The organism is Sphaerisporangium siamense (assembly GCF_014205275.1).
Classification (GTDB): domain Bacteria; phylum Actinomycetota; class Actinomycetes; order Streptosporangiales; family Streptosporangiaceae; genus Sphaerisporangium; species Sphaerisporangium siamense.
On the sequence record NZ_JACHND010000001.1, the window covers coordinates 912,037 to 967,469 of the forward strand.

Consider the following 55,433-nt stretch of genomic DNA (forward strand, 5'->3'; position numbering starts at 1 on the left):
AGCCAGACGATGTTCCCGGCGGTGCCGCGGGCCATCAAGGCGCGCACGTCCACGCCGTCCTCACCGGCGTAGTAGGTGATGCTGCTCTCGTCGGCGGAGGTCAGACCGGGGATGTTGCCGACGAAAGTGGTCTTGAGGTTGGGGGTGTCGACCTTCTGCCCGCTCACCAGCCAGCCGCTGATGTCGGCGATGTCTTCCGAGAGGTCCTTGCCGAGGTTCAGCTCGGTGCGGGTCGGCGCGAGGATGTTGGAGATGCTGACGACCCAGTAGCACTTGGTGACACCGGGCCGGATGAAACGCTTGGCCGGGGTGATCGGCGTGGCGGCCATTACTCGTCCTCCTTGGTGGTGCGCCGACGCCTCGGCGGCTCGTCCGGCGAAACAGAAGCCCCGGCGTCTGCCGGGGCCGGGGCGGTGGGCTGTTCGGATTGCGGTGGGACGTCCGGGGTGGGTTCCGGCTCGGGCGGGGGCGGCGGGTCGGTCTGCTCCCACCCCGACATCTGCAGCACGGGCAGCGCCGAGGCGGGCTGCTCGACCGGCGGGTTGCCGGGCAGCTTGGGGTGCTTGATCCACACGGTGTCCACGGACGCCTCCTACGAGCTCGCGCCGATAGCGCCCTCTGCCAGCACGTCCATGTGCTGAAGCAGATATGCGACGAGCGCCATCAATCGCTCTGGACTGTCGTTCAAAAGACCCAGCGCTAAGTTGCAGGCAGCGCAGAGCAGGCCCCGGATCTCTCCGGTCTGGTGGTCGTGATCGACAGCGAAGACGTCGTATCTTCGATCCCCGCTGCTGGTACCACCGCAGCCAGCGCACTTGCCGCCTTGATCCGCCAGCATCGCGCCGTAGTCCTCGATGCTGATTCCGTACATCCGGCGCAGTCGGCTCCGGCGGCGAATGGCGGCTTGGCGCTCAGGGTTGGCCGCGCGCCACGCCTTGTTCCTGGCGTGCACGCGCTCCTTGTTCGCCTTGTACTGGTTGCTGATTCTTGTTGACCAGCAGCTCTTACATTCAGCGCGTAATCCGAGCGTGCCGGTCTTCTCCGCGTAGTACTCCGCCAAAGGCAGATCCCGTTCGCACCGAGTGCAGATCTTGCCGATCGCGGTGATGACGATCTTTGATTTCACGTGGAGGCCCCGACGAGGTGGATGTCGTAGGTGACCGGGGTGCCGGCGCCGGCGTTGATGACGTTGAGCAGGTCACCGGTGCCCGCGGTGACGGCCACCCCGGTGGCGGAGGGGTCGAACCAGAAGAACATGCCGCCCGGGCGGATGCCGATGCCGTCGCCGGCCGCCAGGAACAGCGGGGCGCCGTTGGAGGCGGGCATGACCAAGTTGACGTTGTTGGTGTTTCCGGCCGCGGCGATGAGCACGATCGCCTTGATGCGGGCGAAGGTCAGGTTGCCGCCGAACGGGCCGGGCAGCGCGCCCGCCAGGTCCAGGGCGTCGGTGCCAGAGGCGGTGATGGTGCGCTGGTCGGACCACATCATGTCCGCCTGCCCGGCTCCCGCGCCCTGGGCCAGCGCCATCTGCTTTCTCACTTCGAGCGGGTTGGAGACCGTCGACAAGTCGAGCGGCGAGGTGACCTCGGCCAGCAGCTCGAAGTACGACGTCAGCCTGAAGGCCATGGCCTTGTCCTTTCAATCGTGATCATCGGAACCCGTGCCGGCGGGCAACCTCGTCCACGGCCTGGCCGATCTGCTCGTCGACCCGCTCGAAATGCGGGCGCGCCGCCGGCCACAGGAACGGCCGCGCCGCCTGGGACACCCACCGGTCGCGGTTGCCGAACACCGGATGCCGGAAGGTGCCGGGCTGGCCGGCGTTCTCATACGGGCGGGCGTGCGGCGCCTTGGTCTTGTTCACCACGATGGACACCCCGGGCCGGGTCTTGGACAGGCTCACCGACAGCCGGGTCGCGGCGGGGATCCGCCTGGACCAGGAGGCGCGCGCCCGCACCGCCGCCAGCGCGCTCTGCCCGATGGTCCGCAGCCGGGGCCGCAGTTCCTGGCGGATCGCCGGCGGCAGCTTGCCCAGGTCGCGGATGAACAGTCGCAGCTCTTGGCTGCCGGACCTGCTCACCGGGTGAACGCCTCGACGGCGACCAGGAACCGGACGGTGGCCTCGGCCCCGTTCTGGGTCTGCTGCTGGGTCAGCGACTCGGTGGCCAGCCGCGTGTACGTGACCGCCCCGTCGAGCCGAGGGTCGGCGGCGATGGCCGAGGCGATGGTGTCGACCAGGCCGTAGGCGCGGTCGCGCGAGGCCTTGGCGTCGGCGTCGCCGCGCAGGCTGGAGGCCAGGCAGGTGATGGTGTAGGACTCGCGGTCCGGCTCCAGCGCCAGCTGCTCCACAGCGCGGGTGGACTCCACCGCCGCCTCGCCCGGCTCGCCGGTGAAGGCGATGCACACGATGTCGCGGTCGCTGGACATCGGCTGCCCGTCGACCACCTGCACGCCGGGCAGCGCGGCCCGCACGAGGGCGACCAGGGCGTCGATGACCGCGGGGATGGTGGAGATCACGCGATTCCTCCTACTCGCTCGCCGAGCAGCTCCAGCGCCCGGCGGGGGATGGCGAACCCGAAGCGCGGGTCCCAGGTGTCATCGGCGCCGAACCGGGGCGCGACCTGGCCGCGCTGGGTCTCCCACAGGTGCTGCAGGATGATCAGCGCCGCCAGGCGCACGTTGGGCGGGATGGCGGGGCGGCCGGCCAGGTAGGTGACGATCAGCGGCCCGCACATCCGGCCGCCGTCCTTGCGTTGGATGACCCCGGTCGTCTCATCGACGTCCAGGTCGGCCAGCGCGGGCGGCACGTGCCCCGGCCACACCGCGGTGATCGAGGTGACCGACAGGATCGGGAAGTGGTTGAGCGCGATCCCGCGGCCGCCCTCGACCCGCTGGGTATGCACAGTGCGGGCCAGCGCGCCCGCGTACCGCTCGCACACCTCGGTCACCGCGCGGACGAACCCTTGGAGTTCCTCGTCCTGGTCACGTCCGGTGATGTTCAGCTGGGCCTTGGCCTCGCCCAGGGAGATGACCCCGGCCTCGGCCCACATGGCGGCCACATCGAAGGACTCTTCGTCCACCCCGGTCGGCGTGGTGGACACCCAGCGGGCGATGTGCCGGCCGGGCACGGTCGTGGCGAAGTCGTAGTGGTAGGCGCCCGCGCTGTCGCGCACCACCTGCGGCGCGGTGAACGGCCCCGCCGTGGTGCCGTCCGGCAGCAGCACCGTCAGCGTGATGGCCGCCGGGTCGACGAGCTGGTCGGCGAAGTCGCGGACCTCGGTGGTGAGCGTGACGACCGCTCCCACTCCGTGCGTGCTCACCTGTCGCCTCCTCGGAGCCGGGCCGCGGCCGCGGCGGTGGATGAGATACGCCCTGTCGACTGGTCGGTGCCGGTCAGCCGGGCCGAGCTGGGGGCCATGCCCTGCAGCAGTACCTGCACCGCATCGACCAGGCCCGCGGTGTCGCTCCAGGCGTGCCGCCGGTCCAGGGCCAGCAGGTCGGCGAGGCCGGCTGCATCGGTGACCGGCAGGCCGGTGGTGGTCAGCGCGACCGCCACGGTGTCGGACAGCCCCGCCTGGTCGTCCAGAGTCAGCGTCCGGGTCAGCGTCAGGACGGCGGCATCGACCAGGCCCGCGCCGTCGGTGGCGCTCTGGCCGAGCATGGCCGTGGTGGCCAGCCCGTCGGACAGTCCCGCCGGGTCGGTGACGGTGAACGCGCGCAGCACACCCGCGGCGAGGTCGTCGGCGAGCCCAGCGGTCTCGGTGACGACGAGCGTCCGGGTGAAAGCGACCGCATCCGACAGCCCGGCCGGGTCGTCAAGCTGCGGGGTCAGCGACCCGGCGGTGGCCAGCTGGTCGGTCAGGGCAGCGACGTCGCTGAAGGTGCGGACGTGCGTCTGCGCAGGGGCCGCGGCGTCGCCCAGACCCGCGCTGTCGTCGGCCAGCAGCGCGCGGGTCAGCGCCAGCGTGACCGCGTCGGCCAGCCCGGCCGGGTCGTCGGCCTGCGCCGCGCGCGCCAGCGTCGTCACCGTGGCGTCGGTGAGTCCGGCAGCGTCGGTGGCGGTGGTGGCGAACACCGCGCCGAGCAGCGCCGCATCAGCCGTGCCCGCCGAGTCGGTGACCGCCAGGGCGATCTGCCGGGCCAACACCAGGGTGTCGGTGAGCCCTGCGGGGTCGTCGGCGTTGACGTTCGGAGTCCCCGCGGTGGCAAGGCTGTCGGTGAGACCGCCCACGTCGTCGATGGCCCGGACGATCGTCGCCGCCGCGGTAGCGGCGTCGGTGAGTCCGGTGGCGTCGTCGGCTGTGACCATCCGGGTGATCTGCACGACGGCCTGATCGGCCAGCCCCGCGGAGTCGTCGCCGGGGACGGCGCGGGTGAGCGTCGTCGACAGGCTGTCGGCCAGACCGGCCGGGTCGTCGGCGGTGACCGGACGAGCCACCGCGAGGTCGGCCGCGTCGGTGAGTCCGGCGCCGTCGTCGACCTGGACCGGCCGCGTGGCCGCGAGCGTCACGGCGTCGGACAGGCTCGCGCCGTCGGTGGTGACGGTGGTGCGCGACAGCGCCAGGGTGTCGGTCAGCCCGACACTGTCGGTGGGGGTCTGGTTGTAGGTCGTCCCTGACGCCGAGCCGAGGACCTCGACGGCGACGATCGCGTACTTCTGCCCGGACGGCGCGCTCAGCCCGACCGTCTTCGCGCCCGCCGATCCGGCGTCCAACCAGTACGCGGCGTAGGCGGTATAGGCGGAGGAGTTGCGGAAGTACACCCGCTCCATGCCGTTGGCCAGCGTCGGGGTAACCGTGTTGACCGTCCGCCAGGTCCTGGAGGTGCCGTCGGCGGCGTTCCAGTCCCCGACGAACGCCACGATCGCCGAGTTCGCCCCGGTCGTGGTGATCCCGAGCGACGGGGCGCCCGTAGCGTTGGTCTTGGCCGAGATGCCGACCCCGCCAGAACCGGTGAACCGCAGCAGCGAGTAACCCCACCGGCCGGTCATGTTCGACGCGCTGACCGTGACGGTCATCGACTTGTCGGCGTCGACCACAGCCGTCCACAGGTAGGCGGTGGCGTTGGAGGCGACCACGACCGACTGCTGGAGCGTCCAGGTCAGCGACCCACCGGACACGCCGGTGAGGGTGGTGTTGGCGTCCTCCGACCCGGCCACGATGACCAGGACGTCGTTCGCGGTGACGCTGAAGGACGGCGAGGTCTCGCTGTTCTTGGCGGTGTCCCAGGAGGTGACCTCGACCTCGGCGGCGAAGGTGGGCGCGGCCACCGGGTCAGTCCGTTCCGGTTACACCAGCGATGTCGGACCACATGCTGTTGACGGTGAACTGGATGTCGGAGTCCAGCGACGCCGCGGTGATCGCCGCGTTGGAGGTCACCGCCCACGCGAACGACTCCACCCACTTGGCCGGCTGGCGCAGCACGTCAGCGGCCAGCGCCTGCCGCTTGGCGTACACCGCGTCCGACATCTGTGCCTTGGCCTCGCCGGCGATCTGCGTGGCCGCTGTCGCCATGGCCACCTTCAGCCGGAGCTGGAAGGTGGCATCCGCGGCGAGGTTGGCCTGGTCGATGTAGGCCACCGGGGGCCTCCTCTCAGATCAGGGCCGGTCAGGCGCCCAGGAACTTGTGGTTCCAGGTGGCCACGAGGATGTCGGAGGCGCCCTTGTTGATCGCAGAGAACACGACCCGCGAGATGCTGTTGGCCGCGCTGCTGGTGGCGTTGGTGGCGGCGTCGTTGACGATGACCAGCTCGGTCAGCGCCGTGTCGGTGGCCACCCCGGCGCCCCACGTCACCCGGTAGACCGCGTTCACACCGAGCCCGGCGCCCAGGTTGGCCACCTGCGGGCAGGAGGCGTCGAACACCAGGTTCGAGGCGGTCTTGTAGGTCACCAGCGCCGCGCCCGCGCCGGACTTCGCCGCCGCGGTGGTGCCGGTGCCCAGCTTCATGCCGGTCACCTTCGTGGCGTCGGCGGTGTTGGACGGCGACACCGCGGCGATGCCCCGCGTGGCGTAGTACAGGTCACCAGCGTCGGTGATCAGGTTCTTGGCGACGCGCTCCTCGATGAGCTCGCCCTCGCGGTTGTACAGGGACAGCGTGACGATCCCCGACAGGCCCGCCTCGCTCGTCTCCGGTCGGATGGTCATCACTGCTCCAGTCCGTTCGTGGTCGATCAGTACAGGACGGGGCCCGCCGCGCATCCCCGCGGGCGGCGGGCCACCGGGCTCGCGTCAGGACTTGCCGGAGGACTTGTCGTCGCCCTTGCCCTCGGCGCGCGAGGCGGTCTGCCGCCCGGCCGAGGCGGTGCGGCCCTTCGGGCCGCCCGGGGCCGGCGGCGCGTACGGCGTGGCCGCATTCGGGTCGGCGTCCTGGGTCTGCTCGTAGCCGTGCTTCTTCAGCTGCTCGTCGACCTCCGCGACGCGGTCGGTCTCCCCGCGGGCGACGTAGCCGGCGCGTTCGCGCTTCAGCGCGGCGATCATCTGCTCGTCGCGTGCCATCGCTTCCTCCTTACTCCGGGACGACCAGCAGGACGGCCCGGTAGGTCACGCTGGGCGTGGTGCCGGCCACCGTGCTGGTGACCCGCACGTAGTTCTTGGTGATGGTCGCCCCGGCCAGGGCGTTGCCTGCGGCGGTCAGCTGCGCCGTGGAGCTGCCGGGCACCGCGGTCCAGGAGGTGCCGTCGGCCGACTCCTCCAGCGAGCAGTTCAGCGTCGGTGACCCGGACGCCGCGGAGACGTGCACCATGAGCAGCACGTCCGCGGCGAGCCCGGCGTTGGCGGCCGGGCCGCTGGTGTAGGTGCCGGCGCCGCGGGCCGCAGAGGGCAGCACCGCGTCGCCGAACACCGGTCGAAGCCCCATGCCCGTCTCCTAGAAGACCGGGGCGATCATGCCGGTGCCGCCGACCTTCTGCATGGCGTTGGCGTACCGGCCGAAGGTATAGGCGAAGTAGGAGTACGCGACGAGCAGGACGCCGAGGCTCGCGGCGGCGGGCTGCTCGGCGCGGATGAACAAGGGCGCCGCCGGGTCCTCCCACAGGTGGCATTCGGTGTTGGGGACGACGTACAGCTCGTCCTCGGTGCCGCCACCCAGGGTCGTCGAGATGTTGTTGTCGACGATGACCTGCAGTCCGGACGGCAGCACGCCCCGCACCCCGGAGGCGTAGGAGGAGTTCGCGTTGGCCTGCCCGCCGGCCTGGACCGGGATGCCGGTCCAGTTGATGAGCGGCCAGGTGGCCGACATCTGCGAGGACAGCCAGTACCAACGGCGCGAGTGCATGACCGCGTGGCTAGGGGCGCCCATGGCGAGCAGCGCCGCCTCGACGCCCGCGGCCGCGCCCACGATCTTGGGGTACAGCTCGGCGCCGGTCGGGGTGCCGTCGGTGTAGGTGTTGGCCACCGCCACCGCGCTCAGCCCGGTCGTCACCTGGTTGATCAGCGTGGAGTCCAGGACGGTCGCGACCCGGTTGAACAGGTCCTGCATCGTGACGTCCTCGATGCCGGTGCCCCGGTCGATCGCCTGCCGGGAAACGGTCTGCTGCCCGGCCGCGGTCTGCACCGGCACCGTCAGCAGCGTGTCGTCCATGTTGGTCTCGGAGACCGCGCTGTTCTCCGAGGCCTGCAGCGCCGCCGAGCTGGCGGTGGTGACCCGGGAGATGTTCACGCTCATGCCGTGCTCGGGCAGCGGGTGCCGGTTGCAGATGTCGGCGAACGGCCGCAGCGCCGCGGTCGCCGGCGCGTACAGGTCGGTCAGGTACTGCGGCACCGTCAGCCCCGCCCACGCGCCGGTGCCGACGGCGCGGGTCAGGTACTCGGCCCGCTCGACGCGCTCCTCGGCCATGTGCCGGGCGAGGTTAGTCGCGGCCTCGACGTCCTGGAACATGAACTGCCGGCAGACGTCCATCAGGAAGGCCTTGCCGTAAGGATCGGTGTCCTTGCGGTAGGTCCGCTCCTCGGCGCCGATGCGCACCGTCCGGTCCCCGCCGGTGCGGCGGGTGTCCACGGGCTTGTGCTCGCGCTGCTTGGCCTCGTGGTCACGCTCCTCGGCCTTGACCTCGCGGGCGTTGTCCAGCTTGCGCTCGATGCCCTCGATGTCGGCCTTGGCCTGGTCGCGCTTGACGGTGAGCTCGGCGATCCGCTCGTCCTCCTCGGCGGTGAGGTTGGAACGGCCCTCCTGCTGCGCGGTGGAGAGGATCAGCTCCATCTCCTTGCGGTACTTGGCGCGCCGCTTGTGCGCGGCCTCCAGTTCGACCTCGATCGAGGCGATCAGGTCGTCGATTCCAGCCATGGTTGATTCGCCCTTCCGGCGGATGGGTCACAGGGTGGTGGGATGCGTGACGGCGCGAGTCCCGGGCGATCTGCCGGGCGTGCGGCGTCGCGCCTTCCGGGCGATCTGCCGGACGGCGTGCGGGATGGAACTGCGAGGCGGCCCGGGCGATCTGCCGGGCGCCCGCGGGGGGTGGCTAGTCGTCCTCGTCCTCGACGAGGAGCTGGGTGCGGATCATCGCGATCGACCGGCCCGTGGCCGCCGGCGCGCTCGGCGCGGCGGGCGCCGGGGCCGGTGCGGGGCGCGAGGGGGCGGCCAGGTCGGCGCGCTGGGACAGCAGGGTGTAGGCCTCGCGGGCGACCAGCGGCGGCAGGTTCGGGATCTCGGCCAGCAGCTCCCCGCTGCGGGCCGAGATGGAGGTGTGTGGGTTGGCGCCGTAGGTCACCGGCCCGACGTCGCCGCGGTCCAGATCGAAGGCGTCGATGCGGTACTCGGTGTAGTCCGGCGACCAGTGCCCTGAGGTGATGCGGAACATGAACGACTGCTCGCGCACGTCGTCGTCCTCGATCGCTTGCACCAGCAGCTGCACGTCGGATCGCTTGGGGTTCAGCCAGGCGCGCTGGCCCAGGCCGGTGTCGTCGGCCCACAGTTCCAGGCGGCCGTTCTTCGTCCCGGCCATCGGGGTGCCCGCGTGGTTGAAGCGGAAGACGACCTCGGGGCTGGCCTCCAGCGTCTTGTCGGCCGCGCCGACGCTGACGATCTCGGTGTACGGGCCGTACCAGTCGTACATCTCGTAGCCGCGCTCGAACGCGCTGGCGTACCCCTCGACCTCGAACCACTGCTGGCCGTCGCGCTCCACCTTCTTGGCGCGCAGATGCGAGGCGAACCGCACCTCCGGCGCCTCGGGCCGGTCACGGGGCAGGGTCATGGTGGCGGAGCGGGCGGCGGCCGCGCGCTCGGCCGCGGCGGCCGCGCGAAGCCCGGACAGGTCGGTCATAACGATCCTCCCGAAGGGGTCGCGGTGGTCGCGGCGGGCTGCTTGTTGGGCTGGCCGAACAGCCGGTCGAACTCGGCCAGCTGGGCCTCGGTGAACGGCGGGCGGTTCTCCAGCTCGCGCGCCTCGCTGGGCGCGAGCGTGCGGGACTCGATCTGCGTGCGCAGCACGGCCGCGCGCGTCTGCGGGTCCATCCGCAGCAGCGCGTCCGTGTTCAACTTCACGTACCGCGGCCGCGGAGTGAGCCGGTTCAGCGCATCCTCGCGGCGGGTCACGGTCGGTCCTAGGTGCATGACCAAGAAGTCCAGGTGCCTCTGGGTGATGCTGGCGTAGGTGATGGATTTCGACGACACCACGGCGTCGATCAGGTCCCCGGGGCAGTCGAAGAACCGGGCGACGTCGGCGACGCCGAACTGCTTGGCCTCGATCCACGCCGAGCCGGCCGTCTCGGCCTGGAGCATCTGGTACTCCCAGTCCGACCCGGTCACGAAGACGTCCCCGTTGGCCACCGAGGCCTTGAATCGCTTTTTGATCGCGTCGGACTTCTCGGGAGTGAGGATCTGCTCGGTGTTCTTCAGGTGCGCCGCAGGGATCGCACCACCGCCGAACCAATCCAGCGCGAACTCCTGGATGCTGAGGTACTCCCCGATCGCCCAAGCGGCGTACGCGACGGGCGACAGGCCGACGTGCAGCCCGGCGACGGTGTACTGCCGCTCGTGCCAGACCTCTCCCGGGTCGTACTCGGTCCCGGCGATCCGGTACGCGGCGAGCTCCCCCTTACGGATGATCACCGACACCTCAGCCAACGGCACCAGATCGATCCGGGAGGGCAGGCCGAGGCCATCGCGGGCGGTGATCAGCCCGAAGGTGTTGCCCGCTCGGTCCAGGTCGAACTGGGTGCTGTACATCCACTCCAACATCCCGACACGCTCACCGCCCGGGCTGACCAGCACCGGCGGCTTGGGCACCTCGATCTGCGCGCCGAGCACTCGCCGGTAGACGTCGATCGGAAGCGTGCTGACGAGGTTGGCGCGCAGCCGCAGGCACGCCCACACCGCGCTGTGGCGCAGCGCCGTCTCGTTGGTCACCGACACGGTGCCGGTCCGGGTCTCCGGGCGGCGCGGGATGAGCTCGGCTGCGGTCTGCCCGGGGTAGGCGCGGCGGTGGAACAGGCTCACAGCTCACCGGTCCGACCCGCGGGCGCGCGCGGCGCGCTTCGCCGTACGGCCAGCCACGATCCCGTCAGCACCACCAGGCCGGCGCCCGCCAGCGCGCCCCAGCCGATTAACGGCAGCAGCGCCGCGCACGCCCCGGCCGCGACCAGCAGCAGCCCCAGCACGTCCAGCAGGGTGGTCACCAGCTCACGCATGCCGACCCCCTCTCTTAGTACACCGAATCCAGCGGGTCATACGGCGCGCGAACCTTCGGGCCGACGATCAGCAGCGCCCACCGGGCGAGCGTCGCCCCCATGAACGGTGAGACGTCGGTGAGCGACCGGCGGCGGTCCAGGACCCACGCGTCCCCCGACGGCCTGGTCATCGCGCCGGTCACCGCCGAGGTCATGTCGACCTGGTCGGTATGGACGATCGTGGCCTGCGTCATCGCATCAGCCATCTGGCCGCACGCCTCGACGATGTCGTTGGTCCGCATGATGATCAGGTCGCCGCGTTTCGGTTTGTCCTTGTCCTCGGGGGCCTTCACGCCGGCGGCGTCCAGGTCGTCGATGAGGCTGCCTGCAGGCGACCCGGTCGAGGCGATCGCGATGGCCACCGGGTCCCACAACCGCCGCAGCCGCACGATCGCCGCCACCACCCAGGCCGTCCCCGGGCGCCGGTCGACCAGCTCGACGTGCACCCGGCCGTCCGGCCGCAGCGCCGCCACCACCAGCGACGACCACGCCCGGTCGTGGCTGACCTCGATCGCGAGGGCCAGCTGTACGCCGGGCTGTGACTGGCGGTCGGCCAGCCCCGGCCACTTGCCCTTGGGCACGTTCGGGTCGCTCGGCGGCGCCTTCTTGCGGGTCCGGTTCAGATACGCCCGGTCGAACTCGGCCGGGTCCATCCGGTCCAGGTCTCCGCGAATCGTCGCTTCCGAAACCGTATGGCCTAGAGCTGGCATGCATGCTCGCCACGTCGCCGGCTTGTCACGTGGCATGTCGTCGGGGGCGTACCACTCGAAGTGCGCCACTGCGGGATGTCGACCCTCGGTCCAGAGTGCCTCCATCAGCTCTCGCCCACGGTCGCGTTTCCGGTTCAGGTAGACGCTTTTGTCAGTGCCGCCCGCGCTCGCCCACCACAGCTGCGCCATGTCCCGTGTTGACTGCGCTGGCACAAACGCCTGCTCCAGCCGGTCATCCTCGTGGGCGAACGCCTCGTCGATCACCCCGAGGTCAAGCGTGGCGCCGTGCGCCGCCTTCTCAGTGTTGGAGGTGATGCCCATCCGGGACCGGGTGTCTTGCCAGATGATCTGCTCCTGGCCTGTGGTGCGCCGCACCCGGAAGCGACCCGCCAACCGCGACCCGTCCAGGACCTCAACGAACTCCTCGTCGAAGCGGCGGAATGCCTCTGTGCGGTTCTGGGCTGCATAGATGACGCGTTGCCGATGCCAGGCCATCAACCGGTGAACGACGACGCCCAAAACGATCGTGGTCTTGCCCTGCTGTCGCGGAATCGACAGTCCGACCTCGCGGTATGCGAACAGGCCCGTGTCTGGGTCCAGCTCGAACGCCACATCCAAGACGTATTGTTGCCACGGCATGACCTTGTAGCCGAGGCGATCCATGACCGTCGCGACCCGCGGCCCCATGGTCTGAAACTGGGGGCGACGAGGCGGCCCCCAGCGCGGCGGGCACGTCAGCCCGTACAGCTCGGCGCACTGCTCTCGCAGTTCAAACGGGGTCTGCCAGATCGTCGAGCTCATCGTCATCAGACTTCTCCGGCCGCCCCTCCAATAACTGCGCCAGCGTCGCGCGGAGCTCCCGATTCAGCTGAGAGAGGAGCCTGTGATCTTCACCTCCGCCGGCATCGATCTCCATCGCGAGTCGGCACGCCATCTGTGCGAGTGACGGCTCCACGCCGACCAGGTCACCCAGGGCCTCGATATCGGCGCGCACGGCATCGGCCACAGGGCCGTACACGAGGCCCGGCTCGTTGTCAGTACTGGTGAGCAGCAGCGCCGGACTGGCCCCCAGCGCGTTAGCGATGGCCGCCAGGTCGTCGACGTCGATCCGCCGCGAACCCGACTCGATCTTGCTCAGGACCGAGGCGGTCAGCGGTCGCCCGGCCGTGCTGACCCGCTCGGCCAGGTCCCGCTGCTCCAAGCCGCGATCATGCCGGAGCCGGGTGATGGCCCCGGCCACGTGCTGGCCGACCACTCCGATCTGAGGCCTGCTTGCCATGGCCACCTCCGTAGTGCACGGCTTGTTCGACCGCCCCGTGCTCATATCGCTGCGGCCAGCGTGCCATCACGTCCGGATCGCCGTACATGCGCGCCGCGGCGTACGCAGCCCCCGGATTCCCCAATCCCAGCTCGTCCGCAATGTCCTGCCACTTCATCCGTGCCGCCCGCAGCTCTGCGGCACGCCTCCCAGCTTCTAGCCGGATGTGATGACGCGAAGGCTCACATGTCCAGCAACGCCCTTTTCGCAGTTCTGTGCCACACGCGCAACGTGGGACCACAGGCCGGACTGGCATTGGAATGAACGCTGAATCCTGAGCCCACAAGGTGAGTTGATAGCCGTCGAGGTCCGAACCGTCGTACGGACGGCTCAGGTTGCACGTACGGCAGATGATCCGCACGTTCCCGATCGAGTGCGTACCGCCGGCGGCGATCGGGAGTATGTGATCAAGATGCTTGCTGTTCGGGCGATCCGCCTTGCTTGTCAGCCGAACGGAACACAGAGGGCACTTGCGCGCCCGCGCCCTCAAGCCGCGCTCATAGGCGGGCGTGACATCCGACAGCCGCCCAACGGTGCGACGTCGATGGTTCTTCGCGATCCACCGCGCCCGCGCCCGCGCCGTCGCACAACTCTCGCATAACCGGCCGACAGAGGTACGCCTGCGCGTCGTCGATTTGCCGCAGTCATCGCACGCGCCCGGCGACATGCGGAGGCGGCGAGCGCAACTCACAGAACACGCGCGCTGCTCGGAACTGGCGCGCACCTCGAACGTGGCCTCACATACGGCGCAACTCCGGGTCTCATACGCGACCCGCCGGCCGTACGGCTGGCTCTCCTTGCGACGGCAGGGATGGCAAACCGCCTGTCCTTGTGGGAGGGTACCGCGCCCTCTCCACAGCAGCGTTCCGCAGCGAGCACATGGCACGTCAGGACGATGAGGCATGTTGGTGTCTCCAGGCATACGGAAGCCCCGGTGCCTGGAGACACCGGGGCTTCCTTCCTGCCGTGATCAGCGGCAGGCGTCAGTGATGATCATCTTCGTGAGATTCCCCCACGCACAAAAAACGCTCAGCTGCGAGCGGGGTCGCGACCTATCCGATCTTGGAAAAGCTTCCGCAGGTCAGCGGCTTGCACGGCGTTTGTGCAGGTCAGAGGCGTGACGGCCCGGCGTACCAGTCTCTGCTGGTGACCAGGCGGCGCACTTCGGCGAGCGGCTTGTCGCCCTTCTCGTTGTTGCATTTGCGCAGGCAGACGGGGCAACCGTCGACGCCGTGGATGGGTGCCATGTTCTGCGGGTCGAGCCGGGCGCCGCCGCGCTTGACGGCCACGATGTGGTCGACGGCGTCGGATCCGCCGTGCCCGCACACGATGCACACGGTCGACGTGGCGAGGATCCGGGCCCTGGTCTTGCGGTACTCGTACGTTGCGAGTTCGGCCCGCCCAGCGGCCACGCGCTCACCCCCTGCGCTTTCGTGGCAGGCGGGGCGTCTGCCCCTTCTTGACCTCGACCTTGGTGCGGAGGCACCTGGTGCACCGGTACGTGCAAGGCCACCTCCTGGGCTGGCCGCAAGAAATCCGCGACCTACCGGCGAGTAGCTCGGCGACCTAGGTAGGTTGCCGAAATGACCAATATGGGGGAATTTCGGTGGAACTTCGATGACCTCGGTGACCTGGACCCGCACCGGGTTCAAGATTTCGTGCAGACGCTGAAGGCTGTCACGGAGAACGCCTACCTGCAGGTCTCCGGAAGGCCAAAAGAGGAGGTGGTACAGACCCTTCGGCGTGAGTGGAACAGGCAGTCTTTCGACCGCTTCCCCACCCGAATCATGGAACGTCTTGCTGAGCCGATCAGTCAGGGCGTCAAGCCGGTGTTCAAGCGCGAGTGAACGCCAGATTCACCGAGATCGGGAACTGGCTCTCCTCAGACACGAAAGCCCGGCGCTGTGGCCGGGCTGGTTTCGGAGATGGCTACCGCACACCCCTGACTTCCGTCAGATCCGACGATACACGATCATGTGCGGCGGCGGTGCTTGTGCTTGCGCTGCTTTTCGACCTCGAAGACGTCGCTGAGCCGGTAGACGTTGGACCGGCCTCGGCGGCCGGCCGGGGCGAGGTAGCCCCGGCGGACCCAGTTGTCGATGGCGGCGATGCTGAAGCCGACCTCGGCGGCGGCCTCGGCCGTGGTGAACAGGTCCTCCTCGGTCACGTGTGCGACTTCCCTGTCGGCAGGTCGTCGAGGCATTCGCCGATGGGTGTCCAGATCGTGCCGCACCGGCAGCGGTGTTCGGACCCGTCGTGAGGACCGAGGACGCAGCGGTAGCGCCTGGGGACGCGGGACAGGTGGGTCTCGGTGGTTTCCGGGCAGGCGGCGGGGACCACGGCGAAGCCCTGCCGGGCGAGTCCGGCGAGCAGGTCTTGGCCGAGGGCGACCGCGGCGCCGCCCTGGGCGTAGCCGGAGCCGATGAGGTGTTCGGCGAGGGCTTCGACTGCGGCGCGCGGCATCGGCTGGTCCGTGTTCACGGCGCCGGCTCCTCGCCCTCGCCCCGGAACTGGGCGAGGGCCCCCTTGACCTGGTCCTCGGTCCAATCGCAGGAGTCCCACCATTCGATGGCCTTCCACACCGCGGCTAGACGCCTGGCCCGGACCTCGGCGCGGATTCGCGACTGGCGCAGGATGACAAGGAGTTCCTCGGTCTCTGCTGCGGCGTCTGCGGCGTAGCCGAGCCCCGCGAGCCGGTCAGCCATGGATCGCAGATCCTCCATGCGGCTGTACCGGGCGAGCTCATGCAATTCGTCGTCTTGGTACAGGTAGTTGTACGAGCCTCCGGACATCGGGCTACCCCTCCTGCGAAGTGGTTGGTTCGTGGGACTGGTCAAGGGCGGGCGGTGCGGGTTCGCGGATGACGAGCGCCCGGCCCCACGGCGTGGACTCCTCGGGTGCGTCGGCCATGGTGAGCACCTGGCCGTGCTGCTCCTCCCAGACGCCAGCGAGCGCGCCGAGGACGGCGGCCGTCACCTCCAGGCGCGCCGGGAGCGGGATCACGGCGAGGACTGGGCGGTCGCGGGTGGTCATGCTGTCTTCCTCGCTTCGATGGTGCCGGCGAGCTCGGGCCACTCGGAGAACGCCCAACGGTGCCGGCGGGGCCGTTCGGCGTGACAGGCGCAGGTCTCGTCGTCACACCGGCAGGCCGCGTTGACACAGACGAACGCCAAGCTGTCGAGGAGGCCGCGGATGGACAGGGCCCCGCAGGTGGGGCAGCGGACGCCGTGGAGCCGGTGGACGGGTTCGTGTTCGCCGAGGGCGCGGCGCACCTGGCGGTGCATGCGGTGGACCTCGTCTTCGACGTGCTCGGCGAGGTCTTCGTCGTCGGCCACGCGGCCGAGGAGGAGGCCGAGGTCTTCGAGCCGCTGATCGGTGGTGGCGCTGGCGCGAACGTCGAGGCCGAGGCGTTCGCAGACGGCGGCTTCGAGGTCGGCGATGGAGGCGTCCAGGTCGGCGAGCAGGTCCAGGACGTCGAGGCTGAGCGGCGCTTGCGCGTTGCCGAGCGACTTCAACCCCATGGCCATGTTGAGGCGCTTGGCTTCGCGTTCGGCGCGGGCGAGCTGGTCCATCCTCGCCTCCTGTTCAGGGGTCATCTCGTGCTGGTTCCACCGCCGGGGAGTCCCGGGGGCGAGCAGGGCGGGCAGGAGGCGCAGGCCGGCGCGGATGCCGTCGATGGCGGTCGCGGTGCGGTCGATGTTCAAGAGACTCCCCGAAGGTGGCGCGGACCGACGTGAGTGAGGTCCCAGCGGGACCTCTGCGGGCGGAGGGCCGGGATGACCCTCCGCCTGGGGGACAGTCCCTCTCGGGAGGGGCTGTCCCCGAGGTGCTGGGGCAACCGTTGGGGTCTGCCCAACAGCTGGAATCAGGGAAGCGGGTCAGGCGGGAAGACGCCGTACTCGCGGTGCAGGCCGCGCAGCACCTCGAACCCGGCTTCGGTGTTGTAGCGGGCCATCAGTTCGTTGGAGCGGCGCCGGGCGCCGGCCTGCCACTCGCGGGGCAGGGTGTAGCGGGCGAGCTGGCCGAGGGCGATGAGTCCGGTCTGGCGGGCCCATTCGGTGTGGAAGACCTCCACCGAGGGGGCGATCATCAGGGACAGGGTCCGCACCGGGATGATCTGCTCGCCGTGGTCGGGGGCGCCGGGCTTGTCGAGTACGGCGATGTGCGGCCACAGGTCTTCGTACCCGGGGACCGGCTTGACGTCGCGGCGCCCGCGGTTGGTGCCGTCCGGCCTGTTGGCGGTCATTCGCCCTCCTCCAGGTTGATGTTCGGGCCGCGGAGGGCCTTGGCGCGGGCTTGTTCTTCGGTGAGGTCGGTGTGGAACAGCTCGTCGACGGAGGCGGGGATCACGGTGCCGTCGCCGTTCATGCGGACCACGGGGACGTCGTTCAACGTGCCGCTCATGAACTTCTTCATCCCGTGGGCGAACAGGTCGGACATGTTCGACATGAGCTCCTTGCCCCATGGGCTGGCGGCGATGAAGGCGAGGAGCCGGTCGCGGGAGAGCAGGTAGTCGCCGTAGTCAATGTGCCTGGGCTGGCCGGTAGCGGGGTTGATCTCGGATTTCTCAGCGACGCACCACAAGCGGAGGTCGAGGTAATCGCGTAGGCAGGCATAGCCGAGGAGCCCGTCGCCGCGTTCCTCGTCCATCTCCCGCTGGTCTTCCAGGGCGTGCAGGTGCTGCTGTCGAGCCCATTTGCACGCCTCCCAGATCGGCATGCCAAGGGCTTGGGCAACCTCGCTGAGCAGGCAGTACTTGCCTTCGGGGCCGTAGAAGTAGACGGGCGCCTGCCCGAACCCGGCCAGGTCGACCATCTCGCCGGGAAGGGCGGGGGTGATCGGGGTGTGGGTGTTGAACTTCGTCAGGGCTTCGACGACTCGGGCGGCCTGCTCGTCGGGGCCGTAGTCGCAGAGGTCCTCTTCGACGCGGGCGACGATGGTCTTGGCGAACTGCTCGAAGGCGGGATTTGAGGGGGTCACGGTTCCCCTTTCGATGGTCGTGGGATCCTGTTGGCGGCCGGGCCCGTCTCCACCGGGCCCGGCCTCGTGGTTGGTCACGCGTGGATCGGCGCGACCGGGATGGGGTTGGGGTAGCCGGCGAGCAGCACACCCCAGAGCGCGCGGGACGGGTCGTCGTGAGGCACCTGCTGGGCGTTGTGCTCGGCGTGCTCGCGCTGGGCGATCGGCTCGCCCGCGAGGTGCTCGGAGCACATGAAAGCCACCGAGGCAGCGGGAGCACCGTCGGCCCACGTGTCCGGAACTGTGGCGGAGATCACGGCCGCGACGGCCAGCTCGTCGCAGTCGAAAGAGTGCTCCCCCTCGTGGTCGCACCGCCCACCGTGGCGGTAGTCCTTCGGGTTGATCGTGGTGGTCATCACGGCTTCCTTCCGTTGATCGTTCGGACTCGGTCGGTGATGTGAGTGAGCTGTTCGGCTCGGCGGAGCGTCTCGGCGGTGATCTCCGAGCGCAGGGCGTGGTTGCGTTCGACCTCGGCGCGGCGTTCGGCGTGCGCCTCGGTGACCATGAGGGTCAGCGCCTTGGCGTGGCTCCTGTAGGCGCCGGCCAGGCATAGCACGCCGACGAGGGCGACGGCCAAGGCGGTGACGACGGTTTCCATCACGCTCTCCGCCGGCCGAGACGGGCAGCCTTCTGCTCGGCCACGAGCTGCATGACCTTCGCGGCGTGAGCGACGCAGATGAGGATCAGCGCGTCCGGGGACTGGTCGAGGCTCGGGTTGCTACACATTTCGTCGTTGCGCCGCCGGTACCGACAGCGCAGTTCCCGCCCAGGTGCGGCAGGGGGCCCCTGGATAGTGGTCATGGTTGTTCCCTTCTCAGCGCTCAAACCGGACCAAGCCGGTGGCGCGGTCGATCTCGGTGAGCCGGAGGCCCTGATCACGCCAGCCGTCGAGCTCGGTCCTCATGGCGCGGAGCTCCGCCAGCTTCTCGGGGGCGAGCGGCTCGGTGCGGGCGACCTCCTGGGCAAGGGTGGTGAACCACCGCTCGAAGGACCAGGACTCGCGCATGGCCTCGGCCAGGCATTCAGCGAGGTGGGTCCCCAACCACACGTAGCCACCGGCGTCGGTGATGCCCTCGAAGGCCGTCAGGCGGGTGTCGCCGGACTGGACCCGGTCAGTGAGCCGCTTCGCCATCGTGTGGATGTGGTGGCCCAGCATGGGATTCGGCTCTCCGCCGACTTCGGTGATGAATCCGCTGCCGAGGTCGACGAGGGACTCGGCGAGCGCGCGTGGCGTCGGAACGGTCATGTCCTCTCCTAGGGTCAGGCAGCCACGGGCTTGACCGTGGGCACGCTTGTGAAGCCCCGGCCGAGGTATCCGGGGAGGTTTGCAAGTCGCCATTCGTGGGCGACCCAGGCGGCTTCCTGCACGGTGTCGTAGGTGCCGAGATGGACAGCGCGGCCACGCACCTTGCCTTGTGCAGCCCACCGGCCGTGCCGCTTGCACACTCCCCGAAAGCCGGAGGCGGCCGTGGTCCTCCGGTTCGCAGAGTTCTCAGCGGCGGTCACGAATCTCAGGTTCGAGCGGCGGCAGTCGTAGGGGTCACCATTGATGTGATCGACGATGCGACCGTCGCCTCGCTGGGCACCGAGCACCCAGCGGTGGACCGGGAGCCTCTCGCCGCCGTCGCGGAGCTGGGCATATCCGTGACTCCCGAGGGAGAGCCGCCGGCCGTCGAGGCGCTCGGCGTCAGCGAGGTCAAGAAGAATCGGCACTGGTCCACGGCGGCTGGACGCGAGCACTGTTACGGCCTCGAAGTCCAGGACGGTCTGAACGTTCATCAGGGTCGCCTCCGTGTCGGATGGCTGAGGTATGGCTAGCCATGTCTTGGCTGGTGGGACCGGCTGTGCCAGACCTGACAGACCCCTTGGAATCTTTTGCACGCCCCACGTGGGATGGGGAAAAGTTATGGGAGGGTCTGTCAGGTCTGGCACGGCGCTATTCGTCCTGGTCAGGCTCGTCGTCGGTGCGGTACCGAACGCCGACGTACACGACGGGGCGTTTGGGGATCGGCGCGGTGTTGAATCTGTCGAGCCCGTGCCTCACCAGGCCGACAGGGCTCGTCGTTCGCTTCTCCTCGACCCCGTGGCGGTTCGTCTCCGTGTGGCTCTTGAACCGGGGGTGGAACAACTCCTTGGGCCAGGCGTTGTGGCCGTTGCTGGAGAGCCACTCGTTGAACACGGCGAGCAGGTCCGTGCTGAGCACGCACGCGCCGGGGTCGGGGACGAGGCAGTTGTCCCAGAACCCCAGGATCCTGTCCGCGTCGGCCCGCCACGCGCGTGTGTCGGCCGCGACCTTCGTGGTCACCGCGAGAGCCGTGTCTGGGTTGGCATGCCAGCGCTTGGCGCCCTCGACTACCCACGTCACGATCGCGTCATACTGGCCGCTGCGGTTGGCCTTGATGCGCGCCTTGAGCCGGGGGTCTCCATGGCGTTCGTCTGCGCGACGGCACTCTTCCCCGGGCTTGCGGAAGGTGTAGGGGAAGACGAGTAGGGCGAGCCGCCGCCAGGTGCCGTGGTCGGTCTCGTTGACGACGGGCAGGTAGTTGGTGGTGGCGAACAGCGAGTGTGTCGCCTTGAACGTCATGTTCGACTTGTAGACGTGCCGAGCTTTGATCTCGCCGACGTCCATGATCCGTTTGATCGCGGTGATGTTGAGGGCGCGGCCCTCGGTCATCTCCTCGGAGACGAGGAACCGCTGACCTCGCAGGCTGGCTCGTTCTTCGGAGTGCTCGTTGGTGGTGGCGAGCAGCTTGTCGCTGGCCACGTCGGCGTAGTCGCCGAGTGCGGGCACGACGCCGTCCGTGCTGAGCAGCGACTTGCCGTTCTCGCCGCCGCCCTGCATCAGCACGAGGATCCCGTCGGGGTTGGTGTACCCGGTGACGGCCTGTCCGGCGCGGGTCTGAAACCACACGCGTTCCGGCTCGGGCAGGGCTTCGATCGCCTTATCCCAGTCGGCATGGGTGAAGCCCGGGCGGTAAGAGCCGCGGGTCATCTTCGTCATGAGGAGCTCAGGGTCATGGCGCAGCAGGTCGCCGGTACGCAGGTTGACCACGCCGCTCGGGGTGTTGAGCAGGTCGGGGTCCGCGTCGAGCTGTTCGGCAATGGTGGCGATGCCCTCGATACCCCGTGCCAGGCCGGTCACGTTGCGGACCTTGGCTGCGCTGAGCAGCGTCTGAAGCTCCTGAAGGCGCTTGGGGTTGAGGTTGGGCCCAGCCTGTCCGATCTTCTGGTTGAACTGGTCGGCGAGCCAGTTGCGAACGACCTCGCAGACGATGACGTCGTCTCGGGCGCCCCAGCGCCGGGTGTCCCATTCCAGCCAGCCGAGGCCGATGCACCACCGCCATCGGCCGCGTAGGACGTCCTCCGCGGCGAGTTCCGCGAGCACGGAGTCGGAGACGTCACCACGCTCACCGCGGCTCCCCTGCCGGCCGCTCTCTCCTGACTCGCATGGAGCGTCCGGCCATGGCACATCGTCGATCAGGACCGTCGCGCTCACCTAGGGCGTGTTTCGAAGACAGGTGAGCCAGTCGTTGATGGCGGCGATGTGGGCGGTGGCCTCGTAGCGGACGGCGAGTTTGTCGTACCTGGTTGCGATGGCACGGTTGCGTTTGAGCAGGTTGATGCCGCATTCCACGGCGTGGCGGGCGCGGTAGAGCGCCGGGTCGAACTGTGGAGGACGGCCGCCGCGGCTGCCGCGCCGCAGCCGGGCGGCGATCCGGTCGGCAGGCTCAGGGATGACGCACCCGATCCGGCGCCGGCGCAAGTGAGCACGGATCGCCCGCGATGAGTACGCCTTGTCGGCCAGCACCACATCGGGCCGGGTACGAGGCCGCCCCGGTCCCGGCCGGGACACGCCGATCCCGGCCATGACCGCGTCGAACTGCGGTGCATCCCCGCGTTGCCCGGCCGTCACCACCAGCGACAGCAACCTTCGGCCCCGCTCACACGCCAGGTGCAGCTTGGTCGACAACCCGCCCCGCGAGCGCCCCAGAGCGTGATCGGCCGGCTCGGTCCGCACCCCGCCAGGCGGTTCGGCCTGCAACGTCGCATCCTTGCGAGCACCGGCCGCGTGCTGGTGCGCACGCACGATCGTGGAGTCCACCCCGACCTGCCAGCCGATCAGCTGTGCGGCATCGGCCATCGCCTGCAGGCCGGTCACGATGCCGTACCAGGCGCCGGAACGCTGCCAGCGGCGAAACAACCCGTACACCGCCTGCCAGGAGCCGTAACACTCCGGCACATCCCGCCAGGGCGCTCCCACCCGTGCCCGCCAGCGGATCCCATCGATGAGCTGCCGCTTGCTCCACTTCGACGGCCGTCCTGATCTCCTTGGCGCGGGCAGCAGCGGCTCCAGGCGTGCCCATTGCGCATCGGTCAGGTCAAACCGCCTCGTCACCGCTAAGGTGGCCACGAGGTCTCCGGTGTGAAGGTTCTTCTTGGTCGATCAACCTTCTATCGGAGACCTCACTGCATGTCCGGACATGACACGCCGTCACACAGCGGACTTCGAAACAGGCCCTAACCCCCTGAAGGTGGCGGGGGTTGCGCATCCCGGCGTTGATACCCGAGGTGATCGTGGCCTCGATCTGCCGGGGGTTGCAGTTGGTGTCCTGGTCGAGGCCGATGGAGTAAGCGGCCTGCGTGAGGGCGCTCTCGGCATCGTGGCGAGGGAGGACTCCGGCGCCAACGAGCGTGCCGAGGATGAACGCCGCACGGTTGAGCTCGTCGTTCCGGCCGAGCCCCCTACCGCGAGCGTCGAGGATCCGCTGAACCTCGCCCCGTACGGCGGCGGCAACGTACCGGTCTCCCGTCTGGGGCAGTGCCACCGGCCGAGGCCTGGAGCTTGACGGGGGCCGATCCCGCAGGTGAGCGGCGATGCGGGGGTGGAGCGGGGCCAGGGGCAAGGGGATCGTGTCCCCCGCCCACCGGTACGGCGTGCCTGTCGTAGGGCTGCGGGATGGGCCGACGACGAAGTACGCCCCGTCCGCCTTGATGTCCACGCCGGGGCCAAGCTTGTTGGAACCGCCCCGGATCCGGCCGCCCGGGTGTGCGTACACCAGGTGCCAGCCGCCGGAGGCGGATCGCTGGGCAGCGGTGCGCTGGAGGACGCCAGCCTCGCGCAGGCGGGCGGCGGTGGCCATCCCGTCAACGCCATGACCGTTCACGGTGTCGATGTCGACGACAACGATGCCCGAGGGCAGGCCGGTGCGGATGGCGACGAGCCCGCGGGGGTTGCATCGCGCCATCTCGCGAAGCCGGTCAGTGTCGTCGGTGGCGGCGTAGAAGCCGTGGCAGGTCAGGCACTCGCACGCCTCACGCTGCTCGTTGGTGACGTGCTGTTCGTCGCACGGCGCGCAGTTCTTGAGCGGGACCTTGCCCGCGCTGAGCATGAAAGGCTTCATCCCGGCGTCGCGGTAGGCGAGCATCGCGTCGAGTTTCGACATGCCCGAGGTGATGGTCACCGAGGACGGGGTCGCGGTGGTGGCGACCGCTGCTTGTGCGCGGCCGGAGGAGTCGACGCCGAAGCCCTCGGCGTCGTTGCCGATGTTCACAGGTAGTCCCCTGGTGGTTCAAAGATCGTGGCTGTGAGGCGGGTGAACCGGTGGGGACTACGAGGTGAGCGTGTTCGCCTGGCCGCGGAGACGCTCGATGTAGGCGAGCAGGGACGCCCGAGGGATCCGGCGCCCGCGCCCCCGCTGGCCGATCACGACGGTCTCCAACTCGCCGGCGGCGATGAGCCGATAGAAGTGTGCCTTCGAGCAGTTCAGCTGAGCGCGGGCCTGCGCCGGAAGCAGCAGGAGGGGAAGGTTCTCGATCGTCTCAGTGGAGGTGATGTCGACGGAACCGCCCGCGATGAGCGGCAGCTCAACGTACTTGCCGCCGACCCGGTAGGCGTGGCGGAGCCGTCCGCCATCCGCGAGGACGCCGAGGTAGACCGGAATAGATCCGTCGATTTCGGGACGTTTGTCTGGATCGATTACCGGCGCGTGGGCATGCCAGCTAAGGTTGGCCATCGGTGGCTCTCCCATCAGGTGACCTTTTGCGAAGGGGTGGCTTGGGGCAGAGTCCGGGGCCTGGCGAGGATGATCGGAGTGTTGGCGCACTCCGCCTCTGCCGGGCCCTTTCACTGTCCGGGGCCTGGTCTTGCTCTTGGCGTCCAGAGCGCACAGCGGTGCCCCTGGGACTCCAAGAGACTGGATCACGGATTAGGTTACACCCACCTCGCCGCCCTGGGAGTAGCTGAACCATCCCCAGGGCGCAGGAACATCTAGGAACCCCATCACTTTGCTGTTAAGCACAGTTACCAGTCGATGAGCCCGTCGACACTTAGTGATCGACCAGTCACCGACCGATCAAGGTGTGGCACGAACGCCAAGGTGCATAGCGGAAGCGGACAAGATGGTCAACGCGACCACCATGATTCTCTAACAGACGTTCGAGCGGATCCCGCCCGTCTCTGCAGGGCTTTGCACACGTTCCCACGGAGGATCGAGTCTCACCAACGGCAGCCAGTAGCACACATAGACAACAAGATGTTGCGCGCGCGCAACCCTGCCCGATACTGTCTCTCCGTGTCTCGCAACGTCTCTGAGAGTGTCACCGAACCCAATCCGTTCTGGTCATGGCTCCACACTCACGCCGGCGGCCTGGGCTATCGATCGGAGGCCCGGCTCGCCCGCGCACTGGATGTCAGCCCCACGACCGTTATGAGGTGGAAGCGCGGCGCTAAGCCAAGCATTGATCAACTACTTAAGATCGGGGAAGTGCTCGGCGTGAAGCTGGAGCCCCTGCTAGTCCTTTCAGGACTCGTGCCCGCCGAGGCTCTCGGAAACCCCGACATGCCAGTATCGCCATCGCCGGTCACTCCGGGAGAACGCCTCATCATCGGATCCGGACTTGATCAGCATCTGCAAGATCTCTTGCAGAAGTATTGGAAGTCTCGACTGTCTGAAGAGCGTTCGAGGGTCGAGAAGCTGATCGACATGATGAAATCAGACATCCGCTTGGCGATGCTAGACAACACGGCAGCCTCCCAGATGTTGTCGAAGCTGCCACAAAGCGACCTGCAGGAGCACCTTACCGAAGTGATACTGCAATGGATCGTGTATCAGCACGTCAACGCGGCGGCGGCGGACAAGCCTCGGCGCAGGCGCAGGCCCCCCACGATCGAGGACGTTGAGGCAGTCAACGCGCAAATCCGCGACGCTGCCGCGATCACCAAGACGGAGGACGGAAAGTTCGTCTTCGAACTGGGCGGGAGTACCGTCGGCGCTAATGTTCGAAGCAACTCGTTTGATACGAAAGAAGAGGCAGAGGCGTTTCGCGACGCATTCTTGGACGCCTTCAAGGTTCGGCCGTTGGTCGACTCCTGAGTCAGTAGCGGAAGGGCGCACATGACCACTTCTAATAGGACGCGCAAGGACAACGGCGAGGGCACGATCTACCAGTCGGCCAGCGGAAAGTGGCACGGCAGAGTGACGATGGGCACCAAGCTCGACGGCACGCCGGACAGACGCCACGTTGAACGCAAGACCAAAGAAGAGGTCGAGAAAGCGGTCAAAGCGCTCATCAAGAAGCGGGACGCCGGACTTGCTGGTAGGGCGGGCCGGGTGCAGACCGTCGAGAAGTTCGGAATCTACTGGCTCGACACGATCCTCCCTGTCGCCGACCGAGCGCCAAGGACCATCGCGGACTACAGGAGCAAGTGCGAGAACTGGGTCTTCAAGTACATCGGGAAGGTGCGCCTGGACAAGGTGGGCCCCGACCATCTGGAGAACCTGTACGCCGAGATGAGAAAGGACGGCCAGGCCCCCGGGCACATCCGCAAGGTTCACGCGGTGATCAGCAGCATGTACAGCTCAGCGGTACGGCGGGGCGTGGTCGCACAGAATCCGGCCAAGCTCGTGGAGGTGCCGGCTGCGGGCGACCCGGAGAAGGACACGCTTACGCGTGACGAGGCGCGCAAGATCCTCTCCGAGACGCAGAAGCGTCGGAACGCGGCCCGCTGGTCGGTCGGCCTGGCCACCGGGACACGCCAGGGCGAGACCCTTGGCCTGCGCTGGCAGTACCTTGACCTGGACACCGGGGTAGCGAAGATCTGGTATCAGTTACAGCGGCTCACCTGGCAGCACGGATGCGCCAACCCTCACGCGTGCGGGATGGCCCACCACCGCGGGGCATGCCCGAAGGACTGCGGAGCCCATCGCCACCGGCCGGACTGCGCTCGCGGGTGCTACAGGACCGGCCACGTGTGTCCCAAGCCCTGCCCGAAGGGCTGTACGGCGCACGCGAAGGCGTGTCCGAGCCGCAAGGGTGGCGGCCTGGTCTTCCGTCAGATCAAGGAGAAGCGGCGCAAGAACATCCACCTGGCGCCCGAGCTGGTAGCCATCCTGCGCCGCCACAAAGAGGCCCAGGACTTCGAGCGGATCGTGGCCGGCGACGAGTGGACGGATCACGATCTGGTGTTCTGCCAGTCGAACGGCCAGCCGATCGACCCGCGGGTGGACTGGGAGGAGTGGGCCGACATTGTCAAGGAGGCGGGCCTGCGCCACCACAAGCTCCACGCGCAGCGGCACACCGCGGCGACCCTGGCGCTGGAGGCGGGCATCGCGCTCGCGGTGGTCCAGGAGATGCTTGGGCACTCTGACATCCGGGTTACCCGGGGCTATTCTCACGTGGCGTCACCGCTCGCGCAGGATGCTGCGCAGAAGATGGGGAGGGCGCTGTGGGGGAAGTGAGACGGAAAGTGAGACGGAAGATCGAAAAGGCGCCCCCGACGATCAAGGGGCGCCCTGGTCAAGCTATGAGCCGCCTGAGGGAATCGAACCCTCGACCTACGCATTACGAGTGCGTCGCTCTGGCCGACTGAGCTAAGGCGGCGTGCTGCGGGGTCCCGTAGCGTGTGGAAGTCTACAGGTTTCCGGTGGTTCTTGCGCCAGGGTGGTCAGGTGACCTTGGGGCAGAGGGTGCCGGAGCGGGGGGGATCCAGGGAGATGAGGTAGCGGTCCACGGCCTCGTCCACGCAGGGGGAGCCGGTGCGGTACGCGGTGTGGCCGTCGCCGTCGTAGCTGAGGAGTACGCCCGAGGAGAGTTCGGAGGCCAGGGACTTGGCCCACTGGTAGGGCGTGGCGGGGTCGCGTTCCGTGCCGACGACGACGATGGGGGGTGCGCCGGCGGCCTTGAGCGGGCGGTCGGAGCCGGTGGGCTTGACGGGCCAGTAGTCGCAGGGCAGTGAGCCCCACATGACGTACGCACCGAAGTGCGGCGATTCGCGCTGCGCGGTCTTGGCGGCCTCCTCGTAGGCGGAGATCTTGTGCGGGTAGGGGTGGTCGACGCAGTTGACGGCCATGTTGGCCTCGGTCTGGTTGGAGTAACTGCCGTCGGGGCGGCGGTCGATGAGGAGGTCGGCGAGCCTCAGCAGCGTGGTGCCGTCGCCGCGGAACCCTTGGCCGAGCGCGGCTCTGAGCACGGGCCAGGTGCCCTTGTCGTACAGGGCGGCCAGGATGCCGAGGGTGGCCCACGACTCGCTGATGGTGCGGCCGTCGCCGGTGTTGTTGCGCAGCGGGTGCTGGTCGGTGTTCTTGAGGAACTGCGACAGCCGTCCGAGCGCCGCGTCGGTGTTCTTCTCCGGGAACGGGCAGTTCTGCTGGCTGAAGCAGTCGGCGAGGAAGGACCGGAAGGCGACCTCGAAGCCGTGCGCCTGGGCGGCGTTCACCGTGGGGACGGGCGGCAGGGCGGGGTCGATGGCGCCGTCGAGGACGAGCGCGCGGATCTTTTTCGGGAACAGGTCGGCGTACACGGCACCCAGGTAGGTGCCGTACGACTTGCCCAGGTAGGTGATGCCCTGGTCGCCGAGCGCGGCGCGCAGGACGTCCATGTCGCGCGCGGCGTCCTCGGTGCCGACGTGCGGGAGCAGCTTGGCCGAACGCGCCTCGCACCCCTCGGCGAACTGCTTGCCGCCCCGGGCGAGCGCGCTGACCTCGGAGGGGTCGTCGGGAGTGCCGTCCAGGCCGATGAACACGTCGAGCTCGCGCCCGCTGAGGCAGCGGACGGGCGCGGACTTGCCGACGCCGCGCGGGTCGAAGCCCACGGTGTCGAACCGGGAGAGGACGGCGGGGCTGAGGACGGTGCGGGCGGCGCGCGCGTACTCGATGCCGGAACCTCCGGGCCCGCCGGGGTTGAGGAGGATGGAGCCGATGCGCTGGTTCCCACTGGCGGGCAGCTTGATCAGGCTGACCTGGATACGCTCGCCGCCGGGGTCGGCGTAGTCGAGGGGGACGGTGAGCTTGCCGCACTGGAACTTGTCCTGGCACGGCGTCCAGGCGATCTTCTGCGTGTAGAACGGGGCGAGGGCCGCGGAGGGGGCCTGGGTGGCCGAGGCGGCCGGTGGGTCGCCGGGCGAGGATCCGTCCGACGGCCGTTGCGCGTCCCCCTGGGCCGAGCACGCCGTGGCGACCGACACCGCCGCGAGAAGGGCGGTGGCCGTGCGGCCCACGCCGGAGAAGCGCATCATGCGCCGACCACCTGTCCCCCGATTGACAGAACCGCCGGCGTGACGATCACCAGGCGGGCGGTTAGGTTGTACCCCACCTACCTGCGGTTTCATTCCTCATCTGATCGTTCGGCACCATAACGCTCGTCGTGCTGCCTGCGCGGGGAACACACGCTCGCACGGGAGCACGCGCACCTGCGGCCGCCGTCGTTGAGCCGGACGATCACCGAGTCGGACGGCACGTTGTGGCCGACGACGGTGCCGGAGCCCTCGGGGGTGTCCACGGCGGCGCCGGTGCGCGGGGCGGAGGCCCGGAACTCCTGGTACAGCGGGTGCTCGTATTTGAGGCAGCACATGAGCCTGCCGCACGCGCCCGCGATGCGCAGGGGGTTGACCGGGAGGTCCTGGTCCTTGGCCATGCGGACGGACACCGGCTCGAAGTCCTTGAGGAAGGTCGCGCAGCACAGGTCGCGCCCGCAGGGGCCGATGCCGCCCTGCAGCCGGGCCTCGTCACGCGGCCCGATCTGCCGCAGCTCGACGCGGGCCCGCAGGTTGCGGGCGAGGTCGCGGACCAGGGCGCGGAAGTCCACGCGGTGCGGCGCGGAGAAGTACACCGTGTAGACGTTGTCGGCGTCCAGGTAGTCGACTCCGACGATCTTCATGGGCAGTTCGTGCCGCTTGATCAGCCGCTTGGAGACACTGCGCGCCTCGGCCCTGCGCCTGCGGTTGGTCTCGTCGCGGTCGAGGTGCTCGTCCCCCGCGGGGCCGGCGCACACCGGCAGGCCGTCGATCTCCTCGCTCACCCACTGCGGCGCCCAGACACACTCGGCGACCTCGGGGCCGGAGTCGGTCGGCACGAGCACCTTGTCCCCGACCTTGGGGCTGTGGCCTCCGGGGTCGAGGTAGTACAGCCTCCCGTAGCGAGTAAAGCTCACGGCCATGATCATTCCCATGGAACCCTCCGCCTTCTCGCCGGTACGGCTCACGGCCGCGCGGCCTCGCACCCCCGCGCCGGCGCGGCCGTCACGCGACCACGCCGAAACGGTTTCTGGCCACATTACGCGCAGCCCGCTTGGCCTGAGCAATACGTTCCCGCTACCTGTGATCGACCTCTCGGCCTCCAGGGGGCGACGTGCCGCACGGCCGGGGCGGGTTCCCCGGCCGTGGACGTTCAGCGGGCGGTCACCAGGCGGCGGACGGGTAGCGGTAGCCGTCCCGGGTGAGGAGCCGGTAGCCGGAGGCGGAGACGGACGCGATCTCGTCGCCGCGCCGGACGATGAAGTGCTCGTAGCCGCCGTCCGCGTCGAGCAGGGCCATTCCTCCCTTCCTGTCCTGGTAAAGGGTGTCCAGCCGCCGCCCGTTCGCGGCGTCGAACCGGACGATCGCGGTGGCGGACGGCTCGACCGTGGCTCTGTCGCCCTGGAACGTCCTGGCGGCGCGGCCGAGCGAGGCGATGATCCGGCCGCCGTCGGCGTCGAGCCGGAATCCCTGCAGCCCGACGGGCAGCGCGGCGTCGGCGACCGCCAGCGTGATCTTCCTGCTGCCGCCCAGGTCCTCTCCGGGGAGGGTCGTGTCCAGCAGGTATATGTCCGAGGGCATGGGAACCTCGGTCGGCGGCGTGGCCAGGGGTACGAGCGCGGGCGCCTCGGTCGGGGCGTCGCCCGGGTCGCGGGACGTCGGGGGGTTCGGCAGTTCGCTCGGCGTCTCGTCGGGAACTCCCGGCTCGACCTCGCCCGGCGGTTCCTCGGTCGGGCGTACCTCCTCCGGTGCCGGCGGTTCCTCGGTCGGGCGTACCTCCTCCGGTGCCGGCGGTTCCTCGGTGGGGCGTACCTCCTCCGGTGCCGGCGGGGCGTCGGGGGCGGGCGTCCGGGACGGCGGCGCGGGTGAGGCCTCGGGGGATCGCGGCCGGACGGGGGTGTCCGGGACGCCGAGGGGTGGCGCGGCGAGGTCCTGGTAGGCGACGTACCGTCCGTCGCCGCTGATCGCCACGCGCCCCACCTGCGGGCCGCCGGCGCCCGCCCAGGTGCGGGTCCGTCCGGTCGCGGTGTCGGCGACGACGAGCCCGGCGGCGCGGTCCATCGTCCCGCACCGCACCAGGCCGTACGCGAGCCTGCCGCCGTCCTCGCTCACCGCCAGGGACGTCGTCCGCGTGCCCTCCGGGACCGTGAAGGGGAGCCGGTCGAGCGTCGCGCCGGAGGAGCCCTCCAGGGTGAGCCGGTAGAAGTGGCCTCCGCAGCCGGTGGCGGCGGTGGTGGCGAGGTAGAAGCGCCGGTCGTCGCCGGCCGCGGCCGAGAACGACTCGCCGCCGGGAGCCGCGACGCGGGCCGCGGCCCGGCCGTCCGTCTCGCGGCGCACGGTCAGCTCGCCGGGAAAGGCGAGGACGAAGAACTCGGGCGTCCCGGCGGAGCCGGTCGCGGCGAGGCGGGTGCCGCCGCCTGCGAAGACCACCGTGCCCGTGGCGACGGCGGCGACCACCGACGCCGCCGCCACGGCCGGGACGAGCCAGGACCTCCGCGTACGGCTCCGGGCCGACCGCGGGGCGGGCAGATCCTGGACGGTGTCCCCCACGGCCGTGGTCGCGTCGCGCAACCTGTTGATGATCTCGTTCACGGCTGCTCCCCCAGAAGACGCCCGAGCGCTTCGAGCGCCCGGGCGGTGGTGGACTTGACGGTGCCTCGGCTGACGCCCATGACCTGGGCGGTCTCCTCTTCGGACAGGTCGGCGTAGTAGCGCAGCACCAGCACTTCGCGCCGCCGTCTGGGCAGCGCGTGCAGCGCCTCCATGACGGCACGCCGTTCGGCGCCGAGCAGCGCGGCGGACTCGGCCGACCAGACGGGCGGGTCGTAGGCGCCGGCGAACCAGGACGGCAGCCGACGCCGTCTGAGCACGCTGCGCGCGTTGTTGAGTACGGCGCTGCGGAGGTAGACCAGCGCGTTGGCCGGGTCGCGCAGCGCGCCGAAGCGGCGGTGGAGGCCGAGGAAGGACTCCTGCACGACGTCTTCTGCGCTCTCACGATCTCCGAGGAGCACGAGCGCCAGGCGGACCAGCCCCAAGGCGTGGTCGGCGTAGAGTGCCGTGATCGCTTCCTCGGCGTCCTGCGGCCCGGAGGTGCGCGTGTCGGAAGCCTGCATGTCCAAGAGACGCGTCGGCCGTGCCCGGGTTGCTCGCAGCTACCGAGATTTCCGGAAATATCCGAGAACCCCGGCGGCGGCCCTCACAACCGCGGACGCCACAGCGCGATCGTCAGCGCCTCCACCGCGATCTGCGGGTTGACGTTGGCCGCCAGCCGGTCACGGCACAGCATGATCGCGTCGATGCGCCGCAGGGTGTCCTCAGGGGTGCTGGAGGAGGCCAGCGCGGTGATGTCGGCCGTACGGTCCCCGGCGGAGAGCTCGACCGCGGCCCCGAACTGCACGGCGAGCACGTCGCGGTAGTAGGCGACCAGGTCGAGCAGGGCGGTGTCGAGGGAGTCGCGCTTGATGCGGGTGGCCCGGGACTTCTGCCGGTCCTCCAGGTCCTTCATCGCCCCCGCGCCGCCGCGGACCAGCCCCTTGTTGAGCCCCTTGCCCGTGGACCCCTCGCCGTAGATCTTGCGCAGCTCGGCGGTCTCGGCCTCGTTGAGGTGGGCGGTGGCCTCCTCGGCGTCCTCGGCGGAGGTCTTCACCAGCCGCTCGGCCGCCTCGACGCACGCGCCGAGGCCGGTCAGCGCGCTCGGCAGCGCCAGGACGGCGTCGCGCCGCCGCCGTGTCTCCTCGTCCAGGGCGAGGCGGCGGGCGCGGGCGATGTGGCCGCGGGTGGCGCGGGCGGCGAACTCGGCGGTCTCGTACGGCACGGCGTCGCGCGTGGCGAGCAGGTGGGCGACGGCCTCGGTCGAGGGGGTGCGCAGCGTCACGACCCGGCACCGGGACCGGATGGTGATCATCAGGTCGTCCGGCGAGGGCGAGCACAGCAGCCAGACCGTGCGCGGCGGGGGCTCCTCGATGGCCTTGAGCAGCGCGTTGGCCGCGGCCTCCGTCGCGCGGTCGGCGTCCTCGAACAGGATGACCCGCCAGCGGCCGAGCGTGGGCGCCCCCGAGGCCCTGAGCACCAGCTCGCGGGTCTGCCTGACGCTGTAGGAGAGGCCCTGCGGGCGGACGACCTCGACGTCGGGATGGGAACCCACCGCGACCTGGTGGCACATGTCGCAATGCCCGCACCCCTGGTCGGGGCACAGCAGCGCCGCCGCGAACGCCTGCGCCGCCTCGGAGCGGCCGGAGCCGGGCGGGCCGGTGAACAGCCAGGCGTGGGTCATGCCCGCGCCGCGCCCCCCGGACAGGGCCTCGGCCGCGGCCTCGGCGGCGCGCCGCAGCAGGACCGCCGCCTGCTCCTGGCCCACCAGGTCGTCGAAGACTGTCACGCGGCCAGGTTAGTCGCGGATGACGGGCATCGTGCCGGTGATGGCCTCGGTCTCCTGCGGGACGGGGTCGGGGATGATCTCGCGCAGGCGGTCCTGGATGGCCTGCGCGACCTGCTCCTGCGTCTGGAGGCCGTCCACGACCAGGTAGCGGTCCGGGTCGGCGGCGGCCAGCGCCCGGAACTCGCGGCGCACGCGCTCGTGGAACTCCAGGGGCTCGGACTCGATGCGGTCGGCCGGGGAGGCGAACCGGGACAGCCCGACCGACGGCGGCACGTCGATCAGCACGGTCAGGTCGGGGGTGAGGCCGCCGGTGGCCCAGGAGTTGACCTTGGCGACGTCCTGCGGCTCCAGCTCGCGGCCCGCGCCCTGGTAGGCGAGGGAGGAGTCGACGTACCGGTCGGAGATGACCATCGCGCCGCGCAGCAGCGCGGGACGGATGACCTTCTCGACGTGCTCGGCCCGGTCCGCCGCGTACAGCAGGGCCTCCGAGCGGGCCGACAGCCCTTGGTGGGCGGAGTCGAGCAGGATCGCCCGCAGGCGCATGCCGACCTTGGTGGAGCCGGGCTCGCGGGTCTGGACGACGTCGAAGCCCTGGTCGCGCAGCCAGATGGCGGCAAGGCGCGACTGGGTGGTCTTGCCCGAGCCCTCGCCGCCCTCGAAGGCGATGAACATGCCCCGCCCGTGCTCGGCGGTCTCGGCGACGTAGCGTTCGCCCTTCAGCGCGGCCATCAGGTCGGAGGAGATGGGGACCTCGCGCCGGTCGTCCATGTGGCGCAGCGCGAGCACCCCGACGACGACGGCCACGGCGGCGCCGATCAGCATGACCAGGCTCGGGCCGTCGAAGCGGTAGACGATGCCGGCGCCGATCGAGACGGAGTGCTCGCCGAACAGGCCCGACAGCGCGGGCGCGACGGCGACGACGAGCAGGAGCGTGACCCGGGCCATGGACTGCAGGAACGAGAAGGTGCGTCCCCGGATGGCGTCCTCGACCTCCAGGCCGATCAGCGTGTACCCGATGATCCACGCGATGCCCGCGCAGGCGCCGAGCACGACGACGAGCATGACCACGATCACCAGGTTGTGGATGAGCGCGGTGGCGGCGAGCACGGCGCCCGCGGTGACGATGGCGAGCCCGAACAGGCGCCGCCGCGACAGCTCGCGCAGCAGGCGGGGGCCGAAGAAGATGCCGAGCGCCATGCCGACGAAGACGGCGGCGAAGACGGTGCCGTAGGCGGCGTCTCCCCCGCCGAGCGCGGCGACGTAGATCTTGGCCACGCCGACGACCGCGCCGCCGGCCGCGAAGGCGCCGAGCATGCCGATGACCAGGCCCCGCACCATGCGGTTCTCGCCGACGTACCGCCAGCCGTCGATGATCTGCCGGAGCACCGAGGGCGCGGAGACCCGGCCGGCGTGGCCCTTGGGGATGCCGGTGAGCGTGAAGATCAGGAACGCGGAGACGAGGTAGGCGACCGCGTTGACGATCAGCGCGAGGTGGGCGGGCTGCCAGACGAAGGTGGGCACGGCCTTGCCCACGACCTCGATGATCACCGACAGCACCGCGAACAGGGCCGCGGCGACCGGCGCCGAGCCGTACGTCACCAGCAGGTTGAGCTGGTTGGCCTCCTCCAGCCGCTCCTTGGGCACCAGGTTGGGGACGGTGGCGTCCTTGGCGGGCACCCAGAACAGGTTCACGCACTCCACGAGGAGGGTGGCGACGATGATCCACTGGTAGCTGCCGACCAGCGGGATCGACAGCACGAGCGCGAAGCGCAGCAGGTCGCTGACGAACATCGTCAGGCGGCGGTCGAACCGGTCGGCGAACGCCCCCGCCAGCGGGCCGAGGAGGATGGCCGGGAGCATCTTGACGACGAACACCCCGCCGATGGCCAGGCTCTGCGCCTTGAAGCCCGACCCCTGGGTCAGGTAGGCGGCGAACGCCGTGATGGCGATGATGTTCAGCCAGTCGCCCAGGCTGCAGACCGCCATGGCCGTCCAAAGCCGACGGAACGGGGCGTTCGCCAGCACGTGGGGGGGTTTGCGGCGCGCGGCGGACCGGCCAGAGGTGGTCATGATGTCAGCGTATCCAGGTGCTCGCGTAGGCTGGGCTGGATCGGTGCGCAGGGCATGAGGCGCCTGCCGCTCCATTCCCGAGCGTATTACCTTCCCGGTTCCCCCGCAGGGGACATACAGGGAAAGGTCGGAATCATCCCTGTTTCGACGTCGAGAACGCCGCGCCCGTCCGGGGTGGCGACGCCGCGCACGGGGAACCAGTCCGCCACGGGACCACGCCCGTGATGTAGCGCGGCCGCGACACCGGCCTTACCTCGAACGATCAGCCCCGGCACCACGGGAGGGTCCCATAGAGGTCACCCTCTTGCCACCGTTAAGGTAATGCTGTCCTAATTTAGGCAAGGCTAAGCAAGGACTAGGGAGACCACAGTGTTCGCCAGCTATCTCATAGGCCTCCGTGAGGGGCTTGAGGCGACCCTTGTCGTGTCGATCCTGGTGGCCTTCCTGGTCAAGAGCGATCGCCGTGACCGGCTCGGGTACGTCTGGGCCGGGGTCGCCGCCGCCGTGCTCCTGTCGGTCGGCTTCGGCGCGCTGCTGACGTTCACCGCCGCGCACCTCGACTCCCAGAAGCAGGAGCTGTTCGACGCCGCGGCCTCCATCGCCGCGACCGTCTTCGTCACCTTCATGATCTTCTGGATGCGCACCGCGGCCCGCAAGCTCTCCGGCGACCTGCGCGCCAAGCTGAGCGAGGCGCTCGGCCTCGGCGTCACCGCCGTCGTCGTGATGGCCTTCCTCTCCGTCGCCCGCGAGGGCCTGGAGACCGCGCTGCTGTTCTTCGCCGCCGCCCAGGGCGCGGGCACCACCACCTCCCCCCTGATCGGGTTCTCGCTGGGCATCGCCACCGCGATCGCGCTCGGCTGGGCGCTGTACAAGAGCGCGCTGCGCATCAACCTCGGCCGGTTCTTCACCTGGACGGGCCTGCTGCTCATCGTGGTCGCCGCCGGCATCTTCAAGTACGGCGTGCACGACCTGGTCGAGGGCGGCGTCGTCCACGTCCTGACCGCCCCGGCGTTCGACCTCAGCGGCGCGCTGCCGCCGGACGCCTGGTACTCCGCCCTGCTCAACGGCGTCTTCAACTTCACCCCGCAGCCCACCACCATCGAGATGATCGCGTGGGTCGCCTACCTGGTTCCGGTGCTGGTGCTGTTCCTGATGCCGAAGCGCAACGGCCCCGGCGCCTCGCGCACACCGTCCGCCGCCCCGGCCTCCGCCCCGTCCTGACGGCCGCGCCCGCCACCCCCGACTACCTCACCGAAACACCTGGAACTGGAGAACCATGCGTACCGCCACAGCCATCACCGCCGGCGCGCTGGCCCTCGCGGGGCTGACCGCGTGCTCGTCGACGAGCGGCGGGGACGACACGGCCGCGCAGTCCGCGGGCAAGCCCGGCAAGATCACCGTCGCCGCGTCCGACACCGAGTGCAAGGTCTCCACGGCCGCCCTCCCCGCGGGCACCTCGACGTTCCAGGTCACCAACGGCGGCTCCAAGGTCACGGAGTTCTACGTCTACGCCCCCGGCGACCGGGTCATGGGCGAGGTCGAGAACATCGTCCCCGGCCTCACCCGCGAGGTCATGATCGAGCTGCCCGCCGGCGCCTACGAGACGGCCTGCAAGCCCGGCATGATCGGCAAGGGCATCCGCAACCCGCTCAAGGTCTCCGGCGCCGCCGCGCCGCTGTCCGACGACGCCAAGCTGGCCCAGGCCGCCAAGGACTACGGCCGCTACGTCAAGAGCCAGACCGACGCGCTGCTGACCAAGACCCAGGAGTTCGTGGACGCCGTCAAGGCGGGCGACGTCGACAAGGCCAAGTCGCTCTACCCGATCGCGCGGACGTACTGGGAGCGCATCGAGCCGGTCGCGGAGAGCTTCGGCGACCTCGACCCCGCCATCGACGCCCGCGAGGACGCCCTGGAGCCCGGCGCGGAGTGGACCGGCTTCCACCGGATCGAGAAGGACCTGTGGAAGGGCAAGGACATCAGCAAGGACGGCCCCATCGCCGACAAGCTGATGGCGGACGTCAAGAAGATCGTCGAACGCGCCAACAGCGAGACGCTCTCCCCGCTCAAGCTGGCCACCGGCGCCAAGGCCCTGCTCGACGAGGTCGCCACCGGCAAGATCACCGGTGAGGAGGACCGCTACTCCCACACCGACCTGTGGGACTTCGCCGCCAACCTCGAAGGGTCCAAGGGCGCCATCGCGGCGCTGCGCCCCGTGCTCACCGAGCGCGCGCCCGACCTGGTCAAGGAACTGGACGAGAAGTTCCCCGCCGCCGAGGCCACCCTCGGCAAGCACCGTTCCGGCGACGGCTGGAAGCTCCACACCGAGCTGTCCAAGGCCGACCTGAAGGAACTCTCCGACTCGATCAACGCGCTGGCCGAGCCCATCAGCAAGGTCGCCGCGGTGATCGCCAAGTGACCGGGCGCGCGGACTTAGGTCCGGCACGGAAGGAGGCGAGCTGATGCAGATCAACAGGCGCAAGCTCTTCGGCCTCGGGGCCGCGGGCGTGGCCGCCGCCGGCACCGGGGCCCTGGCCACGCGGGTCGTGCTCGACGCCGCCCCGCCCGCCGCGGCGGCGTCCACCTCCGACCCCGTGTCGTTCTACGGCGAGCACCAGGCCGGCATCGTCACCCCCGCCCAGGACCGCCTGCACTTCGTCAGCTTCGACGTCGTCACCAAGAAGCGCGACGAGCTCGTCGAGATGCTCCAGGAATGGACGGCCGCGGCCGCCCGCATGACCCAGGGCAAGGACGCCGGCACGTTCGGCGCCATCGGCGGCGCCCCCGAGGCCCCGCCGGACGACACCGGCGAGGCGCTCGGCCTGCCGCCGTCCGGGCTGACGCTCACGATCGGCTTCGGCGCGTCCCTGTTCGACCACCGGTTCGGGCTCGCCGCCAGGAAGCCCGCCGCGCTCGCCGACCTGCCCCGCTTCCCCGGCGAGGCCCTCCTGCCGGAGATCTCCGGCGGCGACCTGTGCGTCCAGGCGTGCGCCCACGACCCGCAGGTCGCCGTGCACGCGATCCGCAACCTCGCCAGAATCGGGTTCGGCAAGGTGTCGGTGCGCTGGTCGCAGCTCGGCTTCGGCCGGACGTCCTCCACCTCCCGCGCCCAGGCCACCCCGCGCAACCTCATGGGCTTCAAGGACGGCACCAACAACCTGAAGCTGGAAGAAGCCGCCATGCTCAAGCAGCAGCTCTGGGTGGCGCCCGGCGACGGGCCCGCGTGGATGACCGGCGGCAGCTACATGGTCACCCGCAAGATCCGGATGAACATCGAGACCTGGGACCGGGCGCCGCTCGGGGAACAGCAGCAGATCTTCGGCCGCGACAAGGGCGAGGGCGCGCCGCTCGGCCGGTCCCGCGAGTTCGACCCGATCGACTTCAACGCCAAGGGCCCGGACGGCGAGCTCGCCGTCGCCAAGGACGCCCACGTCCGCCTCGCGCACCCGACCACCCACGGCGGCGCGCACCTGCTGCGGCGCGGCTACAACTACGTGGACGGCTCCGACGGGCTCGGACGGCTGGACGCCGGGCTGTTCTTCATCGCCTACCAGCGGGACCCGCGCAAGCAGTTCGTCCCCATCCAGATGGAGCTGGCGCGCAAGGACCTGCTGAACGAGTACATCAAGCACGTCTCCAGCGGGCTGTTCGCCTGCCCGCCGGGGCTGCGCGACGCCGGCGACTACTGGGGCCGCACGCTGTTCGCCTGAGCCCCGCGCGGGCCGCCCGTCAGACGGCTCACACGTTCTCTGGGACGCGAAGCCATCCCTCTTAGGGGACTCGTGCCCGATCGTGCCTCTACGGCCCCCTCAGGGGCGGGAAGGGCGGGTTCGCCGGCGAATCACCCTTCCCCACCGGCGGCCGGGTGCTCCCCCGGCCGCCTTCCGAACCCCGCATTCAGGACTTGGCGCCGGCCTTCGCCCCGGCCTTGGCGCGCGGGCGCTTCGGCGCCGGGCCGCGGGCCCGGCGGTCCGCCAGCAGCTCGGCCGCCCGCTCGGTCGTGATCTGCTCCACCGAGTCGTCCTTGCGCAGGGACGCGTTCGTCTCGCCGTCGGTGACGTACGGCCCGAAACGCCCCTCCTTGACCACGATCGGCTTGCCCGACACCGGGTCCGCGCCCAGCTCGCGCAGCGGCGGCGCGGCGGCGGCGCGGCCCCTGCCCCGCTGCTTGGGCTGCGCGAACAGCTCCTTGGCCTGCTCCAGCGTGACCGTGAAGATGTCCTCCTCGGAGCCGAGCGACCGCGAGTCCGTCCCCTTCTTGATGTAGGGACCGAACTTGCCGTTCTGCGCGGTGACCTCCTGGCCGTCGAGCTCTCCCAGCACGCGCGGCAGCGACAGCAGCTTGAGCGCGTCGTCCAGCGTGATCGTCTCCAGCGACATCGACTTGAACAGCGAGCTGGTGCGCGGCTTCGGCGCGTCCTTCTTGGCCCGGGTCTTCTTGCCGTCCGCCGGAGGCTCCTCCTCAGGGAGGATCTCGGTCACGTACGGCCCGAAACGCCCGGACTTGGCGACGATCTTGTGCCCGGTCACCGGGTCCGCGCCGAGCTCGTGATCACCCGTCGGCTGCTTGAACAGCTCCTCGGCCCGCTCGGCCGTCAGCTCGTCGGGCGCCAGATCCTCGGGGACGTTCACCCGGGCGCCGTCCCGGTCCAGGTAGGGCCCGTACCTGCCGACCCGGATGACGATGTCCGTGCCGTTGATCGGGAACGAGCTGATCTCGCGGGCGTCGATCTCGCCCAGGTCGCTGACCAGCTCCTTCAGCCCGCTCCCGTGATCGCCGTAGTAGAAGCGGCGCAGCTCGGGCACCCGCTCGGCGCGGGCGTTGGCGATGTCGTCGAGCACCTTCTCCATCTCGGCGGTGAAGTCGTAGTCGACCAGGTTGCCGAAGTGCCGTTCGAGCAGGTTCACCACCGCGAACGCCAGGAAGGACGGCACCAGCGCCGTACCCTTCTTGAACACGTACCCCCGGTCGAGGATCGTGCCGATGATCGACGCGTACGTCGACGGGCGGCCGATCTCGCGGTCCTCCAGCTCCTTGACCAGCGACGCCTCGGTGTACCGGGCCGGCGGCCGCGTCGCGTGCCCCTCGGCGCCCAGTTCCAGCGCGGTCAGCGGGTCGTCCTGGCGGAGGTTCGGCAGCCTGCGCACCGAGTCGTCGCGGTCGGTGGCCGGGTCGTCGGCGCCCTCGACGTACGCCTTGAGGAAGCCGTAGAACGTGATCGTGCGGCCGGTCGCGCTGAACTCGACGTTCTCCCCTGCGCCGGACCTGCCGGCGATGCGGACGCTGACCGACTCGCCGACGGCGTCCTTCATCTGGGAGGCGACCGTGCGCTGCCAGATCAGCTCGTACAGGCGGAACATGTCCGCGCTCAGGCCGGTCTCGCCGGGCGTGCGGAACTCGTCCCCCGAGGGCCTGATCGCCTCGTGCGCCTCCTGGGCGTTCTTGACCTTGCTCTGATAGATGCGCGGCTTGTCCGGCACGTACTGCGCCCCGTACAGCCGCACGGCCTGGCTCCTGGCCGCCGCCAGGGCCGTCTCCGACAGGGTCGTGCTGTCGGTTCGCATGTAGGTGATGAAGCCGTTCTCGTACAGCTTCTGGGCGACCTGCATCGTGTACTTGGCCGAGAAGCCCAGCTTGCGGCTGGCCTCCTGCTGCAGCGTGGTCGTGCGGAACGGCGCGTACGGCCTGCGCGTGTACGGCTTGCTCTCGACCGAGGCGACCGCGTACGTCGCGCCCTCCAGGCGCTGCGCCAGCGCCCGCGCCGCCTGCTCGTCCAGGTGCAGGACGCCGGCGGTCTTCAGCGCGCCCGTGCTCGCGAAGTCACGGCCCTGGGCGACCCTGCGGCCGTCCACGCCGGTCAGCGTCGCCGAGAAGCTGCGCGGATCCTCGTCGCGGCCGATGTCGAAGACGGCCTGCAGGTCCCAGTACTCGGCCGAGGTGAACGCGATGCGCTCGCGCTCGCGCTCCACCACCAGGCGCGTGGCCACCGACTGCACCCGGCCCGCCGACAGGCGCGGCTTGACCTTCTTCCACAGGACCGGGCTGACCTCGTAGCCGTAGAGCCTGTCGAGGATGCGGCGCGTCTCCTGCGCGTCCACCAGGCGCAGGTTGAGGCGGCGCGGGTTGGACACGGCGTCCTGGATGGCCTGCGGGGTGATCTCGTGGAAGACCATGCGGTGCACAGGGATCTTGGGCTTGAGGACCTCCTGGAGGTGCCAGGCGATGGCCTCCCCCTCGCGGTCCTCGTCGGTGGCGAGGTAGAGCTCGTCAGCGTCCTTGAGGAGCTGCTTCAGCTTCGATACCTGGGACTTCTTGTCCGGGTTCACGACGTAGAGCGGCTCGAACTCGTGGTCCACGTTCACCCCGAGGCGGGCCCATGCCTCGCTCTTGAACTTCTCGGGGATGTCCTCGGCCTTTTCTGGGAGGTCACGAATGTGGCCGATGCTGGACTCCACGATGTAGCCACGCCCGAGGTACCCGGCGATCGTCTTCGCCTTCGCGGGCGACTCGACGATCACCAGGCGGGTTCCGCCGGCGCTGCCGTTGTTGGCTGGCACGCTGCTTCCTACCTCGCTGTTCGCTGTCGTACTCCCCTGCCGGTCGATCCCGGCCCGCCGCACGGGCGTGCCGGGTGATCCGTCACAGGCATGAAGGTAACCCGTCGTCGAAAAATACTCCCCGTCGGACTACCCGGTCACTTACCGGTGTTCCACCTACCTGGACCCGATACCCACGAGGACGCAGAATAGAGCCCAGACAGTGCCAGCGTCCCCTTGCACACCCTTCGGAGACTAATAGCAGTGCTTGAGTACTCCTATTTGGACCTGTACCTCCCGCGCGGGACCACCCGGGAAGCCGCCCGCCGGGTCCTCACCGAGCACGCGGAGTACGGGCACTGGGAGCTGGATCGTCTCCGGTTGTACCCCGACGGCCGCCGCTACGTACGGCTGCGCCGGAAGATCCTGCGGGTAGCCAGCACACTTTAGCCCTCGCGGCCAACTGTAGCCCCTGGAAATGGCTTTGCCCGCCCCGGGCCGCGCCCCCGGAACGGGCAAAGCGTCTTTGCTCCGCCGCCGCGATTCGAGCCCTGCGGCCCGGCACCGCGGGCATCCTCGCAGGCGGCGAAGCGTCTGTGACTCCGCCGCAGGATCACGGCGAAGGATCTGTGACCCCATCTCGCCGGCGCCGGCGAGATGGCTCTTGGCACGTCGCTCAGAGCGGACGATCTATAACGGGGCCGCATGGCTCGCGGCACGCCGTCCGTCCGCCCCCTGCCCGGCGGGCGCAGTCGCCGCACCCGTCAGGCATCGCGACGCCCTCGGCCGTCCCCCGCACCGCATGGCGTGCGGCACGGGGACGGGACGCCCGGCGGTGTCGCGCCACCGGGCCTCACTCCGAGTCGTTCACCTCCGGCGGAGACGGCGGGTGCCGGCGAAGAGGATCGCCGAGGCGGCGAAGAGCGCACCGGTCAGCAGGGCGGCCAGCGAGCCGGCGTTCATGCCCGTGACGCCGAGCGGACGCTCCGCGCTCATCAGGCCGAGCGTGCCCACGCCGACCGGGGAAGCATCGGCACCGGAACGGGCCCCGCCGATCACGCCCCCGACCGGCGTACCGGAGACGACCCTCTTCACGGGGATCAGCGGGTCGCCGCCGGAAGGGGCCGGGCGGCCCGGCGTCACCGGCAGCTCGGGCAGGCCGAGGGGCTTCTCGCGCCCGCTGGTCGCCGGCGACCCGGGGCCGCCCGCCTGGCCCGACTGGTGGGTCGTCTCGCCGGCCTTGGGACGGCCGGGAAGCGCCGAGGTGAGGGGCAGCTCGGGCAGGAGGCCGGACGGCTTGGCCTCCGTCACCGCGGCGGACACGGCGCCCGAGCCGCGCGCCCAGGTGCCGGGGCCCTGCTGGGCCACGCCCGCGGCCTTGCCTCCGACGCTCGCGCCGCCGAGGCAGCCCGCGGCGGCGTCGCCCAGCACGGCCACCGCGTTGCCGCACACGCTGACCGGAGCGGTGATGGGGGCGACGACCTGGTTGCCGCCGAGCACGCTGTGACGGCCGTCGGTCCGGTTGTTCCCGGCGCCACCGCCGCCGCCCTTGATCGTCGCGCCGCCGCGGCAGCCCGAGAACGCCCGCCCGAGAACGCCCGCGGAGACGCCGCACACGCTGACCGGGGCCGTGATCGGGGCCACCACCTGGTTGCCGCCGAGCACCGAGCCGTACCCGCTGGTGCGGTTGCCGCCCGCGCCGCTGCCGCGCCCCGCGGGCGGGGCGCTGACGCCGCCGGGGCAACCCGCCGCGCCGTTGCCGACCGCGTTGCCGCACACGTTGACCGGCGCGGTGATGGGGGCGACGATCTGGTTGCCGCCGAGCACGCTGTGACGGCCGTCGGTCGTGTTGCCGCCCGCGCCGCCCCTGCCGCCGTGGCCCTGCCCGCCGTAGCCGTTGCCGCCCCTCGGGACGGTGGCGCCGCCGCGGCACCCGGCGAAGGCGTGCCCGATGACGGCGACGGCGTTGCCGCACACGCTGACCGGCGCCGTGATCGGGGCCACCACCTGGTTGCCGCCGAGCACCGAGCCGCGCCCGTCGGTCCTGTTGCCGCCCGCGCCCTGCCGCCCGCCGCCGGCGACGGCCTTCGCGCCGCCGCGGCAGCCCGCGGCCGCCTCGCCGATGACCGCGACGGCGTTGCCGCACGCGCTGATCGGGGCGGTGATGGGGGCGACGATCTGGTTGCCGCCGAGCACGCTGTGACGGCCGTCGGTCGTGTTGCCACCGGCGCCGCCGGTCGCGTCCTTGCCCTTCTTGACCTCGGCGCCGCCCCGGCAGCCCGCGTCCGACCGCCCGATCAGCGACACGGCGTTCCCGCAGGCGCTGATCGGGGCGGTGATCGGGGCGTTCACCTGGTTGCCGCCGAGCACGCTGTGGCTGCCGTCGGTGTGGCCCTGGATCGCGTCGGACGCGCCGCCCTCCTGGACGGACGCGCCGCCGCGCGAGCCGGCCGTGGCGCCGCCGATCACACCGACCGCGTTGCCGCTGATGTCGACCGGGAGCTTGACCGGCAGGTCGACCTGGTTGCCGCCGCCCACCGAAGCGGTGCCGGAGGTGTCGGCAAGGGCGGTGCCGCTGCTGAGAGCCATGACCGCGACCGCCAGAAGCGCGGCGGGAGCGGAACCCTTCGCCCACGTTCGCATGATGAATCGCTCCTTGTTTCTAGCTCGGGGGGAATTCCTGACCGACACCCACCCGCGGGACCGCACCACCCGGCCACCGGAGCCCCCAGGGGAAGAGGCCCCCGAATCGGGAAGCCGAATCCCTTGGCTCACACTCGGGGCCAGAGCCATCCCGGGGAGCAGCGTCCGGGCATGAGCCGCCTGAGCTTGGGGATCGCTCTGGAGATGCGGCCAGGGCCGGAGTGACGTCCGCCAGTGGATGTCAGAAATGTCAGGGATGGGATATGCGGGAGACTCCATGTCACCCGCGCGGAGACCGCCTTCGCTCATCGCTCTCCCGAGGAAGCCTCCGCAGGACATGACCCGGGTACAGAAGAAGGTCATCGTCAAGAAGAGCTGCGGCGAGCGGGGCGCTCCGGGACCGGACGGGCACGCGGCCCGTACCGGTGGGGCGGGATCAGTCGGGAGAGAAAGAGGGATCGTCCGCTGCGGCGCGGACCACCGGAGCGGGCACGCGCGCCGTGAAGGCGGGCGAGGCCACGAGCCGCGGGTCGAAGAGGGACCTCGCGACATCCCCGAACCCCGGCCCGGAGGGGCCGGAGCCACCCCGGGGCACGAAGCCGTCGGCGCCCGCCGAATGGTCGGCGGCGGACGGTGCGGCGGGCGCGGGCGTGGACTGGCTGGTCAGCCCGTCCACCGTGCGCCCTGCCATGGCCACGGCGTCGGCCGAGGCCGTGTCGCTCACCGTGGGGAAACCGCCGGCCGAGGCCGGCCCGGTGGCGACGTGATGGGTCGCGGTGCCGACGTCACGCCGCGCCTTCGGCGCGGTGACCTCGGCACCGTCCGTGCCTCGGGAGATTCGGGCCGTGCCTTCGGCCTCGACGGCGGCCGCGTGCCCCGCGGGGATGTGGGTTTCCGCGGACGCGGCGCCGGTGAAGCCGAAGATCAGACCCAGGAGCCAGCCGATGGCGATCACACCGCCGACGGCCAGGAGACGAGCGAACCGGGAGCCGGCCACGAACCGTGCCATCCGGGCCTCCCGCGTCACGACCGCCTCGGCGTGATCGCCCGAAGCGGTCACGGGCACGCACCGCGCCGCGGCGGGCGATGCGCCCACCCGCGACCGTGCACCGACGCGTGCCACGTGACCTCCCCGACTCTTCGATCGGTCAAGCTTTCGCAAGGCCGATCGCGTGCACCAACCCCTCAACGGAAAGTTACCGTAGCACCACGAGGAGTGAAGTCAAAGCGTTTCCATGGAACGGGTCAGCAGGCGTCCAGGAAACGGTCAAGAACCCGTACGCCGAACCGCAGCGCGTCCACGGGCACGCGCTCGTCCACACCGTGGAACATCCCGGAGAAGTCCAGGTCGGCGGGCAGCTTCAGCGGCGCGAACCCGAAGCCGCGGATGCCGAGCCGGCTGAACGCCTTCAGATCCGTCCCGCCCGACAGCGTGTACGGCACGGCGCGGGCGCCCGGGTCCTCGGCGAGCAGCGCGTCCGACATCGCGCGGACCAGCGGGCCGTCGAACGAGGTCTCGACGGCGATGTCGTGATAGACGAACTCCCGCCGCACGTTCGGCCCCAGCAGCTCGTCGAGCGTGGCGAAGAACTCGTCCTCGTACCCCGGCAGGAACCGCCCGTCCACGTGCGCCGTGGCGACCTGCGGGATCACGTTCGCCTTGTAGCCGGCCTCCAGCATCGTGGGGTTCGCCGTGTTGCGCAGCGTGGCGCCGATCATGCGGGCCAGCGAGCCCAGCTTGGCGACCATCGCCTCGGCGTCGTCGGCGTTCAGCTCGATCTCGAACGCCTCGCGGAAGAAGTCGCGCACCGTCGGCGTCAGCCGCACCGGCCACTCGTACCGGCCGATGCGCGCCACGGCCTCGGCGATCTCGGTCACGGCGTTCTCGTTGTTGAGCATCGACCCGTGCCCGGCGCGGCCCGCGGCCGTGAGCCTCATCCAGGCGATGCCCTTCTCCGCCGCCTCGATCAGGTACAGCCGTCTCGCCTCGTCCACGGTGACGCTGAAGCCGCCGACCTCGCCGATGGCCTCCGTGCAGCCCTCGAACAGTTCCGGATGCCGCTCGGCCAGCCACTGCGCGCCGTACGCGCCGCCGGCCTCCTCGTCCGCCGTGAACGCCAGCACGACGTCCCGCGGCGGCCTGCGCCCCTCGCTCAGCCGCCGGCGCACCACCGCGAGGATCATGGCGTCCATGTCCTTCATGTCCACCGCGCCCCGGCCCCAGACGCAGCCGTCGGCGACCTCCCCGCTCAGCGGATGGTGGGTCCAGTCGGCGGCGTCGAAGGGGACGACGTCCAGGTGCCCGTGGAGCAGCAGGCCGCCCCGGCCGGAGTCCTCCCCTTCGATACGGGCGATCACGCTGGCCCGCTTGGCGTCGCTCTCCAGAATGCGCGGCTCCAGGCCCACCTCGGCCAGCTTGCCGGCGACGTACTCCGCGGCCACCCGTTCCCCCGGGCCCGCGTTGTCCCCTGCGTTGGTCGTGTCGATGCGGATCAGGTCGCGGCACAGCTCGACGACCTCGTCCTCGCCTTTGAACGCGGCCACACGTGCTCCTTAGGTCCGGCTACGGAACTTCCCCTGCCATCCTGGCGGCCCAGCCCGCCCTCCAGCCCCCAGGGCAGTTGCCCCCAGTCTCCACCCTGCACCCCCTTTCCCGGACGAACCCCCCATCCTCCGCCCCCTCCGCCGGCCCGGGGCTTACGAATCGCGGTATGACGCACCGCCCGGAGTTTGCTAACCTAGTCCCGCCGACGAGGGACGACACTCCCCCGTGCAGGCACCACTGTCCGGGTGGCGGAATAGGCAGACGCGCTAGCTTGAGGTGCTAGTGCCCTTTACGGGGCATGGGGGTTCAAGTCCCCCCTCGGACACACTTTGCTACATGATCGCCCGAGCTCAGCTCGGGCGATCACTGTTCTCCGGCCAGCTTCATAGGTGAGGCGCAGCCCGAGCCGCCCGTAGACCTGGGCCTTGTCCTGTGGGTCGGCGCTGCGGAGCGGCCTTCTCATGTCGCCGAGCGTGGTGGTCATGGCCGTGATCTCCTCCTCGGTGAGTCTCTTGGGCATGCTGGTGGTGATCTTGTCGAGCCGCAGTCGCTCGGCGCGGCGGCCGTCGGCGAGTTGGGCCTCGGCCATGGCCCGGTGGTCGATGCCGTTGGCCCGCGCGTACTGCTGCGGGAACACGCACCGGTAGTGCGCCTTGCCGTTGTTCCAGCTTCCCTGCATCCGCCGCTCACAGACGCCGCAGAACAGCAACCCCCGAATCACGTACGGCCGGAGCGTGCGGCGCGGCTTCCGTTCAGCGTCGGCTCGGCGACCGCGACGTTCGCACCCAGGCTCGCCATGCTGGAGACCACTAGCAGTGTCCACGGCAGCACACCGCCTCGGGAACCACGGCGGCTGGACAGATCACGTGCCCGCGTGGACGAGAGTCAGGATGCGGACCAGTCAGGCCCGCGGGGGGTGTCCTGGATGGTGACACCGACGTGGCTCAGGGCTTCGCGTACGGTGTCCGCGAGGTCGTAGGCGCTCGACTTTCGTAGTTCGCCGCGTAAGGCCAGCAGTGGTTCGACCAGCGGGGTCAGCCGTTCACGGGGGTCGCGGAGGTCGAGCGCGGGGGTGAGCCGGGCGATCATTTCGCGGAGGAGCGTGCGTGCCTGCGCGACGCCGTCCTCGTCCTCCTCGGTGTCCGCCGCCCATTCGCTGATCGCGGCTTCGAGATCCAGTACCGCCTGGATGAGCGCGTCGGCGTCGCGCCGGGCGAGAGCGGAGTCGAAACGTGCCTGGCATGCCCGCATGGCCTCCCCCAGCGTCGCGCTCGCGTGACCGGGCTGTGCCGCCGTTGCGAGGCCGGATGGCGGCAGCGGGTCGATGGTGTTCTCGGCGAGCTCGCGAAGCTCCGCGATGTCCAGCTTCGTGCCCGAGCGGAGGACGGTCTGTGCTCCGCCGCGTCGTACCGTCAGCCCGCCGCGCCCGCGTACTTCGGCGGTTCCGGCGTGGAGGTCGAAGATGACGGCGGTGTGCTCGTCGATGCCCAAAACCGCGGCGCCGTCCGGCAGGTCCTTCTCCAGCCGGGACAGCCGCCGCTCGCCGAGGTAGCAGTACCGGGTGTCATGGGTACCGCCTTCGGCATTGTCATAGTGCGGGATCACGGCCGCGATCAGTCCCAGCGGCGCGAGCAGGTCGAGCCCGTCACGCCAGTGCGGCTCGGCGCCGACCTTGTAGATCTCGTAGACCGGGACGGCGGCCACTCCCGCCGTGCAGGCCGCGGCCGAGGCGAGCACCGTCACGCCCCGGGACGGCCGCACTCGGGCCCGCAGGTCGGACGCGACGCCAGTGGCCGTCCACCGGTCCAGGGCGTAGGTGGGGCTGCCGGGGCCGGAGAAGACCCAGTCGGCGCGGCCGAGGGGCTCGCCGGGACGCGCGGCCTCCACGGCCAGCCCGACGCTGGTGGCGAAGTACTTGCGGGCGCGGGCGGAGATGTCGGCGGCGTTCTCCTGGAAGGCGTACGGGGTGTCGAGCAGCGTCGCCCGGGGACGGGGGCCGAGCCGGCGGGCGAGCGAGCGGTGCACCTCCACCATCGTGGGGCTCGTCTCCCCCGAACCCATCAGCGCCAGCACTCCCGGCAGATCGCGCATCCTGCCCGCCTCCCTGCATGACCCACTAAAGCCATGCACACGGGCCGTGCACAACGCAAGTGCAGTGATGCATATAAGCTGCTGTTGCATAGAGCTCGCAACTACAGATCGGAAGGCTCACTCGGGGGAATGGGACGGGAACGCATGATCGATGACAGCGCCGTCCTCCCACCGGTCTCGGTCGAGGTGCTGGCACTGCGCGTCAACGCCTCGGGGACCTGGGCCTATCGCCGGTCGACCACGGCGCCCGTCCCTGGGGAGAGCCCCGACGAGGCCGCCCGGCGCCTCGCGCGCGTGCCCGCCGACGTCCCGTACACCGTCGTGCACTCCACGAGCTGGCGTTACCGGCCGGTGGGCCAGGTCGTGCTGACCTACGCCGTCTGCCCCGACCCGACGCCGGAGCTGCCCGCGATCGAGCTGCCCGTCCTGTGCCTGAGCGCCGGCGCGACCCCGGCCGCTCCCACGCCCGAGCACCTCGACGTCGCCAACGTCGCCGCGCACGCGATCCGGCACCTGGCGTTCCTCAAGGCCACCGACGCCGTCGTGGGCGACGCCCTCGGCGCGCACCCGCGCGTGGGCCGGGCACTGGACGGCCTCGCAGAGGTGGCGGCCGTCGCCGGCCAGCGGTAGACGAGTAGGACGGGTAGGACGGGTATCGACCCGTTCAGGTGCTCGCATCTCCGCCGGAGCCGGAAAGGAGCAGCCCAGATGTCACCTTTGCGGGCTGCGCTCCGTATGCGACCATGGGCGGCGAAAGGCGACGGCGGAACGAGGAAGCCGGTGTGAATCCGGCGCGGTCCCGCCACTGTGATCGGCGAGCGGACTCCGACGAGGCCACTGCCCCGTAAGGGCGGGAAGGCCGGGGCGAGCTTCGACCCGAGAGCCAGGAGACTCACGCGGTCGCCTCCTCGATGAAGCTGGGGCGGATCTCCCCTGAGAGGAAGGCGTGATCGATATGTCCAGGCGATCGTTCTCCTCGCTGCCGCGAGGTGACCGTACTTCGCGAGCCCGCGCGCGCATGGCACTTCTCGCCGGTCCGTGGCCACTCGTGGAGTGGTCCGGCGGCACCGCTCCGTGCTGACGACCGTTCCCCTCGGGAGAGGATCCGGCATGACGGGCAAACGTCCGCTGACTTTGCTGCTCGCGTTCGCTTCGGCCGTACTGGTGACCGGCTGTGGCGGCGCCACAATCGTCGACAGAGCCACCCCTGAAAACGCCACCGCGCCCGGTTTCCCGGTGACGATGGCCAACTGCGGCGTGACCACCACCTACGAGCGGCCGCCGCGGCGGGCGGTGTCGCTGAACCAGCACGCGACCGAGGTCATGCTGGCGCTCGGCCTGGAGAAGTCCATGATCGGCACAGGGTACCTGGACGATCGGATCCTCCCGGAATACCGGGCGGCCTACGACGGGATCAAGGTGCTGTCCAAGGAGTACCCCTCGTACGAGGCTCTGCTGGCGGCCGAGCCGGACTTCGTCTACGGCGGCTTCGCCACCACTTTCGACGAGAAGGAGGGGCGCGGCCGGACCGCGCTCGCCGGCGCCGGGATCGATACGTACCTGAACATCGAGGAATGCGCGTCGACGCCGGTGACCTTGGACATGACGGATCAGGAGATCCGTAACGTCGCCAAGATCTTCGGGGTGCCGGACCGCGCCGAGCGGGAGGTGCGTCGGCTGCACACCACGCTGGACGCCGTCGGGAAGAAGGTCGCCGGAGCGCCGCCGGTCAAGCTGTTCGTCTACGACAGCGGGGACAAGACCGCCTTCACGGCGGGCGGCGCCGGCGTCGGGAACGAGATGATCAAACGGGCGGGTGGAGCCAACCTGTTCGCCGACCTGCCCAAGACGTTCGGCGACGTCTCATTCGAGCAGGTGGCCGAGCGCGCGCCCGAGGTCATCGTGATCTACGACTACGGCGACCAGCCGGTGGAGGACAAGAAGCGGTTCCTGCTGTCCAACCCCGCGCTCAAGGACGTACCGGCGATCAAGAACAAGCGCTTCGCGGTGCTCCCACTGTCCTCCACGGTGCTCGGCGTCCGCGTGCCCGCCGGGGTGGAGTCGCTGGCTCGCCAGATCCACCCCGACCGCTTCCGGTGACGGAGACGACCCGCACGACCGAGACGACCGGCACGGCGGAGGCGACCGGCGCCGCCACGCCGTCCCGGCCGCCGGGCGACGCGAGGCGTGGCCGCAGCCGTCTCCCGTTCACGCTCGTGCTCGTCCTGCTCGGCGGGCTGGCCCTGGTGGCGGCCACGGTCGGCATCTCCGCCGGCTCGATCAGCGTTCCGGCCGGACAGGTCTGGGGGATCCTGCTGCACCGGGTCCACGCCTCCCTTGCCACGCCGACCTGGACACCGGTGCGCGAGACGATCGTCATGGACGTACGGCTCCCCCGGGTGCTGCTGTGCGCCGTGATCGGAGCCGGCCTGTCGGTGTGCGGCATGGCGCTGCAGGCGCTGGTGCGCAACCCGCTGGCGGATCCGATGCTGCTGGGGGTGTCCTCGGGCGCGAGCGTCGGCGCGGTGGCCGTCGTGGTGTTCAACGTGTCGCTGTTCGGGATCTTCTCCCTGCCCGTGGCGGCGTTCTTCGGCGCCCTGGCCGCGCTGGTCGCGGTGTACTTCCTGGCCAGGTCCGGCGGCCGGATGACGACGGTACGGCTGGTGCTGGCGGGCGTGGCGACGGCCGAGGTGCTCTCGGCGGTCGCCAGTTTCCTCGTCGTGACGTCCAACGACCCGCACAAGACGCAGTCGGCGCTGCGCTGGATGCTCGGCGGGCTGGCCGGCACCACATGGGCAGTGGTATGGATCCCGGCCGCGGTGGTCGTGGCCGGGACGGTGGTGCTGCTCGGCCTCACGCGCCCGCTCAACCTGCTGCTGGCGGGCGAGGAGGCCGCCGCGTCCCTCGGGCTGGACGTGCACCGGTTCCGGGCCGCGCTGTTCGTGCTGGTCGCGATGATGATCGGCGCGATCGTCGCGGTGAGCGGCTCCATCGGGTTCGTCGGCCTCATCATGCCGCACGTGGCACGGCTGCTCCTCGGTGCCGACCACCGGCGTGCGCTGCCCGTGGTCGCGCTGCTCGGCGCGGCGTTCCTGATCGTCGCCGACCTGGCCGCGCGCACGCTCATCCGTCCCGAGGAGATCCCGGTCGGCATCCTGACCGCCCTGGTCGGCGGCCCGTTCTTCCTCTGGCTCATGCGGAGGGCCCGATGACGCCCGGCGCCCTGAGGGCGCACCAGGTGTCCGTCGTCGTCAGCGGCAAGGCTCTGGTGCGTGCGGTGTCCCTTGATGTGGCGGCGGGCGAGGTCGTGGGGCTCGTCGGGCCGAACGGCGCCGGCAAGTCCACCTTGTTGCGCACGTTCTACCGGGCGCTGCGCCCCACGTCCGGACACGTACTGCTGGACGGGGACGACGTGTGGCGGATGCCGGGCAAACGCCTCGCGCGCCGGCTCGCCGCCGTGCTCCAGGAGACCGCGGGCGACTTCGCGCTGACGGTGTACGACATGGTGGCCATGGGCCGCACCCCGCACAAGCGCGCGTTCGACGGCGACGACGCCGGCGACCGTGCCATCATCATGGGCGCGCTGGAGCGCCTCGGCCTGGCCGGTCTGGCGTACGCGCCGTTCGACCGGCTCTCGGGCGGGGAGAAGCAGCGGGTCCTCATCGCCCGGGCGCTCGCCCAGCGGTGCGGGACGATGGTCCTGGACGAGCCGACCAACCACCTGGACCTGCGCCACCAGCTCGACGCGCTCGACCTCGTACGCGAGCTGGGCGTGACCGCGGTCGTCGCGCTGCACGACCTCAATCTGGCCGCCGCGTTCTGCGACCGCCTCTGCGTCCTGAACGACGGCGCTGTGGTCGCCCTCGGCACACCCCGGGACGTGGTGACGCCGGCTCTGCTCGCGGAGGTCTACCGCGTCCAGGCCGACGTCACCACGAATCCGGAGACCCGCACCCCGCAGGTGACGCTCCGCGCGAGGTGGACGGAGAGAGGAGTGGTCGCCTGACGGTGCGAGCGGCTGTCAGCCTTGGACGGCGCATCGGGTTGGTGAGGCCGTCACAAAAGGGAGATCAACTCCGGGGATCAGCTCTCCGGGGTCCTTACAGGGGTTCCCGCCACTTGTTCGTAGGCGTCGAGCACCTGTCGGCGCCGGTCGGCCGGGAGCCGGTCGATATAGAGCCGCCCCTCCAGGTGGTCGGTCTCGTGTTGCAGGCAGCGGGCCAGCACGCCGGTGCCGAGGACGGTGATCGGGGCGCCGTGGACGTCATAACCGTGCGCCACGGCCCGGTCGGGCCTGGCGAGCGATGCCCGCTGCCCTGGCACCGACAGGCACCCCTCATCGTGCACGTCCAGGCGGCGGTTTCCGGCGTCGGGCATGACGAGAGTCGGATTGACCACTACGCCCTTCTGGAACTCGTTGTCACCGTCCGGGCAGTGGTAGACGAAGACCTGAAGGTCGACACCGATCTGATTCGCCGCGAGCCCGACGCCCTCGGCCGCGTACACGCTGGCGAACATGTCCTCGACCAGGCGGGCGAGCGAGTCGTCGAAGGCGGTCACCGGCCGGCACGGGCGGTGCAGCACGGGGTCGCCGACAAGGCGGATCGGCAGCACGGTGCCGTGATTGTGAGCGTCCACGCGAAAGTCCTCACATAGCAGCTAGTTGCACAGAATTTGCAATAGCAATTCGCTCGCATTCTCGCAGAGCGGCCGGAGCCGTGCCGCGTGCCTCTCACGGGAAGGAACCAGCGATCGAGATGTCGCTGCCGTGACTGCCGTACACGCACGTGAGCCGAGCCCTACGGTCCTGAAGTCGACGCGCTGGCCGCAGATGCAAGACGGCCGCGCCGACGCGGGCCGCGCCCTCGGCGATGGTCAGGCCGATCCTGGAGCACCGGCCGGCGTCGCCCACAGATGACAGAGCACGCGATCGGACGCCTCATCCCTGACCAGGACACCGACCGGCGCGTACAGACGCTCAGGAGACACCAAGGCCCTCTTTGGCGATACACCCACCTGCCCTACTAATGTAGTTGCGAGTTATGTGCAATAGCAGGACGATCGAAGCTGAGGAGAGACCGATGGGCGAGTACTCGCTTCCCGATATGCCCTACGACTACGCGGCGCTGGAGCCGGCGATCACCGGGGAGATCCTGGAGCTGCACCACGCCAAGCACCACGCGGCCTACGTCAAGGGCGCCAACGACACCCTGGAACGCCTGGCCGAGGCCCGCGACAAGGGCGAGTTCGGCGGGCTGGTGGGGCTGGAGAAGACCTTCGCGTTCAACCTCTCCGGGCACGTCCTGCACTCGATCTTCTGGCAGAATCTCTCTCCCGACGGCGGCGACCGCCCCGACGGCGCGCTCGCCGAGGCCATCACGGAGCACTTCGGCACCTTCGAGGCGTTCCAGAAGCAGCTCACCACCGCCACCGCGACCGTTCAGGGCTCCGGCTGGGGCGTGCTGGCCTGGGAACCCCTCGGCCGCCGTCTGATCATCGAACAGGTCTACGACCACCACGGCAACGTCGGCGCCGGCACCACCCCGCTGCTGGTCTTCGACGCCTGGGAGCACGCCTACTACCTGCAGTACCGCAACGTGCGCCCCGACTACGTCCAGAAACTCTGGTCGCTGATCAACTGGACCGACGTCACCGCCCGCTTCGACGCCGCCCGCAACGCCTGAGCGCCCGTGGACACCGCGCCCGTCCGGACCCGCACCTCGCCCGTGCCCCGGACGGGCGCCGCCAACGGCCTCGTCCGCCTGGTCGAGCCCGCCGCCTTATACCGGCACCTGACGAGCGTGGCCGACGTCGCCGGGGAGGTGTTCGGCAGGCCACCCTGGTCCGAGGCGTCCACCACCGCCCGCGCCCTGGCCGCCCGCATGCTCGCCGACAGCCACCGCCCCGGCTTCGTGCTCGCGATGGCCCTGCACGGCGAGAACCTGTACGGCTTCGCCTACGGCATCCGCTGCTCACGCCTGGCCACGCTCGCCCACCGCCTCCCCACCGGCGACTTCACGCTCAAAGAACTCGCCGTCCTTCCCCAGGCACGCGGCACCGGCCTCGGCGCCGCGCTGCACGACACCGTCCTCGCCGCCGCGGGCCCCGGCCCGCGCTGGCTCGCCACCCACGTCGCCGCCACCGAAGCGCTCGGCCTCTACCGCGCCAGAGGCTGGCACAGCGTCACCCTCGTGTCCCCCACCTGCCTGATCATGAGGCGCCAGTACGCCTGACGGGTCGGGACGATATGGCCGTTCTTGACCAGGTTGGTGGCCATGGGGGGGCGCCCATGTCGCCCAGGCCGATGAAGGCGATCTTCAGAACAGTCCCGGCTCTCCGTCGCCCAGCGGGGCGAAGAACGCCTCGACCTCCTCGGGTGAGGCGGCGACCGCCCAGCGCGGTGTCCGGTCCTTGTCGATGACCTGGGCGCGGATGCCCTCGCGCAGGTCCGGGTGACGCAGGGCCCGGCACGACACGCGGTACTCCTGGTCGAGCACCTCCTCCAGCGAACCGAGGAGCCCCGCCCGGCGAACCGCCGCGAGGGTGACCTTGAGCGCCGTCGGCGACCGGCCGGCGATCTGCTCGGCCGCCTCCTTGGCCACGCTGTCGCCGATCTCCAGCAGGTGTTCCACGATCTGCGCCACGTTCTCGGCCGCGTAGCAGACGTCGATCCAGGCGCGCTGCGCCTCCAGCGTCCCCTCCGGAGCGGTCCGCGCGTAGGTCTCCAGTGCCTCGGCCACCCCGCGCTCCACTATGGCCTGCCGGAAGACGGACAGGTCGGCGGAGAGGACGAAGTGATCGGCCAGGCCGCATGCGATCGCGTCGCCGGCCCCGATGGAGGCCCCGGTCAGCGCCAGGTGCAGGCCGATCTCGCCCGGAGCGCGCGAGAGCAGATATGTCCCGCCCACGTCGGGAGCCAGGCCGATCGCGGTCTCGGGCATGGCCAGCCTGGTGCG

63 protein-coding genes, 2 tRNA genes and 1 riboswitch (2 of these 66 only partly in view) are annotated in these 55,433 nt (G+C 70.2%); of the genes, 14 read left to right on the forward strand and 51 right to left on the reverse strand.

Going from position 1 to position 55,433, the window contains the following annotated elements:
* From BJ982_RS04165 to BJ982_RS04265, 20 genes are all read right to left on the reverse strand, one after another.
* Positions 1-329: the 5' portion of a phage tail tube protein gene (locus tag BJ982_RS04165; RefSeq protein WP_184876715.1), read on the reverse strand. It extends 154 nt beyond the left edge of the window; only the first 329 of its 483 coding nucleotides appear in the window; the start codon lies at positions 327-329; its stop codon lies off the left edge, out of view.
* Positions 329-583, reverse strand: coding sequence for a hypothetical protein (locus tag BJ982_RS04170; protein WP_184876716.1), 255 nt, complete (start codon positions 581-583; stop codon positions 329-331). The genes BJ982_RS04165 and BJ982_RS04170 overlap by 1 nt, the downstream gene beginning before the upstream one ends.
* 9 nt (positions 584-592) lie before the next feature.
* A complete protein-coding gene (locus tag BJ982_RS04175) occupies positions 593-1,126 on the reverse strand; it encodes an endonuclease VII domain-containing protein (RefSeq protein ID WP_184876717.1) in 534 nt (177 codons plus the stop codon).
* Positions 1,123-1,626, reverse strand: coding sequence for a hypothetical protein (locus BJ982_RS04180; RefSeq protein WP_184876718.1), 504 nt, complete (start codon positions 1,624-1,626; stop codon positions 1,123-1,125). The genes BJ982_RS04175 and BJ982_RS04180 overlap by 4 nt, the downstream gene beginning before the upstream one ends.
* Positions 1,627-1,648: 22 nt before the next feature.
* A complete protein-coding gene (locus BJ982_RS04185; RefSeq protein ID WP_184876720.1) occupies positions 1,649-2,077 on the reverse strand; it encodes an HK97 gp10 family phage protein in 429 nt (142 codons plus the stop codon).
* The gene (locus BJ982_RS04190; RefSeq protein ID WP_184876722.1) at positions 2,074-2,514 is read right to left on the reverse strand and encodes a hypothetical protein; all 441 of its coding nucleotides are present in this window, start codon (positions 2,512-2,514) and stop codon (positions 2,074-2,076) included. Before BJ982_RS04190 ends, BJ982_RS04185 begins: the two co-directional genes overlap by 4 nt.
* Positions 2,511-3,317 (reverse strand): head-tail connector protein, encoded by an 807-nt coding sequence (locus BJ982_RS04195; protein WP_184876724.1) that lies wholly within the window; start codon positions 3,315-3,317, stop codon positions 2,511-2,513. Before BJ982_RS04195 ends, BJ982_RS04190 begins: the two co-directional genes overlap by 4 nt.
* On the reverse strand, positions 3,314-5,266 hold the full coding sequence (locus BJ982_RS04200; RefSeq protein WP_184876726.1) for a hypothetical protein: 1,953 nt from the start codon (positions 5,264-5,266) through the stop codon (positions 3,314-3,316). Before BJ982_RS04200 ends, BJ982_RS04195 begins: the two co-directional genes overlap by 4 nt.
* A 4-nt stretch (positions 5,267-5,270) precedes the next feature.
* Positions 5,271-5,576 (reverse strand): hypothetical protein, encoded by a 306-nt coding sequence (locus BJ982_RS04205; RefSeq protein ID WP_184876728.1) that lies wholly within the window; start codon positions 5,574-5,576, stop codon positions 5,271-5,273.
* Positions 5,577-5,604: 28 nt separating this feature from the next.
* On the reverse strand, positions 5,605-6,141 hold the full coding sequence (locus BJ982_RS04210) for a hypothetical protein (RefSeq protein WP_184876730.1): 537 nt from the start codon (positions 6,139-6,141) through the stop codon (positions 5,605-5,607).
* Between the two features lie 84 nt (positions 6,142-6,225).
* Positions 6,226-6,492: a hypothetical protein gene (locus BJ982_RS04215; protein WP_184876732.1), complete on the reverse strand. Its 267-nt coding sequence runs from the start codon at positions 6,490-6,492 to the stop codon at positions 6,226-6,228.
* 10 nt (positions 6,493-6,502) lie between these two features.
* Complete coding sequence (locus BJ982_RS04220) at positions 6,503-6,853, reverse strand: hypothetical protein (protein ID WP_184876734.1); 351 nt, start codon at positions 6,851-6,853, stop codon at positions 6,503-6,505.
* Positions 6,854-6,862: 9 nt separating this feature from the next.
* A complete protein-coding gene (locus BJ982_RS04225) occupies positions 6,863-8,278 on the reverse strand; it encodes a phage major capsid family protein (RefSeq protein ID WP_203959508.1) in 1,416 nt (471 codons plus the stop codon).
* Between the two features lie 175 nt (positions 8,279-8,453).
* Positions 8,454-9,254 (reverse strand): HK97 family phage prohead protease, encoded by an 801-nt coding sequence (locus BJ982_RS04230; protein ID WP_184876736.1) that lies wholly within the window; start codon positions 9,252-9,254, stop codon positions 8,454-8,456.
* Positions 9,251-10,429 (reverse strand): phage portal protein, encoded by a 1,179-nt coding sequence (locus BJ982_RS04235; RefSeq protein WP_184876738.1) that lies wholly within the window; start codon positions 10,427-10,429, stop codon positions 9,251-9,253. Before BJ982_RS04235 ends, BJ982_RS04230 begins: the two co-directional genes overlap by 4 nt.
* Complete coding sequence (locus tag BJ982_RS04240; RefSeq protein WP_184876740.1) at positions 10,426-10,620, reverse strand: hypothetical protein; 195 nt, start codon at positions 10,618-10,620, stop codon at positions 10,426-10,428. Before BJ982_RS04240 ends, BJ982_RS04235 begins: the two co-directional genes overlap by 4 nt.
* A gap of 14 nt (positions 10,621-10,634) precedes the next feature.
* Positions 10,635-12,170, reverse strand: a complete 1,536-nt coding sequence (locus tag BJ982_RS04245) for a terminase large subunit domain-containing protein (protein ID WP_203959509.1) — start codon at positions 12,168-12,170, stop codon at positions 10,635-10,637.
* Positions 12,139-12,648: a helix-turn-helix domain-containing protein gene (locus tag BJ982_RS04250; protein ID WP_239123798.1), complete on the reverse strand. Its 510-nt coding sequence runs from the start codon at positions 12,646-12,648 to the stop codon at positions 12,139-12,141. Before BJ982_RS04250 ends, BJ982_RS04245 begins: the two co-directional genes overlap by 32 nt.
* Complete coding sequence (locus tag BJ982_RS40855; protein WP_373869715.1) at positions 12,578-13,609, reverse strand: HNH endonuclease signature motif containing protein; 1,032 nt, start codon at positions 13,607-13,609, stop codon at positions 12,578-12,580. Before BJ982_RS40855 ends, BJ982_RS04250 begins: the two co-directional genes overlap by 71 nt.
* 187 nt (positions 13,610-13,796) lie before the next feature.
* Entirely contained in the window at positions 13,797-14,099 is a 303-nt protein-coding gene (locus tag BJ982_RS04265; protein WP_184876746.1) for an HNH endonuclease, read from the reverse strand.
* Positions 14,100-14,270: 171 nt separating this feature from the next.
* On the opposite strand from BJ982_RS04265, the gene BJ982_RS04270 reads away from it, so the two are divergent.
* Positions 14,271-14,534 carry a hypothetical protein gene (locus tag BJ982_RS04270; RefSeq protein WP_184876748.1) on the forward strand — a complete coding sequence of 88 codons (264 nt, stop codon included), beginning with the start codon at positions 14,271-14,273 and terminating at the stop codon, positions 14,532-14,534.
* 125 nt (positions 14,535-14,659) lie between these two features.
* On the opposite strand, the gene BJ982_RS04275 is transcribed toward BJ982_RS04270, so the two are convergent.
* The 16 genes from BJ982_RS04275 to BJ982_RS04345 all read right to left on the reverse strand — a co-directional run bounded on the left by BJ982_RS04275 (position 14,660) and on the right by BJ982_RS04345 (position 23,720).
* Positions 14,660-14,854, reverse strand: coding sequence for a helix-turn-helix domain-containing protein (locus tag BJ982_RS04275; protein WP_184876750.1), 195 nt, complete (start codon positions 14,852-14,854; stop codon positions 14,660-14,662).
* On the reverse strand, positions 14,851-15,168 hold the full coding sequence (locus BJ982_RS04280; RefSeq protein ID WP_184876752.1) for a hypothetical protein: 318 nt from the start codon (positions 15,166-15,168) through the stop codon (positions 14,851-14,853). Before BJ982_RS04280 ends, BJ982_RS04275 begins: the two co-directional genes overlap by 4 nt.
* Entirely contained in the window at positions 15,165-15,479 is a 315-nt protein-coding gene (locus BJ982_RS04285) for a hypothetical protein (RefSeq protein WP_184876754.1), read from the reverse strand. The genes BJ982_RS04280 and BJ982_RS04285 overlap by 4 nt, the downstream gene beginning before the upstream one ends.
* A gap of 4 nt (positions 15,480-15,483) precedes the next feature.
* Positions 15,484-15,720: a hypothetical protein gene (locus BJ982_RS04290; RefSeq protein WP_184876756.1), complete on the reverse strand. Its 237-nt coding sequence runs from the start codon at positions 15,718-15,720 to the stop codon at positions 15,484-15,486.
* Complete coding sequence (locus BJ982_RS04295) at positions 15,717-16,391, reverse strand: hypothetical protein (protein ID WP_184876758.1); 675 nt, start codon at positions 16,389-16,391, stop codon at positions 15,717-15,719. Before BJ982_RS04295 ends, BJ982_RS04290 begins: the two co-directional genes overlap by 4 nt.
* A gap of 161 nt (positions 16,392-16,552) precedes the next feature.
* On the reverse strand, positions 16,553-16,933 hold the full coding sequence (locus tag BJ982_RS04300; protein ID WP_184876760.1) for a hypothetical protein: 381 nt from the start codon (positions 16,931-16,933) through the stop codon (positions 16,553-16,555).
* The gene (locus BJ982_RS04305) at positions 16,930-17,667 is read right to left on the reverse strand and encodes a hypothetical protein (protein WP_184876762.1); all 738 of its coding nucleotides are present in this window, start codon (positions 17,665-17,667) and stop codon (positions 16,930-16,932) included. The genes BJ982_RS04300 and BJ982_RS04305 overlap by 4 nt, the downstream gene beginning before the upstream one ends.
* Before the next feature lie 74 nt (positions 17,668-17,741).
* Positions 17,742-18,062 (reverse strand): hypothetical protein, encoded by a 321-nt coding sequence (locus BJ982_RS04310; RefSeq protein ID WP_184876764.1) that lies wholly within the window; start codon positions 18,060-18,062, stop codon positions 17,742-17,744.
* Positions 18,062-18,304, reverse strand: coding sequence for a hypothetical protein (locus tag BJ982_RS04315; RefSeq protein ID WP_184876766.1), 243 nt, complete (start codon positions 18,302-18,304; stop codon positions 18,062-18,064). The genes BJ982_RS04310 and BJ982_RS04315 overlap by 1 nt, the downstream gene beginning before the upstream one ends.
* The gene (locus BJ982_RS38930; RefSeq protein ID WP_260413674.1) at positions 18,304-18,432 is read right to left on the reverse strand and encodes a hypothetical protein; all 129 of its coding nucleotides are present in this window, start codon (positions 18,430-18,432) and stop codon (positions 18,304-18,306) included. The genes BJ982_RS04315 and BJ982_RS38930 overlap by 1 nt, the downstream gene beginning before the upstream one ends.
* An 88-nt stretch (positions 18,433-18,520) precedes the next feature.
* Positions 18,521-18,952: a hypothetical protein gene (locus tag BJ982_RS04320; protein WP_184876768.1), complete on the reverse strand. Its 432-nt coding sequence runs from the start codon at positions 18,950-18,952 to the stop codon at positions 18,521-18,523.
* A gap of 14 nt (positions 18,953-18,966) precedes the next feature.
* Entirely contained in the window at positions 18,967-19,485 is a 519-nt protein-coding gene (locus BJ982_RS04325) for an HNH endonuclease (RefSeq protein WP_184876770.1), read from the reverse strand.
* A gap of 157 nt (positions 19,486-19,642) precedes the next feature.
* Entirely contained in the window at positions 19,643-21,202 is a 1,560-nt protein-coding gene (locus tag BJ982_RS04330) for a DNA primase family protein (RefSeq protein WP_184876772.1), read from the reverse strand.
* Positions 21,203-22,102, reverse strand: coding sequence for an IS5 family transposase (locus BJ982_RS04335; RefSeq protein ID WP_311772216.1), 900 nt, complete (start codon positions 22,100-22,102; stop codon positions 21,203-21,205).
* Positions 22,086-23,258 (reverse strand): bifunctional DNA primase/polymerase, encoded by a 1,173-nt coding sequence (locus tag BJ982_RS04340; protein ID WP_184876773.1) that lies wholly within the window; start codon positions 23,256-23,258, stop codon positions 22,086-22,088. Before BJ982_RS04340 ends, BJ982_RS04335 begins: the two co-directional genes overlap by 17 nt.
* 57 nt (positions 23,259-23,315) lie before the next feature.
* Entirely contained in the window at positions 23,316-23,720 is a 405-nt protein-coding gene (locus BJ982_RS04345; RefSeq protein WP_184876775.1) for a helix-turn-helix domain-containing protein, read from the reverse strand.
* 558 nt (positions 23,721-24,278) lie between these two features.
* Here BJ982_RS04345 and BJ982_RS04350 point away from each other — a divergent pair.
* Complete coding sequence (locus BJ982_RS04350; protein WP_184876777.1) at positions 24,279-25,079, forward strand: helix-turn-helix transcriptional regulator; 801 nt, start codon at positions 24,279-24,281, stop codon at positions 25,077-25,079.
* 21 nt (positions 25,080-25,100) lie between these two features.
* On the forward strand, positions 25,101-26,444 hold the full coding sequence (locus BJ982_RS04355; protein ID WP_203959477.1) for a tyrosine-type recombinase/integrase: 1,344 nt from the start codon (positions 25,101-25,103) through the stop codon (positions 26,442-26,444).
* 68 nt (positions 26,445-26,512) lie between these two features.
* Here the strand turns inward: BJ982_RS04355 and BJ982_RS04360 are convergent.
* The 7 genes from BJ982_RS04360 to tmk all read right to left on the reverse strand — a co-directional run bounded on the left by BJ982_RS04360 (position 26,513) and on the right by tmk (position 34,664).
* Positions 26,513-26,586, reverse strand: a tRNA-Thr gene (locus BJ982_RS04360).
* A gap of 64 nt (positions 26,587-26,650) precedes the next feature.
* Positions 26,651-28,219: an alpha/beta hydrolase gene (locus BJ982_RS04365; protein WP_184876779.1), complete on the reverse strand. Its 1,569-nt coding sequence runs from the start codon at positions 28,217-28,219 to the stop codon at positions 26,651-26,653.
* A gap of 89 nt (positions 28,220-28,308) precedes the next feature.
* Positions 28,309-29,145, reverse strand: a complete 837-nt coding sequence (locus BJ982_RS04370) for a PSP1 domain-containing protein (protein ID WP_184888431.1) — start codon at positions 29,143-29,145, stop codon at positions 28,309-28,311.
* Between the two features lie 235 nt (positions 29,146-29,380).
* Entirely contained in the window at positions 29,381-30,808 is a 1,428-nt protein-coding gene (locus BJ982_RS04375; protein ID WP_184876780.1) for a WD40 repeat domain-containing protein, read from the reverse strand.
* Complete coding sequence (locus tag BJ982_RS04380) at positions 30,805-31,329, reverse strand: SigE family RNA polymerase sigma factor (protein ID WP_184876781.1); 525 nt, start codon at positions 31,327-31,329, stop codon at positions 30,805-30,807. The genes BJ982_RS04375 and BJ982_RS04380 overlap by 4 nt, the downstream gene beginning before the upstream one ends.
* A gap of 83 nt (positions 31,330-31,412) precedes the next feature.
* Entirely contained in the window at positions 31,413-32,594 is a 1,182-nt protein-coding gene (locus BJ982_RS04385) for a DNA polymerase III subunit delta' (protein WP_184876782.1), read from the reverse strand.
* Between the two features lie 9 nt (positions 32,595-32,603).
* A complete protein-coding gene (gene tmk / locus BJ982_RS04390; RefSeq protein ID WP_184876783.1) occupies positions 32,604-34,664 on the reverse strand; it encodes a dTMP kinase in 2,061 nt (686 codons plus the stop codon).
* 369 nt (positions 34,665-35,033) lie between these two features.
* Here tmk and efeU point away from each other — a divergent pair, with 369 nt between their 5' ends.
* From efeU to efeB, 3 genes are read left to right on the forward strand one after another with little or no spacing between them, the layout of a single operon-like run.
* The gene (efeU, locus tag BJ982_RS04395) at positions 35,034-35,885 is read left to right on the forward strand and encodes an iron uptake transporter permease EfeU (protein WP_184876784.1); all 852 of its coding nucleotides are present in this window, start codon (positions 35,034-35,036) and stop codon (positions 35,883-35,885) included.
* A 55-nt stretch (positions 35,886-35,940) separates the two neighbouring features.
* Positions 35,941-37,080, forward strand: a complete 1,140-nt coding sequence (gene efeO / locus BJ982_RS04400; RefSeq protein ID WP_184876785.1) for an iron uptake system protein EfeO — start codon at positions 35,941-35,943, stop codon at positions 37,078-37,080.
* A 43-nt stretch (positions 37,081-37,123) separates the two neighbouring features.
* On the forward strand, positions 37,124-38,371 hold the full coding sequence (efeB, locus tag BJ982_RS04405; RefSeq protein WP_184876787.1) for an iron uptake transporter deferrochelatase/peroxidase subunit: 1,248 nt from the start codon (positions 37,124-37,126) through the stop codon (positions 38,369-38,371).
* Positions 38,372-38,558: 187 nt separating this feature from the next.
* Here the strand turns inward: efeB and topA are convergent, their stop codons facing one another.
* Positions 38,559-41,219, reverse strand: a complete 2,661-nt coding sequence (topA, locus tag BJ982_RS04410) for a type I DNA topoisomerase (RefSeq protein ID WP_184876789.1) — start codon at positions 41,217-41,219, stop codon at positions 38,559-38,561.
* Positions 41,220-41,462: 243 nt separating this feature from the next.
* Between topA and BJ982_RS04415 the strand changes: the two genes are divergently transcribed.
* Positions 41,463-41,648: a DUF5703 family protein gene (locus BJ982_RS04415; RefSeq protein ID WP_184876791.1), complete on the forward strand. Its 186-nt coding sequence runs from the start codon at positions 41,463-41,465 to the stop codon at positions 41,646-41,648.
* 417 nt (positions 41,649-42,065) lie between these two features.
* On the opposite strand, the gene BJ982_RS38935 is transcribed toward BJ982_RS04415, so the two are convergent.
* From BJ982_RS38935 to BJ982_RS04430, 3 genes are all read right to left on the reverse strand, one after another.
* Positions 42,066-43,841: a chaplin family protein gene (locus BJ982_RS38935; RefSeq protein WP_184876793.1), complete on the reverse strand. Its 1,776-nt coding sequence runs from the start codon at positions 43,839-43,841 to the stop codon at positions 42,066-42,068.
* A gap of 436 nt (positions 43,842-44,277) precedes the next feature.
* Positions 44,278-44,964, reverse strand: a complete 687-nt coding sequence (locus BJ982_RS04425) for a hypothetical protein (protein ID WP_311772226.1) — start codon at positions 44,962-44,964, stop codon at positions 44,278-44,280.
* Positions 44,965-45,086: 122 nt separating this feature from the next.
* Positions 45,087-46,385: a M20/M25/M40 family metallo-hydrolase gene (locus tag BJ982_RS04430; protein ID WP_184876795.1), complete on the reverse strand. Its 1,299-nt coding sequence runs from the start codon at positions 46,383-46,385 to the stop codon at positions 45,087-45,089.
* Between the two features lie 240 nt (positions 46,386-46,625).
* On the opposite strand from BJ982_RS04430, the gene BJ982_RS04435 reads away from it, so the two are divergent.
* Positions 46,626-46,711, forward strand: a tRNA-Leu gene (locus tag BJ982_RS04435).
* On the opposite strand, the gene BJ982_RS04440 is transcribed toward BJ982_RS04435, so the two are convergent.
* A complete protein-coding gene (locus BJ982_RS04440; RefSeq protein ID WP_184876797.1) occupies positions 46,676-47,107 on the reverse strand; it encodes a recombinase zinc ribbon domain-containing protein in 432 nt (143 codons plus the stop codon). The two genes, BJ982_RS04435 and BJ982_RS04440, sit on opposite strands and share 36 nt — an antisense overlap.
* A 164-nt stretch (positions 47,108-47,271) precedes the next feature.
* Positions 47,272-48,477: a hypothetical protein gene (locus tag BJ982_RS04445; protein ID WP_184876799.1), complete on the reverse strand. Its 1,206-nt coding sequence runs from the start codon at positions 48,475-48,477 to the stop codon at positions 47,272-47,274.
* A 144-nt stretch (positions 48,478-48,621) separates the two neighbouring features.
* Between BJ982_RS04445 and BJ982_RS04450 the strand changes: the two genes are divergently transcribed.
* The 4 genes from BJ982_RS04450 (at position 48,622) to BJ982_RS04465 (ending at position 52,483) form a co-directional block, all read left to right on the forward strand.
* Complete coding sequence (locus tag BJ982_RS04450; protein ID WP_184876801.1) at positions 48,622-49,107, forward strand: hypothetical protein; 486 nt, start codon at positions 48,622-48,624, stop codon at positions 49,105-49,107.
* A gap of 96 nt (positions 49,108-49,203) precedes the next feature.
* Positions 49,204-49,391: riboswitch (cobalamin riboswitch) on the forward strand.
* Between the two features lie 196 nt (positions 49,392-49,587).
* Positions 49,588-50,577: an ABC transporter substrate-binding protein gene (locus tag BJ982_RS04455; RefSeq protein WP_184876803.1), complete on the forward strand. Its 990-nt coding sequence runs from the start codon at positions 49,588-49,590 to the stop codon at positions 50,575-50,577.
* A complete protein-coding gene (locus BJ982_RS04460) occupies positions 50,574-51,689 on the forward strand; it encodes a FecCD family ABC transporter permease (protein WP_184876804.1) in 1,116 nt (371 codons plus the stop codon). Before BJ982_RS04455 ends, BJ982_RS04460 begins: the two co-directional genes overlap by 4 nt.
* Positions 51,686-52,483, forward strand: coding sequence for an ABC transporter ATP-binding protein (locus BJ982_RS04465; protein WP_184876806.1), 798 nt, complete (start codon positions 51,686-51,688; stop codon positions 52,481-52,483). The genes BJ982_RS04460 and BJ982_RS04465 overlap by 4 nt, the downstream gene beginning before the upstream one ends.
* A gap of 77 nt (positions 52,484-52,560) precedes the next feature.
* Here the strand turns inward: BJ982_RS04465 and def are convergent, their stop codons facing one another.
* On the reverse strand, positions 52,561-53,115 hold the full coding sequence (def, locus tag BJ982_RS04470; protein ID WP_184876808.1) for a peptide deformylase: 555 nt from the start codon (positions 53,113-53,115) through the stop codon (positions 52,561-52,563).
* A gap of 443 nt (positions 53,116-53,558) precedes the next feature.
* Between def and BJ982_RS04475 the strand changes: the two genes are divergently transcribed.
* Both BJ982_RS04475 and BJ982_RS04480 read left to right on the forward strand, forming a co-directional pair.
* Complete coding sequence (locus tag BJ982_RS04475) at positions 53,559-54,161, forward strand: superoxide dismutase (RefSeq protein ID WP_184876810.1); 603 nt, start codon at positions 53,559-53,561, stop codon at positions 54,159-54,161.
* A gap of 6 nt (positions 54,162-54,167) precedes the next feature.
* Positions 54,168-54,710, forward strand: coding sequence for a GNAT family N-acetyltransferase (locus BJ982_RS04480; protein ID WP_184876812.1), 543 nt, complete (start codon positions 54,168-54,170; stop codon positions 54,708-54,710).
* Between the two features lie 84 nt (positions 54,711-54,794).
* Here BJ982_RS04480 and BJ982_RS04485 read toward each other — a convergent pair whose 3' ends face one another.
* Positions 54,795-55,433, reverse strand: the 3' portion of a protein-coding gene (locus BJ982_RS04485) for an enoyl-CoA hydratase/isomerase family protein (RefSeq protein WP_184876814.1). It continues 378 nt past the right edge of the window; only the last 639 of its 1,017 coding nucleotides appear in the window; the start codon falls outside the window, past its right edge — the gene reads right to left on this strand; its stop codon occupies positions 54,795-54,797.

Coding starts and splice junctions, on each gene's coding strand:
- BJ982_RS04475 (WP_184876810.1), top strand. CDS start 53,559: ATGGGCGAGTACTCGCTTCCCGATATGCCCTACGACTACGCGGCGCTG.
- BJ982_RS04455 (WP_184876803.1), top strand. CDS start 49,588: ATGACGGGCAAACGTCCGCTGACTTTGCTGCTCGCGTTCGCTTCGGCC.
- BJ982_RS04315 (WP_184876766.1), bottom strand. CDS start 18,304: ATGGAAACCGTCGTCACCGCCTTGGCCGTCGCCCTCGTCGGCGTGCTA.
- BJ982_RS38930 (WP_260413674.1), bottom strand. CDS start 18,432: ATGTGTAGCAACCCGAGCCTCGACCAGTCCCCGGACGCGCTGATCCTC.
- BJ982_RS04365 (WP_184876779.1), bottom strand. CDS start 28,219: ATGATGCGCTTCTCCGGCGTGGGCCGCACGGCCACCGCCCTTCTCGCG.
- BJ982_RS04445 (WP_184876799.1), bottom strand. CDS start 48,477: ATGCGCGATCTGCCGGGAGTGCTGGCGCTGATGGGTTCGGGGGAGACG.
- BJ982_RS04230 (WP_184876736.1), bottom strand. CDS start 9,254: ATGACCGACCTGTCCGGGCTTCGCGCGGCCGCCGCGGCCGAGCGCGCG.
- BJ982_RS04240 (WP_184876740.1), bottom strand. CDS start 10,620: ATGCGTGAGCTGGTGACCACCCTGCTGGACGTGCTGGGGCTGCTGCTG.
- BJ982_RS04270 (WP_184876748.1), top strand. CDS start 14,271: ATGACCAATATGGGGGAATTTCGGTGGAACTTCGATGACCTCGGTGAC.
- BJ982_RS04320 (WP_184876768.1), bottom strand. CDS start 18,952: ATGACCGTTCCGACGCCACGCGCGCTCGCCGAGTCCCTCGTCGACCTC.
- BJ982_RS04345 (WP_184876775.1), bottom strand. CDS start 23,720: ATGGCCAACCTTAGCTGGCATGCCCACGCGCCGGTAATCGATCCAGAC.
- BJ982_RS04450 (WP_184876801.1), top strand. CDS start 48,622: ATGATCGATGACAGCGCCGTCCTCCCACCGGTCTCGGTCGAGGTGCTG.
- BJ982_RS40855 (WP_373869715.1), bottom strand. CDS start 13,609: ATGCCTGGAGACACCAACATGCCTCATCGTCCTGACGTGCCATGTGCT.
- BJ982_RS04380 (WP_184876781.1), bottom strand. CDS start 31,329: ATGCAGGCTTCCGACACGCGCACCTCCGGGCCGCAGGACGCCGAGGAA.
- BJ982_RS04215 (WP_184876732.1), bottom strand. CDS start 6,492: ATGGCACGCGACGAGCAGATGATCGCCGCGCTGAAGCGCGAACGCGCC.
- BJ982_RS04325 (WP_184876770.1), bottom strand. CDS start 19,485: ATGAACGTTCAGACCGTCCTGGACTTCGAGGCCGTAACAGTGCTCGCG.
- BJ982_RS38935 (WP_184876793.1), bottom strand. CDS start 43,841: ATGCGAACGTGGGCGAAGGGTTCCGCTCCCGCCGCGCTTCTGGCGGTC.
- BJ982_RS04355 (WP_203959477.1), top strand. CDS start 25,101: ATGACCACTTCTAATAGGACGCGCAAGGACAACGGCGAGGGCACGATC.
- BJ982_RS04250 (WP_239123798.1), bottom strand. CDS start 12,648: ATGGCAAGCAGGCCTCAGATCGGAGTGGTCGGCCAGCACGTGGCCGGG.
- BJ982_RS04210 (WP_184876730.1), bottom strand. CDS start 6,141: ATGACCATCCGACCGGAGACGAGCGAGGCGGGCCTGTCGGGGATCGTC.
- BJ982_RS04300 (WP_184876760.1), bottom strand. CDS start 16,933: ATGACCGCCAACAGGCCGGACGGCACCAACCGCGGGCGCCGCGACGTC.
- BJ982_RS04290 (WP_184876756.1), bottom strand. CDS start 15,720: ATGACCACCCGCGACCGCCCAGTCCTCGCCGTGATCCCGCTCCCGGCG.
- efeB (WP_184876787.1), top strand. CDS start 37,124: ATGCAGATCAACAGGCGCAAGCTCTTCGGCCTCGGGGCCGCGGGCGTG.
- BJ982_RS04370 (WP_184888431.1), bottom strand. CDS start 29,145: ATGATCATGGCCGTGAGCTTTACTCGCTACGGGAGGCTGTACTACCTC.
- BJ982_RS04310 (WP_184876764.1), bottom strand. CDS start 18,062: ATGACCACCACGATCAACCCGAAGGACTACCGCCACGGTGGGCGGTGC.
- BJ982_RS04465 (WP_184876806.1), top strand. CDS start 51,686: ATGACGCCCGGCGCCCTGAGGGCGCACCAGGTGTCCGTCGTCGTCAGC.
- BJ982_RS04180 (WP_184876718.1), bottom strand. CDS start 1,626: ATGGCCTTCAGGCTGACGTCGTACTTCGAGCTGCTGGCCGAGGTCACC.
- BJ982_RS04245 (WP_203959509.1), bottom strand. CDS start 12,170: ATGAGCTCGACGATCTGGCAGACCCCGTTTGAACTGCGAGAGCAGTGC.
- tmk (WP_184876783.1), bottom strand. CDS start 34,664: ATGACCACCTCTGGCCGGTCCGCCGCGCGCCGCAAACCCCCCCACGTG.
- BJ982_RS04225 (WP_203959508.1), bottom strand. CDS start 8,278: ATGGCTGGAATCGACGACCTGATCGCCTCGATCGAGGTCGAACTGGAG.
- BJ982_RS04220 (WP_184876734.1), bottom strand. CDS start 6,853: ATGGGGCTTCGACCGGTGTTCGGCGACGCGGTGCTGCCCTCTGCGGCC.
- efeO (WP_184876785.1), top strand. CDS start 35,941: ATGCGTACCGCCACAGCCATCACCGCCGGCGCGCTGGCCCTCGCGGGG.
- BJ982_RS04285 (WP_184876754.1), bottom strand. CDS start 15,479: ATGTCCGGAGGCTCGTACAACTACCTGTACCAAGACGACGAATTGCAT.